This window comes from Amycolatopsis sp. NPDC005232, assembly GCF_040607795.1.
Lineage (GTDB): Bacteria > Actinomycetota > Actinomycetes > Mycobacteriales > Pseudonocardiaceae > Amycolatopsis.
In genome coordinates this window covers 1-51,861 of the sequence record NZ_JBEXHL010000051.1, presented here as the reverse complement: position 1 = coordinate 51,861, position 51,861 = coordinate 1, and the positions used below count along the sequence as shown (strand labels likewise).

52 protein-coding genes, 1 tRNA gene and 1 rRNA gene are annotated in these 51,861 nt (G+C 71.0%); 26 read left to right on the top strand and 28 right to left on the bottom strand.

Features of this window, described 5'->3' with window-relative positions; genetic code table 11:
• Positions 1–92, top strand: a 5S ribosomal RNA gene (gene rrf / locus ABZU76_RS47770); the annotation flags it as partial.
• Positions 93–191: 99 nt separating this feature from the next.
• Here rrf and ABZU76_RS47765 read toward each other — a convergent pair.
• From ABZU76_RS47765 to cobF, 3 genes are read right to left on the bottom strand one after another with little or no spacing between them, the layout of a single operon-like run.
• Positions 192–725, bottom strand: coding sequence for a pyridoxamine 5'-phosphate oxidase family protein (locus tag ABZU76_RS47765; protein ID WP_354883936.1), 534 nt, complete (start codon positions 723–725; stop codon positions 192–194).
• Positions 726–748: 23 nt separating this feature from the next.
• Positions 749–1,828 carry a serine hydrolase domain-containing protein gene (locus tag ABZU76_RS47760; protein WP_354883933.1) on the bottom strand — a complete coding sequence of 360 codons (1,080 nt, stop codon included), beginning with the start codon at positions 1,826–1,828 and terminating at the stop codon, positions 749–751.
• On the bottom strand, positions 1,821–2,597 hold the full coding sequence (gene cobF, locus ABZU76_RS47755; RefSeq protein ID WP_354883930.1) for a precorrin-6A synthase (deacetylating): 777 nt from the start codon (positions 2,595–2,597) through the stop codon (positions 1,821–1,823). Before cobF ends, ABZU76_RS47760 begins: the two co-directional genes overlap by 8 nt.
• Positions 2,598–2,709: 112 nt before the next feature.
• Between cobF and ABZU76_RS47750 the strand changes: the two genes are divergently transcribed.
• Both ABZU76_RS47750 and ABZU76_RS47745 read left to right on the top strand, forming a co-directional pair.
• Positions 2,710–2,916, top strand: a complete 207-nt coding sequence (locus ABZU76_RS47750) for a heavy-metal-associated domain-containing protein (protein WP_220243038.1) — start codon at positions 2,710–2,712, stop codon at positions 2,914–2,916.
• Between the two features lie 6 nt (positions 2,917–2,922).
• The gene (locus tag ABZU76_RS47745; protein ID WP_354883927.1) at positions 2,923–5,157 is read left to right on the top strand and encodes a heavy metal translocating P-type ATPase; all 2,235 of its coding nucleotides are present in this window, start codon (positions 2,923–2,925) and stop codon (positions 5,155–5,157) included.
• Between the two features lie 69 nt (positions 5,158–5,226).
• Here ABZU76_RS47745 and ABZU76_RS47740 read toward each other — a convergent pair whose 3' ends face one another.
• From ABZU76_RS47740 to ABZU76_RS47725, 4 genes are all read right to left on the bottom strand, one after another.
• The gene (locus tag ABZU76_RS47740; RefSeq protein ID WP_220243036.1) at positions 5,227–5,508 is read right to left on the bottom strand and encodes a metal-sensitive transcriptional regulator; all 282 of its coding nucleotides are present in this window, start codon (positions 5,506–5,508) and stop codon (positions 5,227–5,229) included.
• Positions 5,509–5,586: 78 nt separating this feature from the next.
• Positions 5,587–6,303 carry a CPBP family intramembrane glutamic endopeptidase gene (locus tag ABZU76_RS47735; RefSeq protein ID WP_354883924.1) on the bottom strand — a complete coding sequence of 239 codons (717 nt, stop codon included), beginning with the start codon at positions 6,301–6,303 and terminating at the stop codon, positions 5,587–5,589.
• 127 nt (positions 6,304–6,430) lie between these two features.
• A complete protein-coding gene (locus tag ABZU76_RS47730; RefSeq protein WP_354883921.1) occupies positions 6,431–7,387 on the bottom strand; it encodes a DivIVA domain-containing protein in 957 nt (318 codons plus the stop codon).
• Between the two features lie 121 nt (positions 7,388–7,508).
• Positions 7,509–8,228, bottom strand: a complete 720-nt coding sequence (locus ABZU76_RS47725; protein WP_220243033.1) for an MgtC/SapB family protein — start codon at positions 8,226–8,228, stop codon at positions 7,509–7,511.
• A 73-nt stretch (positions 8,229–8,301) separates the two neighbouring features.
• Between ABZU76_RS47725 and ABZU76_RS47720 the strand changes: the two genes are divergently transcribed.
• Complete coding sequence (locus ABZU76_RS47720) at positions 8,302–8,922, top strand: L-threonylcarbamoyladenylate synthase (protein WP_220243032.1); 621 nt, start codon at positions 8,302–8,304, stop codon at positions 8,920–8,922.
• Positions 8,923–8,941: 19 nt separating this feature from the next.
• Here ABZU76_RS47720 and ABZU76_RS47715 read toward each other — a convergent pair whose 3' ends face one another.
• Positions 8,942–9,502, bottom strand: a complete 561-nt coding sequence (locus tag ABZU76_RS47715) for a TetR family transcriptional regulator (RefSeq protein ID WP_354883916.1) — start codon at positions 9,500–9,502, stop codon at positions 8,942–8,944.
• 112 nt (positions 9,503–9,614) lie between these two features.
• On the opposite strand from ABZU76_RS47715, the gene ABZU76_RS47710 reads away from it, so the two are divergent.
• Positions 9,615–10,970 (top strand): FAD-dependent monooxygenase, encoded by a 1,356-nt coding sequence (locus ABZU76_RS47710; protein WP_354883913.1) that lies wholly within the window; start codon positions 9,615–9,617, stop codon positions 10,968–10,970.
• Positions 10,971–11,063: 93 nt separating this feature from the next.
• On the opposite strand, the gene ABZU76_RS47705 is transcribed toward ABZU76_RS47710, so the two are convergent.
• On the bottom strand, positions 11,064–12,608 hold the full coding sequence (locus tag ABZU76_RS47705) for an FAD-dependent monooxygenase (RefSeq protein WP_354883910.1): 1,545 nt from the start codon (positions 12,606–12,608) through the stop codon (positions 11,064–11,066).
• A 111-nt stretch (positions 12,609–12,719) separates the two neighbouring features.
• On the opposite strand from ABZU76_RS47705, the gene ABZU76_RS47700 reads away from it, so the two are divergent.
• Positions 12,720–13,463, top strand: coding sequence for a TetR/AcrR family transcriptional regulator (locus ABZU76_RS47700; protein ID WP_354883908.1), 744 nt, complete (start codon positions 12,720–12,722; stop codon positions 13,461–13,463).
• On the opposite strand, the gene ABZU76_RS47695 is transcribed toward ABZU76_RS47700, so the two are convergent.
• Entirely contained in the window at positions 13,409–14,926 is a 1,518-nt protein-coding gene (locus ABZU76_RS47695) for an MFS transporter (RefSeq protein ID WP_354883906.1), read from the bottom strand. The two genes, ABZU76_RS47700 and ABZU76_RS47695, sit on opposite strands and share 55 nt — an antisense overlap.
• 118 nt (positions 14,927–15,044) lie before the next feature.
• Between ABZU76_RS47695 and ABZU76_RS47690 the strand changes: the two genes are divergently transcribed.
• From ABZU76_RS47690 to ABZU76_RS47675, 4 genes are read left to right on the top strand one after another with little or no spacing between them, the layout of a single operon-like run.
• Positions 15,045–15,428 (top strand): YciI family protein, encoded by a 384-nt coding sequence (locus tag ABZU76_RS47690; protein ID WP_354883904.1) that lies wholly within the window; start codon positions 15,045–15,047, stop codon positions 15,426–15,428.
• Positions 15,425–16,657 carry a sigma-70 family RNA polymerase sigma factor gene (locus ABZU76_RS47685; protein ID WP_354883947.1) on the top strand — a complete coding sequence of 411 codons (1,233 nt, stop codon included), beginning with the start codon at positions 15,425–15,427 and terminating at the stop codon, positions 16,655–16,657. Before ABZU76_RS47690 ends, ABZU76_RS47685 begins: the two co-directional genes overlap by 4 nt.
• A gap of 59 nt (positions 16,658–16,716) precedes the next feature.
• Entirely contained in the window at positions 16,717–17,106 is a 390-nt protein-coding gene (locus ABZU76_RS47680) for an SgcJ/EcaC family oxidoreductase (RefSeq protein WP_354883901.1), read from the top strand.
• Between the two features lies 1 nt (position 17,107).
• On the top strand, positions 17,108–18,025 hold the full coding sequence (locus ABZU76_RS47675; protein WP_354883898.1) for a sigma-70 family RNA polymerase sigma factor: 918 nt from the start codon (positions 17,108–17,110) through the stop codon (positions 18,023–18,025).
• Between the two features lie 3 nt (positions 18,026–18,028).
• Here ABZU76_RS47675 and ABZU76_RS47670 read toward each other — a convergent pair whose 3' ends face one another.
• From ABZU76_RS47670 to ABZU76_RS47655, 4 genes are all read right to left on the bottom strand, one after another.
• Positions 18,029–18,361, bottom strand: a complete 333-nt coding sequence (locus ABZU76_RS47670; protein WP_354883895.1) for a YciI family protein — start codon at positions 18,359–18,361, stop codon at positions 18,029–18,031.
• Between the two features lie 33 nt (positions 18,362–18,394).
• Positions 18,395–18,862 (bottom strand): nitroreductase family deazaflavin-dependent oxidoreductase, encoded by a 468-nt coding sequence (locus ABZU76_RS47665; RefSeq protein ID WP_354883892.1) that lies wholly within the window; start codon positions 18,860–18,862, stop codon positions 18,395–18,397.
• A 10-nt stretch (positions 18,863–18,872) separates the two neighbouring features.
• Entirely contained in the window at positions 18,873–19,613 is a 741-nt protein-coding gene (locus ABZU76_RS47660; RefSeq protein ID WP_354883889.1) for an alpha/beta fold hydrolase, read from the bottom strand.
• Between the two features lie 69 nt (positions 19,614–19,682).
• Positions 19,683–20,867 (bottom strand): sialidase family protein, encoded by a 1,185-nt coding sequence (locus tag ABZU76_RS47655; protein ID WP_354883886.1) that lies wholly within the window; start codon positions 20,865–20,867, stop codon positions 19,683–19,685.
• A 140-nt stretch (positions 20,868–21,007) separates the two neighbouring features.
• On the opposite strand from ABZU76_RS47655, the gene ABZU76_RS47650 reads away from it, so the two are divergent.
• Together ABZU76_RS47650 and ABZU76_RS47645 are read left to right on the top strand one after the other, a co-directional pair.
• Positions 21,008–21,598, top strand: coding sequence for a TetR/AcrR family transcriptional regulator (locus tag ABZU76_RS47650; RefSeq protein WP_354883883.1), 591 nt, complete (start codon positions 21,008–21,010; stop codon positions 21,596–21,598).
• A gap of 53 nt (positions 21,599–21,651) precedes the next feature.
• Positions 21,652–22,266, top strand: coding sequence for an MBL fold metallo-hydrolase (locus ABZU76_RS47645; RefSeq protein ID WP_354883880.1), 615 nt, complete (start codon positions 21,652–21,654; stop codon positions 22,264–22,266).
• A 10-nt stretch (positions 22,267–22,276) separates the two neighbouring features.
• Here ABZU76_RS47645 and ABZU76_RS47640 read toward each other — a convergent pair whose 3' ends face one another.
• Complete coding sequence (locus tag ABZU76_RS47640; protein ID WP_354883877.1) at positions 22,277–22,522, bottom strand: hypothetical protein; 246 nt, start codon at positions 22,520–22,522, stop codon at positions 22,277–22,279.
• A 210-nt stretch (positions 22,523–22,732) separates the two neighbouring features.
• Here ABZU76_RS47640 and ABZU76_RS47635 point away from each other — a divergent pair, with 210 nt between their 5' ends.
• Entirely contained in the window at positions 22,733–23,311 is a 579-nt protein-coding gene (locus ABZU76_RS47635; protein WP_354883874.1) for a TetR/AcrR family transcriptional regulator, read from the top strand.
• 76 nt (positions 23,312–23,387) lie between these two features.
• Here ABZU76_RS47635 and ABZU76_RS47630 read toward each other — a convergent pair whose 3' ends face one another.
• From ABZU76_RS47630 to ABZU76_RS47605, 6 genes are all read right to left on the bottom strand, one after another.
• Entirely contained in the window at positions 23,388–24,248 is an 861-nt protein-coding gene (locus tag ABZU76_RS47630) for an alpha/beta hydrolase (protein ID WP_354883871.1), read from the bottom strand.
• Positions 24,249–24,351: 103 nt separating this feature from the next.
• Positions 24,352–24,708, bottom strand: a complete 357-nt coding sequence (locus ABZU76_RS47625; protein ID WP_354883868.1) for a hypothetical protein — start codon at positions 24,706–24,708, stop codon at positions 24,352–24,354.
• 48 nt (positions 24,709–24,756) lie between these two features.
• Positions 24,757–25,104: a hypothetical protein gene (locus ABZU76_RS47620; RefSeq protein ID WP_354883865.1), complete on the bottom strand. Its 348-nt coding sequence runs from the start codon at positions 25,102–25,104 to the stop codon at positions 24,757–24,759.
• A gap of 230 nt (positions 25,105–25,334) precedes the next feature.
• Positions 25,335–25,411 (bottom strand) — tRNA-Arg (locus tag ABZU76_RS47615).
• Positions 25,412–26,478: 1,067 nt separating this feature from the next.
• On the bottom strand, positions 26,479–26,781 hold the full coding sequence (locus ABZU76_RS47610) for a peptidase inhibitor family I36 protein (RefSeq protein ID WP_354883944.1): 303 nt from the start codon (positions 26,779–26,781) through the stop codon (positions 26,479–26,481).
• 439 nt (positions 26,782–27,220) lie between these two features.
• Entirely contained in the window at positions 27,221–28,288 is a 1,068-nt protein-coding gene (locus ABZU76_RS47605; RefSeq protein ID WP_354883862.1) for a LacI family DNA-binding transcriptional regulator, read from the bottom strand.
• An 83-nt stretch (positions 28,289–28,371) separates the two neighbouring features.
• On the opposite strand from ABZU76_RS47605, the gene ABZU76_RS47600 reads away from it, so the two are divergent.
• On the top strand, positions 28,372–29,553 hold the full coding sequence (locus ABZU76_RS47600; protein ID WP_354883859.1) for an MFS transporter: 1,182 nt from the start codon (positions 28,372–28,374) through the stop codon (positions 29,551–29,553).
• Here ABZU76_RS47600 and ABZU76_RS47595 read toward each other — a convergent pair.
• The gene (locus tag ABZU76_RS47595; RefSeq protein WP_354883856.1) at positions 29,527–30,165 is read right to left on the bottom strand and encodes a histidine phosphatase family protein; all 639 of its coding nucleotides are present in this window, start codon (positions 30,163–30,165) and stop codon (positions 29,527–29,529) included. The genes ABZU76_RS47600 and ABZU76_RS47595 overlap by 27 nt on opposite strands.
• Positions 30,166–30,228: 63 nt before the next feature.
• On the opposite strand from ABZU76_RS47595, the gene ABZU76_RS47590 reads away from it, so the two are divergent.
• From ABZU76_RS47590 to ABZU76_RS47555, 8 genes are all read left to right on the top strand, one after another.
• Entirely contained in the window at positions 30,229–32,247 is a 2,019-nt protein-coding gene (locus ABZU76_RS47590; RefSeq protein ID WP_354883854.1) for a cytochrome c oxidase assembly protein, read from the top strand.
• A gap of 100 nt (positions 32,248–32,347) precedes the next feature.
• On the top strand, positions 32,348–34,024 hold the full coding sequence (gene ettA, locus ABZU76_RS47585) for an energy-dependent translational throttle protein EttA (RefSeq protein WP_354883851.1): 1,677 nt from the start codon (positions 32,348–32,350) through the stop codon (positions 34,022–34,024).
• A gap of 14 nt (positions 34,025–34,038) precedes the next feature.
• Positions 34,039–36,663, top strand: a complete 2,625-nt coding sequence (locus tag ABZU76_RS47580; protein ID WP_354883848.1) for a hypothetical protein — start codon at positions 34,039–34,041, stop codon at positions 36,661–36,663.
• 459 nt (positions 36,664–37,122) lie between these two features.
• Positions 37,123–42,108 carry an NAD-glutamate dehydrogenase gene (locus ABZU76_RS47575; RefSeq protein WP_354883845.1) on the top strand — a complete coding sequence of 1,662 codons (4,986 nt, stop codon included), beginning with the start codon at positions 37,123–37,125 and terminating at the stop codon, positions 42,106–42,108.
• Positions 42,105–42,527, top strand: a complete 423-nt coding sequence (locus tag ABZU76_RS47570) for a thioesterase family protein (protein WP_354883842.1) — start codon at positions 42,105–42,107, stop codon at positions 42,525–42,527. The genes ABZU76_RS47575 and ABZU76_RS47570 overlap by 4 nt, the downstream gene beginning before the upstream one ends.
• Complete coding sequence (locus ABZU76_RS47565; protein WP_220243004.1) at positions 42,520–43,170, top strand: hypothetical protein; 651 nt, start codon at positions 42,520–42,522, stop codon at positions 43,168–43,170. Before ABZU76_RS47570 ends, ABZU76_RS47565 begins: the two co-directional genes overlap by 8 nt.
• Before the next feature lie 162 nt (positions 43,171–43,332).
• Positions 43,333–43,602, top strand: a complete 270-nt coding sequence (locus tag ABZU76_RS47560; protein ID WP_354883839.1) for a hypothetical protein — start codon at positions 43,333–43,335, stop codon at positions 43,600–43,602.
• Between the two features lie 232 nt (positions 43,603–43,834).
• On the top strand, positions 43,835–44,239 hold the full coding sequence (locus tag ABZU76_RS47555; protein ID WP_354883836.1) for a DUF6292 family protein: 405 nt from the start codon (positions 43,835–43,837) through the stop codon (positions 44,237–44,239).
• Here ABZU76_RS47555 and ABZU76_RS47550 read toward each other — a convergent pair.
• Positions 44,226–45,122 (bottom strand): fatty acid desaturase, encoded by an 897-nt coding sequence (locus ABZU76_RS47550; RefSeq protein WP_354883833.1) that lies wholly within the window; start codon positions 45,120–45,122, stop codon positions 44,226–44,228. The two genes, ABZU76_RS47555 and ABZU76_RS47550, sit on opposite strands and share 14 nt — an antisense overlap.
• Before the next feature lie 337 nt (positions 45,123–45,459).
• Positions 45,460–45,663 (bottom strand): cold-shock protein, encoded by a 204-nt coding sequence (locus ABZU76_RS47545; protein WP_220243000.1) that lies wholly within the window; start codon positions 45,661–45,663, stop codon positions 45,460–45,462.
• Positions 45,664–46,120: 457 nt separating this feature from the next.
• Between ABZU76_RS47545 and ABZU76_RS47540 the strand changes: the two genes are divergently transcribed.
• Entirely contained in the window at positions 46,121–46,309 is a 189-nt protein-coding gene (locus ABZU76_RS47540; protein WP_220242999.1) for a hypothetical protein, read from the top strand.
• 19 nt (positions 46,310–46,328) lie between these two features.
• Here ABZU76_RS47540 and ABZU76_RS47535 read toward each other — a convergent pair whose 3' ends face one another.
• Genes ABZU76_RS47535 through ABZU76_RS47525 form a run of 3 tightly spaced genes read right to left on the bottom strand, consistent with a single transcriptional unit; the run spans position 46,329 to position 49,330 of the window.
• Positions 46,329–47,927 (bottom strand): glycoside hydrolase family 13 protein, encoded by a 1,599-nt coding sequence (locus ABZU76_RS47535; RefSeq protein WP_354883829.1) that lies wholly within the window; start codon positions 47,925–47,927, stop codon positions 46,329–46,331.
• Positions 47,927–48,316, bottom strand: a complete 390-nt coding sequence (locus ABZU76_RS47530; protein WP_354883941.1) for a globin — start codon at positions 48,314–48,316, stop codon at positions 47,927–47,929. Before ABZU76_RS47530 ends, ABZU76_RS47535 begins: the two co-directional genes overlap by 1 nt.
• A gap of 33 nt (positions 48,317–48,349) precedes the next feature.
• Positions 48,350–49,330 (bottom strand): mechanosensitive ion channel domain-containing protein, encoded by a 981-nt coding sequence (locus ABZU76_RS47525; RefSeq protein ID WP_354883826.1) that lies wholly within the window; start codon positions 49,328–49,330, stop codon positions 48,350–48,352.
• 398 nt (positions 49,331–49,728) lie between these two features.
• On the opposite strand from ABZU76_RS47525, the gene ABZU76_RS47520 reads away from it, so the two are divergent.
• On the top strand, positions 49,729–50,181 hold the full coding sequence (locus tag ABZU76_RS47520; RefSeq protein ID WP_354883938.1) for an HNH endonuclease: 453 nt from the start codon (positions 49,729–49,731) through the stop codon (positions 50,179–50,181).
• A gap of 168 nt (positions 50,182–50,349) precedes the next feature.
• On the opposite strand, the gene ABZU76_RS47515 is transcribed toward ABZU76_RS47520, so the two are convergent.
• Positions 50,350–50,721 carry a hypothetical protein gene (locus tag ABZU76_RS47515; protein WP_354883823.1) on the bottom strand — a complete coding sequence of 124 codons (372 nt, stop codon included), beginning with the start codon at positions 50,719–50,721 and terminating at the stop codon, positions 50,350–50,352.
• A 285-nt stretch (positions 50,722–51,006) separates the two neighbouring features.
• Here ABZU76_RS47515 and ABZU76_RS47510 point away from each other — a divergent pair, with 285 nt between their 5' ends.
• Positions 51,007–51,261, top strand: coding sequence for a hypothetical protein (locus tag ABZU76_RS47510; RefSeq protein WP_354883820.1), 255 nt, complete (start codon positions 51,007–51,009; stop codon positions 51,259–51,261).
• Entirely contained in the window at positions 51,248–51,742 is a 495-nt protein-coding gene (locus tag ABZU76_RS47505) for a DUF5130 family protein (RefSeq protein WP_354883817.1), read from the top strand. The genes ABZU76_RS47510 and ABZU76_RS47505 overlap by 14 nt, the downstream gene beginning before the upstream one ends.
• Positions 51,743–51,861 lie beyond the last annotated feature (119 nt).

Sequence of the window (51,861 nt, the reverse complement as noted above, 5' to 3'; positions counted from 1 at the left end):
CGCCCGGTCCCATTCCGAACCCGGAAGCTAAGCCTGGTAGCGCCGATGGTACTGCAACCGAAGGGTTGTGGGAGAGTAGGACGCCGCCGAACTAACATTAGGGTTAGGCCCCGGTTGAGAATCTTCACGGTTCTCCCGGGGCCTAACTCTATTTCCGCACCTTTTCGGCCGCTGCCGGCCGGGTCCTCGACTCAGCGCCAGCCGTAGCGAGTCTGCGACGACTCGCTACCTGTTGCGAAGGCGAAAGCCTTGTCGGGCTGGACCCGGTAGAGCTGAACGTTCCCGGTCCGGATGGCGTCGCCCAGTTGGTACCACGTTCCGTCCTCGCGGGTGAGCTGCCAGCCGTAGGCCTGCTCGAACGCCGTCGCCGCGGTTTCCCTGGTGGGCTGGTCGGTGACGAGGCTCGCGGTGCCTTCGATGATGTAGTCCATGCCGGTCAGGGTGCCGGTTCCGGTGCTCAGTGTGCAGGCCTGGTCGGAGCTGAGGTTCTTGGCTTTCTGCTCGTTGTCGCCTGTGGTGAACCACATCGCGCCGAGCGCCCAGATTGCCAGCAGGGGTGTCACGTGGGGGCGGCCGTCGCGGCGCACCGTGCACAGGTGGAATTTCTGGATGTGACGCAGTGCCCACTCCGTCGCCTCCCACGGTGTCGGGCTGGCGCCCGGCGAGGAGAAGGGACCGAGGCTGGTCTGCGGCGCGCTCGAGTTGTCAGCAGTAGGAGTGGACATCATTTTCTCCTTCGTGCGGAAGCTCAACGGGTCCCGGACAGATGGTCGGCGAGGATCGCGGTGACCGACAGCGCGGTGTCGAAGTTCGGTACGAGCCGGGTTTTCGTCAGGGCGAAGGCGACTCCGCGAGCGGGGTCGGCGTAGGCGTAGCTGCCGCCCCCGCCTGGCCAGCCGAAGGCCGCGGAGTTCTCCTCGGCCGGGGCGCCGATACGGCCGATCGGAAAGCCCAGGGCCATGCGCGCCGGGTTGCCGAAGACCTGGTCCGTGCCCTCGAATGCGAGCGCGGACAGTTCCGTCAACCGCGCGGCATCCACGAGCGTGCCTTGCAGCACGGCGTTGTACATCGCGGCGAGGCCGTGCGCGGTGGCCGTACCCACGGACGGGATGTCGGCGCGCAGGATTGTGCCGGTGTTTCCGAAATCGGCACTCGGCCGGCTTTCCCATGGGGCGAGTATCGCGTCGGCCGTGGCAGCCGGCCAGTGCGAAGCCTGCTGCTCGAGGCGCGCGAAATCCGCCGGCGCTTCCTCCGGAGCCCCGAAGTAGAGCTGCCCCTCGATCCCGAGCGGCGTCGTGATCCACTCGCGCAGCAACTCGGACATGGACCGTCCGGTCGCACGGCGGGCCAGCTCGCCGACGAGGTAGCCGAAGGTGAACGAGTGGTAGCCCGTGGCGGTCCCCGGCGGCCAGCACGGCTCGGCGGCGGCCAGCGACTCGCACACCCTGGACCAGTCGGGAAGCTCGCGCGGGGTGATCTCGCGCGGCATGGCCGGCAGTCCGACCGTGTGGGTCAGCACGTGCCGGAGCGTCGCCGTGGCTTTGCCGTGGGCGCCGAACTCGGGCCAGAGGTCCGTGACCGGGCTGTCGTAGCCGAGGAAACCCCGCGCGACGAGCAGGTGGGCGAGCATGGCCGCCACGTTCTTGGCGGTGGAGAAGCTGAAGATCGGTGTGCCGGAGGTGAGCGGTCGTCCCGGCGCGGCCGTGCCCGCCACCGCGTCGACGATGAGCGCGCCGTCCTCGTAGACGGCGACCTGCAGACCGGTCTCCGCGCCGGTATCGACCAAAGTGTCGAGCCGGCGTTGAATCCGGTCCTGGAGCTCACCCATCGCTGCGGTCCACCGGCCGGCGCAGCAGGTACGTGTCCATGATCCAGCCGTGCTTTTCGCGGGCCTCCGCACGGACCGAGCGGAGGCGGGCGGCCAAAGCGGAGTCCAGGAGGCCCGACAGCAGGATCTCGTCCGGGGTGCCGACGTACGCGCCCCAGTAGATGTGCAGACCCTGGTCGGTGAACCGGTCGAACGTGGTGTGCGCGTCGAGCAGGACGAAGACGTCGTCGGCGTCCGCGGGCCAGCCCGTGGCGAGGCGGCGGCCGGTGGTGAGCTGGACGGCGCGGCCGATCTGGTTCATCGTCGTGCGGTGGCGGGCGACGAGCGCGGAGATGCTGCTCACGCCGGGGATCACCTCGTAGTCGAAAGCGACGTTGCCGCGCGCGAGCACTGCCTCGATGAGGGCGATGGTGCTGTCGTACAGCGACGGGTCGCCCCAGACGAGGAAGGCGCCGGTGTCGTCGGGGCCGAGGGAGTCGCGGATGAGACGCTCGTAGACGTCCGTGCGGAGCTCGTGCCAATCGGCGACGGCGGCGCGGTAGTCGGACGGCGTGCGATCGCGGTCGGGGTCCGTGGCGGTGACCACGCGATAGCCGGGGCGTGTGACGAAGCGCGACAGGATGTCCTGGCGCAGCCGTACGAGGTCGGCCTTTGCGGAGCCCTTGTCGAGGACGAAGAACACGTCGACGCGGTTGAGGCGGTCGATCGCCTGGACGGTGAGGTGTTCCGGGTCGCCGGCCCCGATCCCGATCGCGTAGAGCTTCCGCATCACCGCAGTCTGCCGGGCCGGGTAACCGGTCCCACAAGCGGCCCACGTGGTGAACCCCTACCCCCGAGGGGTATAAAGAGATCAGGAACGCCACAGCACGAAGGAGCCGGTGATGACCGAAGCCACCTACACCGTCGAAGGTATGACCTGCGCGCACTGCGTCGGCGCGGTGCGTGAAGAGGTCGGAGAGCTCGCCGGTGTCCGGGAAGTCGACGTGGACCTCGCGTCGGGCGCGGTGAAGGTAGTCAGCGAGCAGCCGCTGGCCGTGGACGCCGTCTCGGCGGCCGTGACCGAGGCCGGCTACCGGCTCGTCGCGTAGGCCGCCATGACCACGACGACACACGCTCCGCAGACGGTCGAGCTCGTCATCGGCGGGATGACGTGCGCTTCGTGCGCCGCCCGCGTGGAACGCAAGCTGAACAAGGTCGACGGGGTCACGGCGAGCGTCAACTACGCCACCGAGAAGGCCCACGTCGAGTTCCCGGCCACGGTGTCGGTCGACGACCTGGTCGGCGTCGTCGAGGCCACCGGTTACACGGCGCAGCGCCCCGAACCCGAGAAGCCCGAAGCCTCCGATCCCGACGACGAGACGCGTCCCCTGCGGGACCGGCTGGTCTACTCGGCGCTGCTGACGGTGCCGGTGATCCTGCTCGCGATGGTCCCCGCGCTGCAGTTCGACAACTGGCAGTGGCTCTCGCTCACCCTGGCCGCGCCGGTCGTGGTGTGGGGCGCGTTCCCGTTCCACCGCGCCGCGTGGACCAACCTGCGCCACGGCGCCGCGACCATGGACACCCTGATCTCCCTCGGCGTCTCCGCCGCCACGCTCTGGTCGCTCTACGCCCTGTTCTTCGGCACCGCCGGCATGACCGGCACGCGCGACGCCTTCACCCTCACCGTGACCCCAGGGATGGGCACGAACAGCATCTACCTCGAGGTCGCCTCCGGCGTGACCACGTTCATCCTGGCCGGCCGCTACTTCGAAGCCCGAGCCAAGCGTCGCTCCGGCGCCGCCTTGCGCGCGTTGTTCGAACTCGGCGCGAAGGACGTCACCGTCCTGGCGAACGGCACCGAACGCCGCGTCCCCGTGAGCGAGCTGCGAGTGGGCGACACCTTCGTCGTGAGGCCCGGGGAGAAGATCGCCACCGACGGCGTGGTCACTGAGGGCAGCTCCGCGGTCGACGTCAGCATGATCACCGGCGAATCAGTGCCCGTCGAAGTCGCCACCAGCGACGCCGTGACCGGCGCGACCGTGAACGTCGGCGGCCGCCTCGTGGTGAAAGCCACCCGGATCGGCGACGACACCCGCCTCGCCCAGATGGCGCGGCTCGTCGAGGAGGCCCAGAACGGCAAGGCCGCCGTGCAGCGGCTGGCCGACCGGGTGTCCGGGATCTTCGTCCCGATCGTCCTCATGCTCGCCCTGATCACGCTCGTCGCGTGGCTGGCGAGTGGCGGCGACGTCGCCGAAGCCTTCACTGCGGCGGTCGCCGTGCTGATCATCGCCTGCCCCTGCGCGCTCGGTCTCGCCACGCCCACGGCGCTGCTGGTCGGCACCGGCCGCGGAGCCCAGCTCGGGATCCTGATCAAAGGCCCCGAGGTGCTCGAGTCCACCCGGCGCGTCGACACCGTCGTGCTCGACAAAACCGGCACCGTCACCACCGGCCGCATGAGCCTCACCGGCGTCCACCCCGCCGACGGCATCACCGAAGCCGAGGTCCTGCGCTACGCCGGAGCCGTCGAAGACGCCTCCGAACACCCCATCGCCAAGGCCATCGTGGCCGGCGCCCGCGACCGCATCGGCGAACTGCCCGCGGTCCAGGAGTTCCGCTCGACCGAGGGCCTCGGCGTCACCGGGCTCGTCGCCGGCACCGCCGTCCTCGCCGGCCGCGCCGCCTTCCTGGCCGACTGGGGCATCCACGTCGACGGTTCCCTCGCCGACGCCAAGGCGGCGGCCGAGCAGCAGGGCGCCACCGCGGTGTTCGTGGCCTGGGACGGCGCGGCCAAGGCCGTGCTGGTCGTCGCCGACACGATCAAACCCACCTCGGCCCAAGCCGTCGCCGAACTCCGCGCCCTCGGCCTCACGCCGGTCCTGCTGACCGGCGACAACGCCGGTGCCGCTCAGGCGATCGCCGAAGCCGCCGGCATCGACGAGGTCATCGCCGAGGTCCTGCCCGAAGACAAGGTCGCGGTGGTCAAGCGGCTGCAGTCCGAGGGCCGCGTGGTCGCCATGGTCGGCGACGGTGTGAACGACGCCGCCGCCCTGGCCCAGGCCGACCTCGGCCTGTCGATGGGCACCGGCACCGACGCCGCCATCGAGGCCGGCGACCTCACCCTCGTCCGAGGCGACCTGCGCGCCGCCGTCGACGCCATCCGGCTCGCGCGGCGCACGCTCGCCACGATCAAGGGCAACCTGTTCTGGGCCTTCGCCTACAACGTCGCGGCCCTGCCGCTGGCGGCGTTCGGCCTGCTCAACCCCATGATCGCCGGTGCCGCTATGGCCGTCTCGTCGGTGTTCGTGGTCTCGAACAGTCTCCGCCTGCGCGGCTTCCGCGCCGCACGCTGAACCACGCTGAACCGCGTTGAAAAAAGAGGGGCGCCCCGGCCGGGGCGCTCCTCTGTTCATTGTCCGGACCTATGAGCGGACCAGCCGCGCGATCGCGTCGGAGGCCTCGCGAACCTTCAGGTCGGCTTCCTCACCCCCGGCCGCGGCGGCCTGCACGACGCAGGTGGCCAAGTGCTCGTCGAGCAGCTCCAGTGAGAACGACTGCAGCGCCTTCGTGGCCGCCGACACCTGCGTGAGGATGTCGATGCAGTACTTGTCCTCCTCGACCATGCGCTGCAAGCCTCGGATCTGTCCCTCGATGCGGCGCAGACGCTTCAGATAGGCATCCCGCTCGTTGCCGTAGCCCGTCATCGCGCATCGTCCCCTTCGTTCGCACCTGTACGTCGTCGAGTATACCCACCCCACGTATCCGATACGGGGTATGCGTATTCACGCCCGCACGGCCACCGCGATGACGAGCCCACCGACGTTCGTCGTGAAGTGCACCAGTACCGACGCCAGTACGCCCCGGCCGAAGTGCCGCCACGCGTACAGGAAGACGCCCGCCGCCGCGGCCGCGACCATCGCGAGCACCTGCAGCAACTGCGTCGGGATGCCGCCGAGTGCTGCGTGCACGGCCGCGTTGCGCCCGACGGCCAGCGCCGGCAGGAAATGCCACAGCCCGAAGAACGCCGACGCCCCGAGGATCGGCCCCCACCGCCAGCGGTCGTCGCGCGCGCCGAGCAGCGCCGGCAGCACACCGCGGAACGCGATCTCCTCGACGATCACCGTGCCGAACGTGATCCGCCCGAGCGTGAGCCACAGCAGTTGCAGCAGGTCGGGGTCGCCGACGCGCCCGTCGTCGTAGACGGTCCGCAACGCCGGCACCGCGGCCGCGATGCCGAACACGACCAGGAAGAACGCCGCCCCGACCAGCCCGGTGAGGGCCGCCCGACCGAGCGTCGCGCGGCTGACGCCGAGGTCGGCCGGCGTGTACCCGGCGCCGAACGCCAGCGCGAGCAGCACCGCCGCCGTCACGGCTCCGCAGACCGGGTACGCCCAGCCCGGCAACACCCGGTTGGCGAGCGTGGTCGCCGTCGCCAGCACCACCACGCACACGACGACGAGCAGCAACCGCGTCGACGTTCTCGGCCCGGTGATGGTCATGGCCCCAACTTAAGGGCGCGCGTGATCTCGGCGGGGCGCTCCACGCCGGGGCCGGGGTGAAAAGCCGGGCCGGCGACCCCGTGCTCAGGCCGCTCGGCAGAAGTTGCGGGAGTGAGACAACCGCAGGTCAGCCGGTTGTGGTCGCCTCGGTGAGCGCCGGTTTGCGGCGCTGGACGGGCACGGCGGTGCCGGTGTCGTCGGGCCGCGGGTCCAGCGCGGCGGTCGCCGACGCCAGGAGCTCGCGGGTGCTGGTGAGCGCCGTTTTCAAGCGGTGGTGGATGGCTGTCAGCTCGGCGACGCGGTCGTCGGCCTGGGTGACGATGTCGTTGGCGTGCTCGGTCGCGCGGCGGACCCGGGTGTCGGCCTCCGTCTGCGCTTCGGCGGTCTGCGCGGCGAGTGCCCGGTGGGTTTCGGTGCGCTGGTTCTCCAGGTCGCGCAGGGTTTCCGTGCGCTGGGCAGCCAGGTTGCGCACCGTTTCGGTGCGGTGGGCGTCGAGCTCGCGCAGCGTTTTCGTGCGTTGGATGTCCAGTTCGGTGATCGTCGCGGTGCGGCGCTGGTGCAGGGCCTCGGTGAGGTCTTCCTCCATGCGGCGGCGTTGCCTCGCGCCGGCCTCGTCGGCGGCGGCGCGTTCGGCGGCCGCGCGGCGCATGAACTCCTCGTGCGCGGCGTGCTGGCGGCGGCGATCTTCCTCGGTCGCGGCGACGAGCGCGCGTTCCTTCTCGGTGAGCCGCACGGCCTCGGCCTCCGCGTCGAGCCGCGTCTGCTCCGCCTTTTCCTTTGCTCCCGTGATGATTTCCGAAGCTTCTTCGCGAGTCAGCTCGATCATGCGCCTTGATCGTTCCTGGAGCGCGTCGGGTTCTATGGGCGTGCGGCTGATGCGGTCGATCGTCGCGTGCAGCTCGCGGTTGTGCTCCGCCAGCCGGGCCACGCGCCGCATCGCCGCGTCGCGTTCGGCCGCCACCCGGCGGAGCTCTTCCTGGGCCCAGACCACGAATTCCTTGACCTGGCCTCGGTGATAGCCGCGCCATGCCGGGTCGAAACGGGGCTCGACGGACGTCAGGTCCTCGCCATCTTCGGGGGCCATGGCCTCACCTCCCATTTGGATGGTTTCTCCTCGGGCGCGATGTTTCCTTTGCCGCACCGAGGTTTCCGTGTGCCGTCCAGTGTGCCCGAAGACCGGGCCGCTGTGGGGGGCGGGCACACGATCAATCTTCGAGTGGATCTTGCGCGCCCGTCGCGGTGCTCCGCACGCCGGGCAGTTCCGCGAGTTCGGCCGTCAATTCCGCAAGATCACCGCGGCCCTGCAACCGCAGCGTGACGACCGCGATCCGTTGCCCCTCTTCGGAAACCGTCTCCCTGTCGACCGCCACCTGGTGGACCACCCAGCCGCGTCCGGTACAGCCCGCGAGAACGTTTCGCAAAACTCCGTGCCCGTCGGAGTAGCTCAGCCGCAGAATGGGTGGTTCGCGCCGATGCCGTGCCACGAACCGGGAAAGCGGCGGGAAACCGCGAGTGATCACGATCAGTCCCACGGTCGTCGCCACCGCGAGCACGGGCAGCCCCGCGCCGCACGCGACGCCGACCGCCGCCGCGAGCCACACCGTCGCGGCCGTCGTCAGCCCGCGCACGGCGTCGCGGCGCACGAAGATCAACCCGCCGCCGACGAACCCGATGCCCGAGACGATCTGCGCCGCGATCCGCGACGGGTCGAGCGCCACGTGCTCGGTGTTCAGCAGGTCGGCGAACCCGTACTTCGACACGAGCATGAACACCGCCGACCCCACGCCCACCAGGGTGTGCGTGCGCAGGCCGGCCTGTTTGTTGCCGACCTCGCGCTCGAGGCCGATCGCCGTGCTCAGCACCAGCGCGAGCAGCACGGGGAGCAGCAGCGACCACTGTTCGTCCGTGGACCAGAGAGCGTGCACGCCGACACTTTGCCTCGCCGCTCGCCGGCGGGCCCGCCCGGCCCCCGAGGTGGATCACCCCTAAGCTCGCCGCATGGCCCGCTACTTCGACGTGCACCCGCAGAACCCGCAGCGGCGCTCGCTGGCCCAGGTCGTGGACCTGCTTCGCGAAGACGGGCTCATCGCGTACCCCACCGACTCCTGCTTCGCGCTCGGCTGCCGGCTCGGGAACCAGGAGGGCATGGAGCGGATCCGGGCAATCCGCAAGCTCGACCACCGGCACCACTTCACGCTCGTCTGCCAGGACTTCGCCCAGCTCGGGCAGTTCGTGCACGTGGACAACACGGTGTTCCGGGCGATCAAGGCCACCACGCCCGGGCCGTACACGTTCATCCTCCCCGCGACGAAGGAAGTGCCGCGGCGGCTGATGCACGCGAAGAAGAAGACCGTCGGCGTGCGCATCCCGGAGCACGTGGTCACGCAGGCGCTGCTGGCCGAGCTGGGGGAGCCGATCCTGTCGAGCACGCTGCTGCTGCCCGACTCCGGCGAGCCCCTCACCCAGGGCTGGGAGATCAAGGAAGAGCTGGATCACCAGCTCGACGCGGTGCTCGACTCCGGCGACTGCGGCGTCGAGCCGACCACGGTGGTCGACTTCTCGTCCGGCGAGGCGGAGATCGTCCGCTACGGCGCGGGCGACGCCACGCGGTTCGAGTGAGCTGAGTACCCGATTGAGCTCAGTACCCCACGAGGTAGCGCTGCAGGGTCGGCCCGAGCCAGCGCACAGCCTCGTCCTCGGTCATCTCCGCGACCGGCGGTAGCCGCAGCACGAACCGGCACAGCGCCAGGCCCAGCACCTGCGACGAGATCAGCCCGGCGCGCACCGGTGCCTCGGCGGGGTCCGGGCACACCTTCGCGACCTGCGGTCCGAGCTGGTCGGCGAAGATCGAGCGCATGCGTTCGGCCGCCGTCTCGTTCGTGACGCCCGCGCGCAGGAGCGCGAACAACGTCTCGTCACCCGCCCAGCGCGCCAGCACATGGCGCGCGAGCAGCGTGCCGGCTTCTTCGGGCGGAAGCTGCGTGAAGTCGGGCAGGCGCAGGTCGAAGTGGGCCGCGGCCGCGAAGAGCTTCTCCTTCGAGCCGTAGTAGCGCATCACCATCGACGGGTCGATGGCCGCGTCGGCCGCGATCGCGCGGATTGTCGCGCGCTCGTACCCGTCCGCGGCGAAGCGCTCGCGGGCGGCGTCCAGGATCGCAGCGCGCGTCGCGTCGGAGCGCCGGGGTCGGGCCGAGGTCATGCCAACAACTGTAGGCCAACGGGTGTTGACATGACTAGTACCAGGGCGTCTACTGGATGCCAACAGGTGTTGGCAAACGGATGTTGACTTGGGGGTCGACATGGAATCGGAAGTGCTGGTCGTCGGAGCCGGACCCGTCGGGCTGCTGCTCGCGGGCGATCTCGCCGAAGCCGGCGTGGCCGTGACGGTGCTCGAACGCCGGACTACGGGATCGAACCTGACCAGGGCGTTCGGGGTCCACGCCCGCACGCTGGAGCACCTCGACGTGCGCGGCGTCGCCGACGAGCTCATCGCCACCGGCGCGCGGCTGCGCGAGCTGCGGCTGTTCGACCGGGTCGAGATCGACCTCGCGAAGCTGCCCTCGCGCTACGGCTACCTGCTGATCACGCCGCAGACCCACACCGAGGAGATCCTGCGTTCGCGCGCCGAACGGCTCGGCGCGAAGTTCGTGTGGGGCGCCGAGGTGCGCACGCTCGCCCAGGACCACGACGGCGTCGACGTCACCACCGCCGACGGCCAGCTCTACCGCGCCCACTACCTCGTCGGCGCCGACGGGCTGCACAGCGTCGTGCGCCGGCAGCTCGGCCTGCCGTTCCCCGGCCGTTCGGTGCTGAAGTCGATCATGCTGGCCGACGTCCGGCTCGACTCGCCGCCCGAAGACCTCCTCGTGGTCAACGGCGTCGGCGACGGCTTCGCGTTCGTCGCCCCCTTCGGTGACGGCTACTACCGCGTCTTCGCCTGGGACCGGCGCTCCCAGGTTCCGGACGACGCGCCGCTCTCGCTCGACGAGGTCCGCGACATCACCCGCCGCTCCCTCGGCACCGACCTCGGCATGCACGACGCGCGCTGGCTCTCCCGCTTCCACAGCGACGAGCGGCAGGCCCCGCACTATCGCTCCGGCCGCGTCTTCCTCGCCGGCGACGCCGCCCATGTCCACTCACCCGCCGGCGGCCAGGGCATGAACACCGGCCTGCAGGACGCGGCCAACCTGAGCTGGAAGCTGGCCGAGGTGCTGGCCGGCCGCCTGCCGGAGACCCTGCTCGACACCTACGAAGCCGAGCGGCACCCGGTCGGCCGCCTCGTCCTCCGCAGCAGCGGCGCGATCATCCGCCTGGCGATGATCAAGCCCCTCGTTCTCCGCGAAGCCCGCAACCGGCTCCTCGGCGCCGCCTTGTCCGCGGCTCCGCTCGCCCGCCGCGTCGCCGGCGTGATCTCGGGTGTCGGTATCCGCTACGCGCCGCCGGCTGGTGCTGACGGTCTTGTCGGAGCTCGTGCTGAGGATCGCGACCTCCCGGGTGGCCGGTTGTATGAGCAGTTGCGGGGTGGCCGTTTCGTCTACACCGGTGACCACCGTCCGGCCGGGCTGCCGGACCGGGTGGTGTTCGCGCGGGGTGGCGAGGAGGTGCTGGTTCGACCTGATGCGCACGTTGGCTGGGTGGGGGATCCGGCGGGGTACTTCGGCCGGTGAGCCCGGCTTGCCTGGTGGCCGCCCGCGCCGGCGGCCGGTGAGCCGGGCCGAGCGGGGTGGCGAACCTCGACGGACGCCCGCCCGGGCGAGTGATCATCCACCGACGGCCGCCGGTTGGCCGAGGACGCGGGCCCAGGCGTCGTCGAGGGGGGTGGCGGAGGACGAGTGCCACGCGACCACGGCATCGGGGCGGAGGAGGAGGGCGCCGTCGGGCGAGAGGGCGACGGAGTCGAGCCAGGCGGGGTCGGGGACCGAAACAGTGCGGAGGCCGAGGTCGCGGGCCGTCGCGGTCCAGTGGGTCTCGCCGGGAGGAGTCAGGAGTGCGAAGTCCGGGCCGGCGAGGTCCACAGTGGACACCCCGGGGGAAATCCACGCGTGGGGCACGCGGGTGCCGGGACGGCCGCCCGGGGCGTAGTGGTCGAATGGCGCGGGGCCGCGGGTGTCGGGGACGAAGGCGCCCTCGTCGTACTGTGCGCCGAACAGGGCGGTGACCGGGTCGACAGGGACTTCGCCGCTGGTCACGGACGCGATCATGGTGCCGAGGTGGCCGCTGACCCGGCTGGAGAACTCGGCCGTCGCGTAGCCGAGGGGGTGGCGTTCGGCGTGGTAGGTGTCGAGCAGTGCCGGTGACGCGGACCCGGCGAGCACAGCCGCGAGCTTCCACGCCAGGTTGTGGACGTCGCCGATCGCGGTGTTCGCGCCGGCCGCGGCCATGGGCGGCATGGCGTGCGCGGCGTCGCCGGCGAGGAAGACACGGCCCTCGGCGTAGCGGTCGGCGACGTACATGCCCGACTCCCACGGCATCAGGCTCAGCACCTCGACGTCGAGGTCCGGCACGCCGACCACGGTGCGCAGCAGTTCGCGCCAGCCGTCGTCGCCCAAGGTCTGAGAGCCAGGGAAGTCCGACGTGGAGAACAGCCAGCGGTCGGTGCCGTTCACCGACACGAACGCGCCCGACGCCGCCGGGTTCTCGATCTGGCACAGGTTGAACTTCTTGTCCCGCACCAGTTCCGTGAGGTCGGCGCGGAACGCGATGTCGAGGTTGTCCGCGAGGTGACCGTAGCCGCTGCGCGGAATCCCCAGCGCATCGCGGACCGGGCTGCGCGCCCCGTCGGCCGCGATCAGGTAATCGGCTGCCACCTCCGAGACCTCGCCCCCGGCAGAACGCAGCGACGCGGTGACCCCCGACGAGGACTGCGTGAACGACACCAGCTCCGTCGAGAACCGCACCGAAACCCCGCGGTCCTCCGCGGCGCGGCGCAGCACCGGCTCCAGCACGTCCTGCGGGCACAGCACGCTCGGCGCCGGACTGTGGTCGTTCATCCGGCCGTACTGCGCGATGCCCGCCCGCATCGCCGGCGTGATCTCCGGCCACTTCGCCTCGGCCAGCGTCGGCCCGCTCAGCATCCCCGCGAACGACGCCAGCGGCGCACTCGCCTCCGCCACCGCATCGCTCAGGCCCAGCGCGCGGAACACCTCGTTGCTGCGGTGGTTGAACCGCCGTGCCTTCGGCTGCGGTGACGTGCTCGCGTGCTTCTCCACCAGTACCGCGCGCACGCCGTGGCGGTGCAGCAACAACGCCGCCGTCAACCCGGCGACCCCACCGCCGCTGATCAGCACCTGTGTCCGTTCGCTCATGACAACCCCCAGCTCGACCGACCCGTACACATCCAATCCGAATGTGTACGTCGTACACTCTATGTACGTTGTACACGCCGAGTAGGATCAACGCAACCGACAGGAGGCCGCTTGAGCGCTCAGGGAACCCCGACCCCGCCGATCTGGCTGCTGCCCGAACCGCCCGAACGACGGTGGGGCCTCGGGCGCGCGGAGATCGTGCGGACCGCGATCGCGATCGCCGACTCCGGCGGTTCCGACGCACTCACCATGCGCGCCGTCGCGAAGGAGCTGGGCTCGTCCACGCCCATGTCGCTCTACCGGTACGTGCACAACAAGGACGGTCTCGTCGACCTGATGCTCGACGCGGCGAACGCCGAGGTCACCACGCCCGAGAAGCCGGGCGGAGACTGGCGAGCCGATCTCACCCGGGTCTCGCACGACTCGTGGACGATGATGAAACGCCACGCCTGGTTCGCCGAGCTCGTGCACCAGCGCCCGCCCGCCGGGCCGCACGCGAGCCGCCGCCAGGAGTTCGTGCTGAGCACCTTCGTCGGCCTGGGCCAGGACCTCTCGGCCGCGGTCTCCTACCACCGGCTGCTCGACGGTTACGTCGTCGGCCAGGCCCTGCAGCGGACCGAAGAGATGAAGATGTGGCAGCGGCAGGGGTTCCGCGGGCTCGACGACGTCCAGGAGCTCGCCGGCGCCTGGTTCGTCGACGTCGGCAGTGACGCACAGCCGCGCTACCCGCTGCTCGAACGCGTGGTCAAGGACTTCCTCAGTGCCGACCCGCACGCCCCGGCCACCCCCGCCGAAGACGTTCAGTTCACGCTCGGGCTCGACTGCCTGCTCGACGGCATCTCCACCCGGCTCTGACGCTCCCGTCGCTTCAACGCCCTTCCCACAACCACCGACAGCACCGCGAACGCCACCGCGCTCACCCAGGCCACTGTGGACAGTCCCGACCCGAACGCCGCGTGCGCACTCGCCGTCAGGGCCGTCGAACCGATCGTCTCCGCACCGGCCAGGCTTTCGCGCGCCCGGTCCACGTCGATACCAGACGGCACCACGAGCCGAGCCCGGTAGACGGCCGCGGCGAGGGAGCCCAGCAGCGCCATGCCGAGCGTCGCGCCCAGCTCCAGGCACGTTTCCGACGTCGAAGCGGCCGAGCCTGCGCGCTCCGGCGGCACCGAGCCCACGATCATCCCCGTGCCCAGCGCGACCAGCGGCCCGTCGCCGAACGCCACGACCGCGAGCCCCGCCGACGCCGGCAGCAGTCCGGTGGCAGTCCCCGCGAACGCGACCAGCGCGAACCCGCCGACGCCCAGCACCAGCCCCGCGGTGATCGCGGCCCGCGGCGAAACCCGGCGGACGATCGCCGGCGTCAGCACGCAGCCGAGGCCGATCGCGAGCCCCATGGGCGCGTACCAGAGCGCGGCGGTCAGCGGCGACAGACCGAGCACCAGCTGGAGGTACTGGCTCACGAGCATCCCGGTACCCGCCATGAACAGGCCGGTGAGCAGCATCGTCGCGAGGATCGTCCCGACCTGCGGACGGCGGAACAACGACAGGTCCAGCAACGGCGTCGCCAGCCGGCGCTGCCGCCGCACGAACGCGACGCCGAACCCGAGCCCGGCGAGCACCGCCAGTGCCGCCGTGGTTCCGCCACCGGTGGCCAGCTCCTTGATCCCCCACACCGCCGGCAGCACGGTGGCCAGCGACAGTACGACGCTCGCCGGGTCGAGCTTCGTGCCGCCAGTGCCGCCGGTCCCACGGTGCTCGGGCAGCACGAGCGGACCGGCCACCAGCAGCAGGAGTATCACGGGCGCGCCGAGCAGGAACACCGAACCCCACCAGAAGTGCGCGAGCAACACCCCGCCGAGCACCGGCCCCAGGGCCGCGCCGCCGAACTGGCACAACGCCCACAGCGAGATCGCCGTGCCGCGCTGCTTCGCGTCGGGGAACAGCGTGCTGATCAAGGCGAGCGTCGAGGGCATCAACGTCGCGCCCGCGATGCCGAGCAACGCGCGGGTGACGATGAGCGTGCCGGCGTCGGGCGCGAACGCCGCCACGATCGACAGCACCCCGAACGCAGCCGCGCCGATGAGCAGCAACTTCCGCCGCCCGATCCGGTCGCCGAGCGTGCCCATGGTGATGAGGAAGCCGGCGATCAGGAAGCCGTAGACGTCGGTGAGCCAGAGCTGCTGCACCCCGCTCGCGCCCAGGTCGACGCTGATCGCGGGCAGCGCGAGGAACACGACGCCGATGTCAAGCGCGACCAGGAGCGTGGGCAGCATCAGCACGGCCAGGCCGAGCCAGGCGCGACGGGTGGCGGGCATTTCGGGTCCCCTTCCGAAAGGTGGTTTCGGCCGAGGGTCGGAGCGGCGAAGCGCTTCCGGACACGGTCGCGTCCGCTAGGTTGAGGCCGTTCAGGATCCGGCTCCTGGGGAGGACGACGTGAAGTTTCTGCTGACGATGCACATGAACCCCGAGGTCTGGGATGGACTCTCGGAGGAGACCAAGGACTCGGTGATGGCCGGGCACGGGGACTTCATCGCGAAGATCCGCGCGTCGGGGGAGATGATCAACACCCAGGCGCTCGGCGCACCCGCGGACAGCGCCGTGGTGCGCGTGCGCGGCGGCGTCCCGGCCGTGACCGACGGGCCGTTCATCGAGTCGAAGGAGTTCCTCGCGGGCTTCTACCTCGTTGAGTGCGAGAACCGGGAACGCGCGCTCGAGGTCGCTGCGATGATCCCCGACGCCGGCATCGAAGGCCTCGGCATCGAGGTCCGCCCGGTCGCGTTCTTCGCCGGAGCCGAGGGCGAGACCGAGCCCGGCTGATGGACGTCGAACTGCTCCGGCCGCTCGTGCCACAGGTGCTCGGGGTGTTGGTGCGCCGGTACGGCCAGTTCGAGGCCTGCGAGGACGCCGTGCAGGAGGCGCTGCTCGCGGCCGTCGAGCAGTGGGCCGACGGAGACGTGCCGGACAACCCGCGCGCGTGGCTGCTCACCGTCGCGACCCGGCGGCTCACCGACCTCTGGCGCAGCGAGAGCGCTCGCCGCCGGCGCGAAGAGAACGTGGCCGTCCAGGAGGTCACGCAGGCGGTGGCGGGGCCGGGCGAGGACCGCACGCCGGAGCACGACGACACGTTGACGCTGCTGTTCCTCTGCTGCCATCCGGCGGTGACGCCGAGCTCGCAGGTCGCGTTGACGTTGCGCGCGGTCGGTGGCCTGACCACGGCTGAGATCGCGACCGCGTTCCTCGTGCCCGAAGCCACGATGACGCGGCGGATCACGCGCGCGAAGGAGAGCATCGCGGCCGCGGGGTCGACGTTCGCCGAGCCATCGGCCGAGGACTGGCCTTCGCGGCTGCAGGTCGTGCTCCACGTGCTGTACCTGATTTTCAACGAGGGCTACACCGCGTCCTCGGGCGAGGAACTGCACCGAGTGGAGCTGACGGCGGAAGCGATCCGGCTGACCCGCGCCGTACGCACGCTCCTGCCCGACGACGGTGAGGTCGCCGGCCTGCTCGCGCTGATGCTGCTCACCGACGCCCGCCGCCCCGCGCGGACGCACGAGGGCGCGCTGCTGCCGCTGGCCGAACAGGACCGTCGCTTGTGGACGGTGCCGCTGATCGTCGAGGGCGTCGAACTCGTGAGCCGCACACTCGGGCGAGGACCCGTGGGTCCGTACCAGGTGCAGGCCGCGATCGCGGCGCTGCACGACCGCGCGGCGAGCACCGAGACCACGGACTGGCCGCAGATCGTCGAGCTCTACGACGTGCTGGCGGAGCTCGCGCCGAGCCCGGTCGTGACGCTCAACCTCGCGATCGCCGTCGCGATGGTCGACGGGCCGGCCGCCGCGCTGGCCCTGCTCGCCACCGTCGAGGACGACAGCCGGCTCAAACAGGGCCATCGCCTCGACGCCGTGCGGGCCCACCTGCTGGAGCTCGCCGGCGACACCGACGCGGCCCACGCGCACTACCTCCGGGCGGCCAAACGGACGTCGAGCCTGCCCGAGCGCCGCTACCTGCAATCGCGAGCCGAGAAGTTTCTGCCGGCGCGGCGATGAGTTCCGGGCGGCCCGCCGGTATGTCCCTGCGAAACCACTTCAGGGAAGGGACCACCACGATGACCACCACCGCCACCCCCGCCGAAATCCGTGACCTGTTGACCAGCCTCTACGCCGCGTGGGCCGACAACGACGCCGAGGCGTTTGCCGCGCTGTACACCGAGAACGCGACCGTGGTGATGCCCGGCGTCTTCCACCAGGGCCGCGCCGCAGTGCGCGAGTACATGGGCGCCGCGTTCGCCGGCCCGCTCAAGGGTTCTCGCGGCGTCGACGAGCCGCAGGACGTTCGCGTCGACGGCGACACCGCGATCGTCGTCAGCCGCGCCGGGATCCTGTTCAACGGCGAGGACTCCTTGCCGGCCGAACGCGAGCGCATCGCCACCTGGGTCCTGACCCGCGCCGCCGGCTCGTGGTCGGTCGCCGCCTACAGCAACGCCCCGGCGCACTGACGTGCCCGACTTCGCGGCGAGCACCGGTCCGCACCGGGCCGAGCTGGTGGTGCACTGCTACCGCCTGCTCGGCTCGGTGCACGAGGCCGAGGACCTCGTGCAGGAGACGATGCTGCGCGCCTGGCGCGGGTGGGAACGCTACGACAGCACGCGCGCCTCGATCCGGACCTGGCTCTACCGCATCGCGACCAACGCGTGCCTCACCGCGCTCGAAGGCCGCGCCCGCCGTCCGTTGCCGACGGGGCTCGGCGGCCCGAGCGAAGATCCGCTGCAGCCGCTCGTGCCGGCGTTCGACGTGCCGTGGCTGCAGCCGCTGCCCGACGACCCGGCCGCCGTCACCGCCGCGCGCTCGGGCGTGCGGCTCGCGTTCGTCGCGGCGATGCAGCTGCTGCCCCCGCGTCAACGCGCCGTGCTCGTGCTGCGCGACGTGCTCGATTTCAGCGCCTCCGAGGTCGCCGACTTGCTCGGCACCACCACCGCCTCGGTGAACAGCGCGCTGCAACGCGCGCGAACCGGCGTCGCCGGGGTGTTTGCCGACGAGCTCACCGAATCCGGCGAAGAGGTGATCGACCACTACGTCCGGGCTTTCGAGGAGGCCGACGTCGACGCGTTGGTGGCCTTGCTGACCGACGAGGTCGTGCTGGAGATGCCGCCCGTCCCGCTCTGGTACCGCGGCCGCGACGACTACGCCCGTTTCATGGCACGCGTGTTCGAGATGCGCGGCACGCGTTGGCAGCTGCAGCGCACGCACGCCAACGGCCAGCCCGCCTTCGCCGCCTACTGCTGGGACGGCGCGGACTTCCGCTTGCACACGCTGCAGGTGTTCTCGATCGCCGATGGCCGCGTCGCGCACACCGTCGTGTTCCAGGACCCCGCGGTGTTCGAGGTGTTCGGCCTGGCGCCGGTGCTCACGCGCTGAGACTCAGCCGCCGAGCAGCGGCCGGACCTCGACGCCGCCGTCGAGCACCGGGACGAAACCGCCGATCTCCACGGCGTGGTCGAGGTCGCGCGCGTCGACGATGAAAAAGCCGGCCATGCCCTCCGGGCTCACCGCGAAGGCGCCGGGGGTGACCGACGCGCCGCGAAGCGATCGCGTCATGGCCGAGGGCTGCGTGGCGTACCCGGCGATCAGCGTGCCGCCGGAAGCGGTGATGCGGTCCTCGACGCGGGCGTGTTCTTCGAGCAGCTCGGGCGGGAGATCCGCGACGCCGCCGGGCGTCTCGCGCTCGTAGATCAGGATCGCGTAGTGCGGCATCCGGCTCTCCTTCGCTCGGCCGAATGGCCCAAGCTACCGGGGTGAGAGGAGGAACACCCGGATTTCGCGGTGGGCGGCGCGCACGGCGTACGTGTCGTAGGCGGGCCAGTATCGGGCCACGGCGTCCCACATCTCCTGGCGCTCGTCGCCTTCGAGCAGCCGGCCGCGGACTTCGGTGGTGCGCCCGCGCATGCTGACGGTTGCGTCGGGCTGGGCGAGCAGGTTCGTCGACCACGCGGGTTGTTTCTCACCGCCCCAGTTGGAGCCGATCACGACGTAGCCCCCGTCGCGTTCGACGTAGAGCAGCGGCACCTGGCGCGGCTCGCCGCTCGTGCGCCCGACCGTGGTCAGCAGCAGGGCCGGCAGACCCAGCGGCGTGCCGACACCCAGGCGTCCGCCGGTCACGCGCAACATCAGGCGGTCGGCCGGGACGAGGGCCCGCCCGAGCGCGGCGAACGCGGGGGTCTTGCCGAACCCGGTGAGGAGCTTTCGCAGTCCCATTTCGCGCACCCTACTGGGTGATCACGAGGGTCTTCCGCAGTGCCGCCACGACGTCCGGAAGCCGTTCGGTGAGGTAGAAGTGGCCGCCCGGGTGGGTCGTGAAGTCGAAGCCGCCGGTGGTGTGGGCGGCCCAGGTGCGAACGTCCTCGGGGGTCACGCGCGGGTCGTCGGTTCCGGCGTGCGCGTGGATCGGCGCGGCGAGCGGCGGGGCGTCGGGGTGGGTGTGGGTTTCGACGGCGGTGTAGTCGGCGCGCAGCGCGGGGAGGACCAGGTCGCGCAGCTCTTCGTCGGCGAGCACGCGCGGGTCGGTGCCGCTGAGGTTCGCGACTTCGGCGAGCAGGGCGTTGTCGTCGAGCAGGTGTCGGGTGTCGTCGCCCGGGCAGGACGGGGCGCGGCGAGCGGAGACGACGACGGCGTGCGGCCTAGACCCGCGTGCTTCCAGCCGGAGGCCGACTTCGTACGCGAGGGTGGCGCCCATGCTGTGGCCGAAGAGCACCACGGGCACGTCGAGCCACGGCAGCAACGCCTGCGTGATCGCGTCGGCGAGGTCCGGGATCCGCGTGAGCGGCGGTTCGCCGAACCGGTCCTGGCGGCCGGGGTACTGCACGGCGAGCACGTCGACGTCGGGCGAGAGTGCCTTCGAGAACGGGTGGAAGAACGACGCCGATCCGCCCGCGTGCGGGAGGAACACCAGCCGCGCCGGTGCGTCGTCCGCCGGGTGGTAGCGCCGGATCCACCGGTCTTCGGTCATCGCCGTGCCCCTTCCACCCCGGCCCCCGATCCTGCCGCACCCCCAGGCGCGGCAGGACCGAGGTGTGGGTCAGCGCACGTCGGTGAGCGGGATGCGCTGGAGCACCACGCTTTCGTACGGGCCGGCGGTGCCCGTCTCGTAGAGCAGGCCGACGGTCGCCGGGTCGGCTTGCACGAGGTCGGAGTAGCCCGCCGGATTGCTCGTCAGCGTGCGGCCCGCGCGCCACGTGCGCCCGCCGTCGGAGCTGAGCCGCAGCTGCATCACCGCGCGGGTGGCCGGGTCGGCCGGGCCGGAGTACAGCAGCAGCCAGGGGATCGTGGTCTGCAGCACGCTGCCTTCCACCTTCGTGCCGGAGATCCCCGGCTGCACCTGGTACGGCCGCACGAGCGTCTTCCCGCCGTCGAAGCTGTAGCCGTCGACGCGGTGGTCGGCGGCGGAGCCCTGGTTGCGGCTGGTGAAGTACAGCGCGCCCGTGGGTAGCTCGGTCATCGACGTCTCGTTGGCGGCGATCACGCCGTCGGTGCGGTCGTCGGTGAAGCCGATGTGCCAGGTGCGGCCGTTGTCGTCGCTGTAGAGGTCGTGGCCGCCGTAGTACTTCGCCTCCGTGCCGATGTCGGTGGAACCGGCGGGGGGAGCGCTGGAGTGGTTGGCGGGCACCACGATCCGCCCGGCGTGCGGGCCGTGGCGCAGCAAAGTGGCGTGCCCCGGACCGGTGGCGTACCAGCGCCAGGTGGGCAGTTTGGTTTCGGAGGTGATGTCGCGGGCCGGCGTCCAGGTGCGGCCGTTGTCGCGGCTGCTGGACACGAACACGCGGCGGGTGTCCTGCGCGGACGCGGTGCCGGACATGATCTGCGCTTCGCTGACCGGTCCGTTGTGGACGGTCAGCAGCACAAGCTCGCCGTCGCGCGCCACGACCGGTGTGGGGTTGCCGGCGGTGTTGTCGCCGTTGGTGTCCACGACGGTCAGCGGGCCCCAGGTGCAGCCGCCGTCGCGCGAGGTTTTCGACACGGTCTGGATGGCGCCGGAGTCGCCGGCCGAATCGCGCCGGCCTTCGGCGAACGCCACCAGCGACCCGTCGGCGGCGCGCACCACCGCGGGGATGCGGAAGGTGTCGTAGCCCTCGGAGCCGGAGGTGAAGGGCACCGACGACGTGCAGCCGTGGTGCGTGGGTGCGGCCGTGGCCGCGGGGGTGAACGACAGCCCGAGTGCGGCTGCCGCGAGAAGAGTCGTCCCGAACCTGCGGATCGGTGACACGTTCCGCCTCCTCGTCAGTGGGGATGGGGGGAGAGACACAGGACGTGGGATGTCCGACGTCCTATGTCCGGACAACCTAGGGAGCGGTGCGAGGTTCGTCAAGGTGTTGTCGCTGCCTACACTCGCGTAGGGTTCCGGCCATGATCCAGGCGCGCACCAGCTACCACCACGGCAACCTGCGGGCGGTCCTGCTCGAGAACGCCGAGCGGGTGCTGGAGGAGTCGGGGCCCGACGAGCTGTCGCTGCGGCAGCTGGCGCGCGACGCGGGAGTGAGTCACGGGGCGCCGCGCCAGCACTTCGCGGACAAGCGAGCGTTGCTCGACGCGCTCGCGGCGCGGGGTTTCGAGCAGCTGGGGCACGAGCTCGAGGCGGCGCGCGCGGACGACGGCGCGCCGTTCGCCACCGCGCTGCTGGCCTTCGCGCGTGCGTGGGTTGGGTTCGCGACGCGGCGGCCGGCGCTGCTGGACCTGATGTTCGCGGCGAAGAACCGCGAGGACGCCCGTGACCTGCGGGCGGTGGCGGACCGGACGTTCGCCGCGACGTCGGCGATGATCGCCCGCGCGCAGGCGGGCGGCGACGTGGTGGAGGGTGAGCACGTGGCGTTCGCGATCTTCGCGACGCTGCAGGGGCTCGCGTCCCTGGTGACCAGCGGCATGAGCGGAGCGCGGCCGGCGGCGCAGCTGGTGGACGAGACCATCGCGACGCTCGTCGACGGGCTGCGGCCGCGCTGAGCTGTCGCTATTTGAGACCGCCGCGGCTCGTGGTGCGTGCGATCGTCCCGGGCGTGGACGTCGATCTCACGGTGACCGCCGGGAACTACCGCTTCGACGGGGTGTCGTTTGCCGTCGACACGAACGTCTGGCTCCTCGGCGACGAGGAGGAGGTGCTGGTGGTCGACGCCGGATTCGACTCGACCGCCATCGCCGCCGCGATCGACGGGCGCGATGTGCTGGGCATCCTGTGCACCCACGCGCACAACGACCACGCCGACGCCGCGCTCGCCCTGGCCGACGCGACGGGTGCGCCCGTGCTGCTGCACCCGGGCGACGCCAAGCTGTGGGCCACGGTCAACCCCGGCCGTCGCCCCGACGCCGAGCTGGCCGACGGGCAGGTGCTCACCGTCGCCGGCTCACCCGTGGTCGTGCTGCACACCCCGGGTCACACGGCGGGTTCGGTGTGTTTGCACCTGCCCGACGAAGGCCTGCTCTTCAGCGGCGACACGCTCCTGTCCGGCGGCCCGGGCATGACCGGCGACGTGATGTCGAGCCGATCGACGCTGCACGATTCGGTGCGCCGAAAATTGCTCGTGCTGCCCGATGAAACGGTGGTGCACCCGGGTCACGGATATGACACCGACATCGGGACCGAGCGCGTGGAATCGTGGGCCGGTCAGATTTGAGCGCTCGTGGTCAGATTCTTTCGCAGGCGATCGTGAGGTTCACGCCGTAGAGCACGTAGGAGCATTCGTGCGACGCGTGCTTGGCGTCGGTTTCCGTGCAGGCCAGGGGGAAACCGAGCATGTCGATGGAACAGTAGGCGTAGAACCGGTCCGGGTTGCCGGGCACCTGGTCGGCCGCCGCGGGCAGGGCTGTGGCCACCAGGCCGCCGCACACTAGTGCGCCGGCTGTGGCCCAGGAAGCGATTCGAGTTTTCATCTTCGCCGTCCTTTCCTTCGAATGCGGGGTTTCCGCTTTCGGGAAAATGCCCGGATTCCGGTGTTTCCACCCCTTGAGTCACCCCAACGTGTCACGGGGGCGGTGTCATGGGGGCCGTGGCCGGGCTGTTGTGGGCGTCACGGTCGTCGACGGCGAAAAAGATGACGGTCCTCATATATCATGGGGAGAGGTTTCCCTTGAGGAGGACGCATGGGACGCGTGTCACGAGCCGAGGCCGATCGGCACCGCAGTGAGGTCGTCACAGCAGCCGCGCGGCTGTTCCGCGAGCGAGGCGTCGGCGGCGTCAGTGTGGCCGAGCTGATGGGCGAAGTGGGCCTCACGCAGGGCGGGTTCTACCGGCAGTTCGCGTCGAAGGAGGCGCTGGCCGGGGAGGCGGCGGCTGAGGCGTTCGAGCAGCTCGCGGCCGAGTTGCGGCAGATCCCCGAGGCGTCGGTGGGCGAGCGTCGCGCGGAGCTGGCGGCTTCGTACATGTCGCAGGAATCCCGGGATACGCCTGGCGAAGGCTGTCCCGCCACGGCGCTCGGCGGCGAGGCGGCGCGGGACGAGCAGGGGAGCCCGCTGCGCAAGTCGTATGCCGACGGCGTGCGGACGTTCCTCGACGTGCTCGCCGAGTTCGACGGTGAGTCCGCCACGCGGGAGGACCACATGGTGACGCTGGCGACGTTGGTGGGCGCGCTGTACCTGGCCCGGGGGACGGCGGGGGATCCGCTGTCGGACGAGTTCCTGGAAGCCGCGCGCCGGCGGGTGGTCGAGACCGTCCACGAGTGAGTCCTTTGTGGATTTTGTGTGAGCGCAAGACAATGGTCCGGCACGGTGGTGCCGGACCATTGTCTGTTGTGGGGGATCAGCCGAGGAAGGCGTTGACGTCGCCGGCGAACTCGGTGGCGTAGTGGAACAGGAAGCCGTGGCCGGCGCCCGGGTAGATCGCGAGGCGGGCGTTGGGCAGGTGGTCCGCCAGGACCTTCGAGTTGGGCGTGGGGACCATGATGTCGTTGTCCCCGTTGGCGACCAGCGTCGGCTGCGTGATGGCGGCGAGGCGCGCGAGGCGGCTCGGGTCCGGGATGCCCCACGAGGTGATCGCGTCGAGCTGCGCGTCGCGGGCGGCGAGCGAAACGCCCTCGTCGCGGTCCTCGGTGCGCGTGAAGATGCGCTGCACGAACTCCCAGCCCTTCGCGACGCCGGTCGGGGTCTTCGCGAAGAACAGGTGCAGCAGGTGCTCGGCGGCAGGCTCGTCGGTCTTGGCGGCGTTGCCGGTCTCGCCGGTCCAGGTGTGGAAGCCGAAGCCGCCTTCGTGGCTGGTGCCGGCGAGCACGAGCCGGTGCACCAGCAGGGGCCGGATGAGGGTGAGTTCCTGCGCGACGAACCCGCCGAGCGAGAAGCCGAGCACGTCGACGTCGGTGAGCCCGAGCGCGTCGAGGAAGGCCAGCGCGTCGTGCGCCATGGCGGTGATGGTGCGCGGGGTGGCGCCCGAGCTGCCGCCGACACCGGTGTTGTCGAAGAGGATCACCTCGCGCTCGGCCGCGATCGCGTCGACCAGCTGCGGGTCCCAGTTGTCGAGGTTGCCGCGGAAGTGCTGCAGGAGCACCAGTGGGCGCACGTCGCGCTCGGTGTTGCCGAAGCGGCGGTAGGCGTAGGTGACACCGTTGCCGGCCTCGATGGTGAGGTTCGGGGTGGTCAGCTGGCTGGGGGTGATGGTCTGCGACATCTCCGGGACTCCTTCGACTGGGTCGATCTGCTGATTTAGATTATGTACCTCATCTATTAATGATCGATAGATGACGTGCATCACCTAAGCGAGGTGTCTCGGGCTAGTCCAGGGGTTCCAGGCGCAGCACGGTCGTGAGCCGGCTCTCCGGAAAGTTCCCGGCCCGGGTCTCGAGCACCGGCTGCGCTTCTTCGTCGCCGACGGGCCGGACGCGCCGGACGGTGTCCCGCCCTTGGGGCCCGTCGCGCTCCACGCGGCAGTACCCGGCGGCGAGCAGGTTGCGCACCCAGCCGCGGCCGTCGGGCGCGCAGACGTACTGCCGGCCGTCCAGCTCCGTGACGTTCAGCACTACCGGCCGCGACTCCCCGGACCGCCGTCCGACGACGTCGACGACCCTGAGCGCCGGCACCCCGTCCGCGTACGGTTCAACGGCGGCTTCCCGCACCTGTTCTACGTCCACGACCCCTCCCTTCGTCACTCGAAGATACGGTTCGCCTACGGTCGGGCGTCAGGCAGCGTCCGATGTGGACTGTCCGATGGTTGTCCTGTCGTTCTTCGGTTCCTTCTTCGCGGCGAAGTCGAACACCAGCTGAACTGCGGGTGGTGTGCGGCGGCGTCTGCGCGGTGTGCCGCCGAGCGGGAACGGCGCGGCCGGGTTTTCACCGTGCTGCTGCGGGTGATCGGCGAGGTAACGCAGCTTGAGCAGGTGCCGCCGCACGAGCCCGGCGCGCCGCGCCTCGTCGGACAACGCGCGCGCCACCTGGTTCCCGGCGCGCCGCCGGTTTCGTGATTCGTTGTGGTCCACGGGGTCCTCGATGGGTTCGTTGTGGCTGCGCGTGACCGCTCCGTCGCGCATTCCGCGTGGCGACGCCAGATAACAAGCGTGTCTCAAGTGGAACTCGGCCCGGAGCTGTTGGCCCATTCGGCCGCTGCGCGATCCGGCGTCCGGTCGTGTGGAAGATCGACGGCCGGTGCGGGCCGTCCACAGTGGGCGCTCTCGCCCGCGCCGACGCGACCCGTGGCGTGGCGCCGATTTCGCGGCCACGGCGGATGCCGCGCGCTGACTGCGCGCGGCATTTCCGCTGGTGGTGCCCCCGGCAGGACTCGAACCTGCGACCTAGAGATTAGAAGGCTCTTGCTCTATCCAGCTGAGCTACGAGGGCCCGGGTCGACGACGGTTGCCGATCTCCAGCACCGGCAGCTTAGTCGTCGCCATCCTCTCGATCGTTCGACACCGTCGAATCGTTTCAGGTCTCGTTCGCCGGATTCGCCGGATGCCGCGCCCCCGCCTGGTCCCCGCGCGGGTGATCTTGGTCGTTGCCGCGGCAGCCCGGCGGCGGCGCGTTCACCAGCGGTGCATCGGACGCTCTGGGCTTCCCCGCGGCCGTTGCCCGCCCACGACATCCCGCTCGAATGGGTGGGATCGCCACGACGTCTTGTCGGCGTGCGCGGCAGGGGTCTCGGCGAGGCGGTGAGAGGCGTGGTTTCGGCAGGTCGTCGGGCGGGGGTCGGGGTGCATGGGGGGGTTCCTCGTGGGGTTGTGGCCGGGACTTCGGCCAGTGGTGATGAATGGGTAGCCCGTTGACCGTGAAGAGAGTTCGCGGACGCGGTGGACGGTGGTGGGGACCGGGGGAAGGCCCCGTGGGCGCGCTGGACACGGGGAATGTGGCGCGCCCACGGGGGTGGGGCCGTTCGGGGGACGGCCCCGGGGGCCGGTGATCGGTGGGGCGGCGCGGTGGGGGCCGCGGGATGACCGATCAGCCGGTCCCGGTCAGGTGGTCGAGGTGGTGGAAGGTCCCGGGGCACGGTGGTGTGAGTGCCGCCAGGGTTGGTGGGCAGGGTGTGGCGGCTTCGGGGCGATCAAGGCCGGTCGGGGCAGGCGCCTCGGGGTGAGGTCGCTGGTGGGGATCGCCTTGCAATGAGCGAGCCGGGTGAGCCGCCCGGAGGTGGGCAAGCCCGGTGAGCACGCCGGATGAGTGGGCCCCGGGGTGCGCCCGCTGGTTGAGAGCGCCCCAGAGGAGAGCGAGCTGGGTGAGCTCGCCTCGACGAGAACTCGTTGGTGAGAGCGCCGAGGAGCGGGGCACGGCGGGTGGGTGCGCCCCGGATGAGCGAGTTGGGTGAGGGCGCCCGCAGTGAGCGAGCAGAGTGCGTGCGCCGGGGGGTGAGCACGCCGGATGAGTGCGCCCCGGGGTGGTGAGCGAGGTGCGCGCCCCGGGGTGCGGTGGCCGCGTCAGTTCCAGATTTTGATGGCGCGAACCACGAAGGGGGATTGCGGAACGTAAGTGCCGCCACCCGGGTAGGTGGTGAAGTCTCCCTCGGTCGTGCATTCTTCGCTTTGGTAGATGGTGACGTCGCGGGTCAGGCGGTTGACGAAGGAATGCCCTTCGAATCCCTCGGGCAGGGGAATGCAGTCTTCGGGATTGGCGGTGCGGAGGTCGTAGTGCTGAGTGGTGCCGGAGTAGGTTTCGGTGGTCCAGAGGCACAGTTCGCCGACGGCGCAAGCCGGGTCGGAAGTGGCGGTCGTGGCCGGAATGGTGAGAGCCGAGCCGGGAGTCGCCGGGGCGAGGTGCCCGGCCGCCGGGGAGGCGTGGGTGGTGCCGTGAGCCGACGGAGCGGCGGAACCGTGCGCGGCCTGCCCTGAAGGAGCAGCAGAAGCCATCCCTGTCCCCGCCAGCAAACCGGCCGTCGCCAGGAGCAGGACGCGCGGCAGGCGCGCCGGCAAACCCGGCAGGCGGGACGGGGTCGTGGGCCGGCCGGAGTGGCCGGGGAACACGGGCAGCTTCGGCAGCAGGCGTCGGAACATCGTGGGAACTCCCCCCTCGGTGGCGGCCGGAGTGGGCCGCCGTGGAATGTGTGGTTCCTACGATGGCGGGTGGGGGTCGGTTTGTCTGCCCGCATTCCTACGTCTGTGGACAAGTAGTATTCCGTCGCTCGAACGGCGCGAGTTGTCCACAGATCGGTGAGCGGTATTGCTAAACGGCGGCCGTGCTGTTTCGGCGGATCAACGACACCGGCAGCACTACCGGCGGAGGCGGATTCTCGCCGGACATCAAGTGCAGGATCAGCTCGCCCGCGGTGCGCCCCTTGCCGGCGAGGTCCTGGCGGACGGTGGTCAGCGGCGGCTCCGCCCAGGCGGCCTGCGGGGTGTCGTCGAAGCCGACCACCGAGACGTCGTCCGGCACGCGCAGGCCCAGCTGCCGGGCGGCGGCGACGGCGGCCAGCGCCAGCTGGTCGGACATGCACAGCAGCGCCGTCGGCCGGGGCGTACCGGTCAGGAGCTCGGCAGCGCTCGCCCGGGCGGTGTCCGCCGACAGCCACGGCGCCTCGGCCACGGCGACGTCGGTCACGCCCGCCGCGGACAGCGTCGACAAGTAGCCCGCCAGGCGCTCGCGCGTGCCGTGGAACGAGCTCGCCCGCGCCGACTCCAGGCCGGACGGGCCGTCGGGCGACTGCCGCGGCGCCGACAGGATCGCGAAGCGCCGGTGCCCCAGCTCCAGCAGGTGCCGCGCCGCCAGCGCGGCCCCGCCCCGGTCGTCGCAGCCGACGCGGGCGGTTTCCGGCAGCAGGGGCTGGTCGATCACCACCAGCGGTAGCCCCCGGTCGCGCACGGCCTCCAGTGCCAGACTGCCGTCCGCCAGCGAGTAGGCCACGGCGATGTCCGCCTGCGCCGCCAGCACGCGCTCAGCAGGCGGCCCGCCGTGGGCTTCGCCGCCGGGCAACAGCAGCAGCGCGTGGCCGGTCGGCTCCACCGCTTTCGCGAGCGCGTCGAGCGTGATCGACAGCGCCGGGTCCGAGAACGCCGCCGACAGCGACGCGTCGAGCAGGAACGCGATCGCGCCCGTCCGGCTCGTGGCGAGGCTGCGCGCGGTCGGGTTCGGCCCGGGGTAGCCGAGCTCCTTGGCCGCGCGCAGCACCTGCTCCCGCAGCTGCGCGGACAGCTGGTCAGGCCGGTTGTAGGCGTTCGAGACGGTCGCGCGGGACACCCCGACCGCCTCGGCGACGTCGTCCAGCGTCGGGCGCCGGCGCCGGGTGCTCGTCATCGGCGGAGCATAGCGCGGCCTTGACCGTCTGAAGCGCTTAAGTCATTCTGGGCCAAGGGCTCCCGGCAGAGAGGCAGGCGGCGATGCGCGACCGGACGGCGGTGTTCGCGGTCTTCGCGCTGAACGGGGCGGCCCTCGGTTCGTGGGCACCGCGCACGCCCGCCATCGCCGCCCACGTGCACGCGGTGCCGGGCGTCTTCGGGCTGGCGCTGCTCGGCGCGAGTGTCGGGATGCTCTGTGCCGCACCGGTTTCCGGCCGGATCACCGAACGCGTGGGTGCCCGCGCGGCCGTCGCGGGCAGCACCGTGGTGGCCGCCGTCGCGCTCGTGCTCGTCGGGTTCGCGCCGAACGTGCCGTTGCTCGCCGGTGCCCTGTTCGTCCTCGGCGCGGGCGTGGGGTCCCTCGACGTCGCCATGAACATCGCGGGCGTCGCCGTCGAGCGCCGCACCGGTCGCGCCGTGATGCCGACGCTGCACGCCGGGTTCAGCTTCGGCGCGCTCGGTGGCTCCCTGCTCGCCGGGCTGGCCGCGGGGCACGGCTGGTCGCCCGCGCGGCACCTCTCCGTGGCCGCCGTGGTGGCACTGGTCGTGCTCGTCGCCGTGCTCAAGGCCGTGCCGGGAGACCGGCCGCCGAAGGAGACCACGCCGCCGGAACGCGGGAAAGCGCCGATCCGCCGGCCCGCGCTGTGGCTGCTCGCGGTCGTCGCGCTGTGCTCGGCGATCGCCGAGGGCGCGAGCTCCGACTGGTCGGCCCTGCTGATGGTCACCGTCCACGGCGTCGGCCAGGGCGCGGCGGCGCTGGCCTACTCGGGGTTCTCGCTGGCCATGGCGCTCGCGCGGCTCGGCGGTGCGTGGAGCCAGGAACGCTTCGGTGCCACGCGTTCCCTCGCCGTCGGCGCGGGCGTCGCGGCGATCGGCCTCGTCTGCACCGCCGTGTTCACGCCGGCCGCCTTCGCGTACGTCGGCTTCGCGCTGGCCGGCGCCGGCCTCGCCGCGGCGTTCCCGCTCGCGCTCAGCCTGGCCGGCAGCGCCGGGAAACGCGCCGACGGCGGAGGCGGCGAACGCGAGCTGGCGTTCGTCAGCACCATCGCCTACTCCGGCTTCCTCGCCGGTCCGCCGATGATCGGCGGCATCGCGCAGGCGACGTCCTACTCCGTGTCGTTCGTGGTCGTCGGCCTCATCGCCGCGCTGATCGTGCCGGCCGCCCTCGTCGCGGCCCGCGCGCGCCGGCGTGAGGAATTAGCCCTGGGTCTCCCCGTCCGGTGACTCGCGCCACTGCCCGAACGGCCGGTCGAGCGACCACTTGTCCCCGTCGTGCTCCAGCACACGGTGCTCGCACGTGCGCAGGTTCGACAGCGACTCGAACAGGTCCACGCTCCAGCCGAACAGCCGGCGGCACAGCAGCCGCAGCGTGAGGCCGTGGGAGACGATCAGCACGCTGCGCGGGTGAGTTCCGCCACTGTGCAGCAGCTCGGCGAGGAAACCGGCCACGCGGTCGTCCACGTCGGCGCCCGACTCGCCGAACGGCAGCCGGTAGAAGAAGTGCCCGAACTCGTGCCGCCGCTGCCGCTGCACCTCCTGGTCCTGTGGATCCTGCAGGTTGCCCCAGTCCTGTTCGCGCAGCCGCGGCTCCTGCACCACGCGGTCGCAGTCGCTGTCGATGCTCAGCAGCCGCAGCGTCTCGCGCGTACGCAGGTAGGGGCTCACGTACACGGCCGGACGCTCGCCCCGCAGTAGTTCCTTGATGACCGGTCCCGTCGCGACGGCCTCGGCCCGGCCGGTCTCCGTCAGCGGAATCGCGTGGTCCGGGATCCGGGTGTAGGCGAGTTGGTCGACGCTCCCGAGGGACTCGGCGTGACGCAGCAGGATGATCCGCACGAAACCATCATGCCCGTCCGCACCCCCGTGCCGTGGGAAACGCGACCGGCCTAGTCTCGAACGGTGAGCACGGACGCAGTGACGAAACCCGAACCGACCGCGCGGCGCAGGACCAGCGTGCTGCCGCTGCTCTCGGTGGGCGTGGTGCTCGCCGCGGTCGTGGCGGTCGGGCTCGTGGCGCTCACCGGTGGCGCCGGCTACCTGATCACCGGGCTGCCCGACCCGGGGCTGGTCACGCGCTACGGCATCACGGTCGTCCGGGTGCTCGCCGAAGCCGCGTCCGTGGTCTGCGTCGGCGCGTTGCTGCTGGCCGCGTTCCTGGTGCCGCCGCAGAAGTCCGGCACGCTGGGACCCGAGGGCTACGCCGCCGTGCGCGCGGCCGGCATCGCCGCCTGGGTCTGGTTCGCCTCGTCGCTGCTCTCGGTGGCCTTCACCGCGGCCGACGGCGCCGGCAAGCCGTTCCTGGAAGTCCTTTCGCCCCAGACACTCCTGGATCTCGTTGACGCGATCGAGCAGCCGAAGGCGTGGCTGTGGACGGCGCTGATCGCGGTGCTGCTCGCGCTCGGCTGCCGGCTCGTGCTCACGTGGGGCTGGACGGCCGTGCTGTTCTTCGTGGCCGTCGCGGGCCTGATCCCGGTGGCTGTCACGGGGCACTCCGCGAGCGGCGGCTCGCACGACATGGCCACCAACAGCCTGCTGTTCCACCTGATCGCGGCCGCGCTGTGGGTCGGCGGGCTCGTGGCGCTCCTGGCTCTCGGCTGGCGCCGGGGCGCGCACCTGTCACTTGCGGCTCGGCGGTTCTCCAAGCTGGCCTTGGTCTGCTGGGTCGTGATGGCGATCTCCGGCGTGATCAACGCGCTGGTGCGCATCAACCTCGGCGACCTGTTCACCACCGACTACGGCCTGCTCGTGGTCGCGAAGGTCGTCGCGCTGCTGCTGCTCGGCGTGTTCGGCCATCAGCAGCGCCAGCGCGGCGTGCGCGACCTCGTCGACGGCAAGGGCGGCGGCCAGCTGCTGCGGCTGGCGGCCGTCGAGGTGCTGATCATGTTCGTGACGCTCGGCATCGCGTCCGGCCTCGCCCGCACACCACCACCGGCCGACGCAGTCACCCAGCCCTCGACCACCGAGCTGCTCATCGGCTACAACCTCGACGGCGCGCCCACCTTCTGGCGCCTGCTCACCGACTGGCGCTTCGACCTCATCTACGGCACGGCCGCGATCGTCCTGGCCGGGCTCTACCTCGCCGGCGTATGGCGGCTGCGCAAACGCGGCGACTCGTGGCCCACCGGCCGGATCGTCGCGTGGCTCGTCGGCTGCCTGGTGCTCCTGATCGCCACGTCGTCGGGCATCGGCCGCTACTCGCCGGCGATGTTCAGCGTGCACATGGGCACGCACATGCTGCTGTCGATGGTCGTGCCCGTCCTGCTGGTGCTGGGCGGCCCCGTGACGCTCGCGTTGCGCGCCCTGCCGACCGCGGGTGCCGGCGCGCCTCCGGGGCCGCGTGAGTGGCTCCTGGCGGCCGTCCACTCGCCGGTGTCGCGGTTCCTGACACACCCGGTCGTCGCGCTGCTGCTGTTCGTCGGCTCGTTCTACGCGCTGTACTTCTCCGGCCTGTTCGACGCCGCGCTGAACTACCACTGGGCGCACCTGGCGATGAACGCCCACTTCCTGCTCGCCGGCTACGTCTTCTACTGGCCGGTGATCGGCGTCGACCCGGCGCCGCGCAAGATCCCGCCGGTCGGCCGGCTCGGGATGATGTTCGCCGCAATGCCGTTCCACGCGTTCTTCGGCGTGATCCTGATGAACATGCAGGCCGTGATCGGCCAGGAGTTCTACACCTCACTGCGCCTGCCGTGGGTCGGCGACCTGCTCACCGACCAGCGCCTCGGCGGCGGCATCGCGTGGGCCGCGGGCGAGGTGCCCGTGCTGCTGGTGCTGATCGCCTTGCTGGTGCAGTGGGCGCGCGCCGACGAGCGCGAGGCCAAGCGCAAGGACCGCCGTGAGGAGAACACCGGCGGCGAAGAGCTGGCCGCCTACAACGCGATGCTCAAGAACCTGGCCGACGGCAAAAGGGCGGAATGACCGAGCCGATGATGTCGTCCGCGTGATGTGCGCATGACCCTCGGTAGCGCGGTGGTGACCGCCGTCAGGGCGCGGATCGGGCCACTCTACGATCGCTTGTATGGCCGAGTTCATCTACACCATGAAGAAGGTGCGCAAGACCGTCGGGGACAAGGTCATCCTCGACGACGTCAGCACCGCGTTCTACCCCGGCGCCAAGATCGGCGTGGTGGGGCCGAACGGTGCCGGTAAGTCCACCGTTCTCAAGATCATGGCGGGGATCGAGCAGGCCAGCAACGGCGAGGCGTTCCTGCAGCCGGGTGCCTCCGTCGGCATCCTCATGCAGGAGCCGGAGCTGGACGAGACGAAGACCGTCCGGCAGAACGTCGAGGAAGGCCTCGGCGAGACCAAGCAGAAGCTCGACCGCTACAACGAGATCGCCGAGCTCATGGCGACCGACTACAGCGACGCGCTCATGGAAGAGATGGGCCAGCTCCAGGAGGACCTCGACCACGCCGACGCGTGGGAGCTCGACTCCACGGTCGAGCAGGCCATGGACGCCCTGCGCTGCCCGCCGCCGGACGAGGCCGTGACCCACCTCTCCGGTGGTGAACGCCGTCGCGTCGCGCTGTGCAAGCTGTTGCTGTCCGCGCCCGACCTGCTGCTGCTCGACGAGCCCACCAACCACCTGGACGCCGAAAGCGTGCTGTGGCTGGAGCAGTTCCTCATGAAGTACGCCGGCGCCGTGCTGGCAGTGACCCACGACCGGTACTTCCTCGACAACGTCGCCGAGTGGATCATGGAGCTCGACCGCGGCCACGTCGTCGGCTACGAGGGCAACTACTCCACCTACCTGGAGAAGAAGCGCGAGCGCCTCGAGGTCCAGGGCAAGAAGGACGCGAAGCTCGCCAAGCGCCTGAAGTCCGAGCTCGAATGGGTGCGGTCCAACGCCAAGGCCCGCCAGACCAAGTCCCGTTCGCGGCTCGACCGCTACGAGGAAATGGCCGCGGAGGCCGACAAGTACCGCAAGCTCGACTTCGAAGAGATCCAGATCCCGCCGGGCCCGCGCCTGGGCAGTGTGGTCGTGGAGGTCGAGAAGCTGAACAAGGGCTTCGACGGCCGCGTGCTCATCGACGGGCTCTCGTTCGACCTGCCGCGCAACGGCATCGTCGGCGTGATCGGTCCCAACGGTGTCGGCAAGACCACGCTGTTCAAGACCATCGTCGGGCTCGAGGAGCCGGACGGCGGCAAGGTCAAGATCGGCGAGACGGTCAAGCTGTCCTATGTGGACCAGAACCGCGCCGGCATCGACCCGAAGAAGACGGTGTGGGAGGTCGTGTCGGACAAGCTCGACTACATCCACGTCGGGCAGACCGAAATGCCTTCGCGCGCGTACGTGAGCGCGTTCGGCTTCAAGGGGCCGGACCAGCAGAAGCCCGCGGGCGTGCTCTCCGGTGGTGAGCGCAACCGGCTGAACCTGGCGATGACGCTCAAGCAGGGTGGAAACCTGATCCTGCTGGACGAGCCGACCAACGACCTGGACGTGGAAACGCTGGGTTCGCTGGAGAACGCGCTGGAGCAGTTCCCCGGGTGCGCCGTGGTCATCTCCCACGACCGGTGGTTCCTCGACCGGGTCGCCACGCACATCCTGTCGTGGGAAGGCACGGACGAAGACCCGGCGAAGTGGTTCTGGTTCGAGGGCAACTTCGAGGGCTATGAGAAGAACAAGGTCGAGCGCCTCGGCGCCGAAGCGGCGCGGCCGCACCGGGTCACTCATCGCAAACTGAAGCGCGACTGACGCCGGGGGCCGGAGTGGAAGCCAGCAGGCACAACCGGTCGAGCTCGCCCGCACCCGCGGGCGGGCGGCTCGCTGCTGCCGGCGGGGCGACCCTCTCCGACCTCGGGCGGCTGATCGAGCGCGCGGACGCGCTGCACCTGCGCGCGCCCGAACTCGCCTTGGTGCTCGGCGAGCGCGCGGCCGCGCTCGCCGAGACCGCGGGTGCGGACGAGCAGTGGATCCGCGCCGAAAGCCTCGTGGTCGCGGCGCGCGTGCGCCTCGGCGGTCGCACGTCGACCGTCGGGCGCGCCGTCGCCGCCCTGCGGGCCGCGGAGCACGCCGGGTACACCGACACGGCCGCGCGGCTGCGGATCGACCTGGCCGTGTGCGCGCGCAGCCTCGGCACGCCGCTGACCGGGCTCGCGGCGTTGCGGCCCGTGCTGTCGGAGCCGGCGGTTTCGGCCGTGCACCGCGCGGAAGCGCTGTGCCACCTCGTGGGCTGCCTCGCGCAGTTCGGCCGCAAGCCGGAGCTCGACCGCGTGCTCGTCGAAGCCGACAAGCTGGTGGTCGCCGACGAGTCGCTCGACGCCGACACGCGGCTGCTCGTGCGGGCGTTGCTGCGCAACGGAGCCGCGGCCCACCGGCGCCGCCACGGTGACCTCACCGCGGCCGCCGACGCCGCCCGCACCGGCCTCGGTTTCCTGGAGAAGCTGGACAAACCCGGTGACGACGGCGGCCTCGTGCGCGTGCGGCTCGTGCTGCAGCTCGTGAGCACGCTGCTCGACCGCGGCGACACCGCCATGGCGTTTGACATCGCCGAACCCATGCTGAACGAGCCCGTGCGCGCGGCCGGGGTCGCGCCCACGGCGTGGCTGCGGCTGGCCGTCGCGACGCGCATCCACCTGCCGGCCGGTGCCGGCGACGCCGCGTCCGAGCTGGTGCGCGAAGCCGTGGCGAGCACCGATCGCCACGGACTGTCCGCCATCACTTCGCGACTGTGGCTGGAACTGGCGCAGATCGAGGAACGGTTCGGCAGCGCCGAGGAAGCCATCGCGTGCCTGCACCGCTCGCGCGCGGCGGAACACGTCCACTCGCGGGCGCGCCGCCAGGCGTGCGGGCTGCTCGCGGGCGAGTTCGGCGCGGACACGGTGGCGCCGCTGGACCTCGACGACGTGATCGCGCGGTCGGCGCCGCAGGGTGGCCGTCCGGTGCCGATGGCCGTCGAGCCGCCGGTGCGCGACGTCGAGACGACGGCGTTGATCCGGGCGATCCCCGCGGAACCGGCTGCGCCGGAACCGGCCGCCCTGGAACCGACTGCCCCGGAACCGGCCGCAGCGAAGCCGGCCGTGGCGAAGGCTCAGCGCGTGGAAATCCAGCCGCGGAAGGAAACCCGGTCGCGTGCGGAAACCCCGGCGCGGCCGGAAGCACAGCCGCGGCCGGCCGCTCCGGCGGAGACGACGTATGTGCGCGCGGCCGGCTCGGTGCCGGAGAAACCCGTTCGCAAGCCGGAGAAACCCGTTCGCAAGCCGGAGAAATCCGGCCCGAAGACGCCGACGTGGTCCTTCGGGCGAGCGGCCGCGGAGTCGGAGGCCGAGCGGACGTCGGTGATCCCGGTGATCCGTGACGAGCCGGAACCCGCGGCGCCCGCCGAGCGAAGCGAGGCCCCGGCCGAACAGGTCGCGCGCTTCACGCTGTCCGCGCCGCGCGCCGAGGCTCCGGAACGACCGCGCGTCGCCGAGTCGCCCGCGCCGCCGGCCAAGCGGCCCGTGAACGGATCGCACTCGTTTTCCCGCCAGGCTCGTGCGGAAACGGGCCGCCGGGCGGCACCCGAGCGGCCGGCGGCATTGCCGGGCTGGGTCAAGCCGTTCAAGAAGCTCGAAGCCGTGCCGGCTCCGCAGCCGAAGCCGGAACCCTTGGCAGAGGTCGTGCGCGAAGAGCCGGCGCCGCGGCCCCCCGCCGTGGCCGAGGACCTGCCGCGGCTGTCGCTTCCGGACCTTTCGGACATTCTGCCCGAGCTGCCGATGGCGCCCGCGCCCGCGGACGATCCCGCCGCGCCGCTCTGGGAGGGCGACGAGTGGGCCCGCGAGGAACGCGCCCGCCGCGACGAGGTCTCCCGCGGCCGCAAGACCCGGCACGACGCGGAACACGGTTCCGTCGCGGCTCGGTCCGTGCTGGACCGCCTGGGGATCTCCGCCGGCGGCGGTGGCGGTCGCCGCCGCGCCGACGAGGCCGCGGCGCGCGAGGAAACCGCGCGCACGGAGGAACCCGAGGCGGTCTCCGACGTGACGGACCCGCCGTGGAAGCGCGAGTCCCCGGACCTGGCGCCGGCGCCGCGTGACGAACAGGTGTCCGAGGAAGCCGTGGACCCGTGGCTGCCCCGGCTGCGGATGCCGCCGGCTCTGGACCCGCTCGAGGACTTCGACTCGTGGACGCCGACGTCGCAGCCCTTCCCGGAGAGCTACGCCCGCGCGATCGCCGAGGACGAGCCGCCGCCGGACGCCGGGCTGGCCGAGCTGCTGGCCCGCGCGCTGGCCGAACACCAGGCGGGAACGGCGAGCGCCGCCGCGCTGGTCAAGCGGCTGGGCTCGGAAGACGACGACAACAAGCGTCGCCCGGTCAACGGGCACGCGTCGGCGGAGCGCAAGCGCAACGGGGACTGACGTCCTCGCCCGGACCACGAGCACCTTTGCGGCACCACGAAAACAGCGTTTGAGTGCCGTCGCTTTGGGGTACCCGGGCAACGGTGTCGCCCGTCCGGGCGGTTTCGGTGTGGGAATCCTCGCAGTCGGGCGAGGCAACCTTTTCCGGTTTGGCCGCCAGGCTCCGTGCGGCCCCCGGACGACTGAACCGATCACGAACCCGATCCCGCCACCACGGCCCGCGTCGTCCGGCGCCGCGGCGCGCCCGGTGCCAAGGGATTCCCCGGTGGACGAGGGCATCCGGCGGCCCCGCAGCTGAACCGATCAATGCCGGGAAACCCCCAGTCACATAAGGTAAATTTAAGTCTGGACAACTCCTGGTCTTTGTCACGGGCCCGGCGGGGTCGGATTAGTGTGGGGGTGTCCGCCACGTTGTGGTGACGGACGCGTCTCGATCTCGAAACTGGAGAGTTGCCTCACATGAGCTCGACGGGAGTCTCGTCCCCGCCCGGAACAGATGTCGGTGCCGAAGTCGGCGCGTTGCGTCGCTCGGCCAGCCCGGAGCAGCTCCGGGACGAGCTGATCGACGCCGCGGCGGCGTTGGCGCCCGAGATCGGTGACCTGATCCGCCTGTACTACCGCCACATCCCGGCGGAGGAGATCGTCGGTGACGACCCTGTGGCGCTCGTCGGCGCGGTGCGCTCGCACCTGCAGCTGGCGAAGCAGCGCATGCCGGGACGCCCGGCGGTCCGGCTGCTGAACCCCACCGCGGCGCAGGACGGCTGGACCCGCGAGGCCACCGTCGTGCAGGTGGTCACCGACGACATGCCCTACCTCGTCGACAGCGTGGCGGCCGAGTTCGCGCGCGACGGCGTGCAGGTGCACCGCATCGTCCACCCGATCGTCGTGGTCAGCCGCGACGTCACGGGCGAGCTCGCGGGCCTGCACCCCGACGCTGACCCGGCCAACCCGCCCGCGATGTCGGCGGCCGAGTCGTGGATGTACCTGGAGATCGACCTCGTCACGGACCCGAACCGCGCCCGCGAGCTGGACAACCGGCTGGCCTCGGTGCTGGGTGACGTCCGGGAGGTCGTCGAGGACGCCGACAAGATGGCGCAGACCGCGTGCTCCGTGGCGGAGTCGCTGGAGCAGGACCCGCCGAAGCTGCCTGACCCCACGCAGGTCGAAGAGGGCGCCCGGCTGCTGCGCTGGCTCGCCGACGGCCACTTCACCTTCCTCGGCTACCGCCGCTACGAACTGGTCGAGAACCCGCACCCCGACTCCGACGAGCCGGCGCTGCGCGCGGTCCTCGCATCCGGCCTCGGTGTGCTGCGCCAGGACAGCCTCGCCGCCCGCAGCCTCACCGCGGGCCCGGACGACTACGCCAGCGCGCTGTCCCCGACGCTGCTGGTGCTCACGCAGGCGAGCGCGCCCTCGACCGTGCACCGGCCGGTGTACCCGTACTACGTCGGCGTGAAGACGTTCGACGACGAGGGCAACGTGACCGGCGAGCACCGGTTCCTCGGCATGTTCACCACCACGGCGCTGCACGAGAACGTGCTCGACATCCCGGTGGTGTGCAAGCGCGTGCGCGAGGTCATCCACCGCGCCGGCTTCCCGATGGAGTCCTTCTCCGGCCAGCGGATGCTGGAGGTGCTGCAGAACTGGCCGCGCGCCGACCTGTTCTCGGCCGACACGGATTCGCTGTACGCCACCACGACCGGCGCGATCACGCTGTCGGATCGCCGGCGGCTGCGGCTGTTCCTGCGCCGCGACCCATACGGCCGCTTCTACTCCTGCCTGGTCTACCTGCCACGCGACCGCTACACCACGCGCTCGCGGCTGGCGATGCAGAAAGTGCTGCTGGAGGAGCTGGAAGGCACGCAGCTCGAGTACAGCGCACGCATCGGCGAAACCGTGCTCGCGCAGGTGCACTTCATCGTGCACACCGACCCGGCGCGCCGGATCGAGCCCGACACCCTGCGGATCCAGGAACGCCTCAACACCGTGGTCCGCAGCTGGGACGACTTCATGGTCGAGGCGATCCTGGCCGAGCGCCGCGAACGCGCGGGCGACGGCCAGCCGATCGGCGTGATGGGCGAGGAGTCCGCCGTCGACCAGGGCCAGCGCTTCGCCGCGGTGTTCCCCGAGGGCTACAAGGAGGACTTCACCGCCGACGAGGCGCTTGCCGACCTGCGCAAGCTGGACACGCTGGACGACGAGGGCGACCTGGCGCTGTCGTTCTACCTGCCTGCCGACGCTGAGCCGGGCGAGCGCCGCTTCAAGCTCTACCTGCGCGGCGAAGGCGTCACGCTGTCGAAGGTCCTGCCGCTGCTGCAGGCCATGGGCGTCGAGGTCGTCGACGAGCGGCCGTACGAGCTGTTCCGTGAAGACGGCGGCGCCAGCTGGATCTACGACTTCGGCCTGCGCATCTCGGCGAAGTACCTCGACGAGAGCAGCACCGTCGCGCTCGACGCGCTGCGCGAGCGGTTCCAGGAGGCGTTCCACGCGGCGTGGCGCGGCGACGCGGAGGTCGACGGCTTCAACGGCCTCGTGCTGCGCGCCGGTCTCACGTGGCGCCAGGCCGCCGTGCTGCGCGCGTACTCGCGGTACCTGCAGCAGGCCCGCAGCCCGTTTTCCCAGGAATACATCCAGAACACGGTGCTCAAGCACACCGAAGTGGCCATGCGGCTGCTGAACCTGTTCGAGACGCGCTGCGACCCGCAACTGTCCGATGTGGACCGCAAGACGCGCGAGGACTCGCTGGTCGGCGAGATCACCGAGATGATCGACGAGGTCACGAGCCTCGACGAGGACCGCATTCTGCGCCGCCTCATGGCCGTGATCAACGGGACGCTGCGCACCAACTACCACGTGACCGGCGCGGACGGCGCCACGCGGCCGTACCTCGCGATCAAGCTCGACCCGAGCGGCGTGCCGGAGCTGCCGGAACCGCGCCCGAAGTTCGAGATCTTCGTGTACTCGCCGCGGGTGGAAGGCGTGCACCTTCGCTTCGGCGAGGTCGCGCGCGGTGGCCTGCGCTGGTCGGACCGGCGCGAGGACTTCCGCACGGAGGTGCTCGGCCTGGTCAAGGCGCAGGCGGTGAAGAACGCCGTGATCGTGCCCGTGGGCGCGAAGGGCGGCTTCGTGGTGAAGCGCCCGCCGGCCCTTACCGGCGACGCGAGCCTCGACCGCGACGCGCAGCTCACCGAGGGCATCGCGTGCTACCGCATGTTCATCTCGGGCCTGCTCGACCTCACCGACAACCGCGTCGAGGGCAAGACCGTGCCCGCGCCGGGCGTGGTGCGCCACGACGCCGACGACAGCTACCTCGTCGTCGCGGCCGACAAGGGCACCGCGAAGTTCTCCGACATCGCCAACGAGGTCTCGGGCCAGTACGGCTTCTGGTTGGGTGACGCGTTCGCCTCCGGCGGCTCGGTCGGCTACGACCACAAGGCCATGGGCATCACGGCCAAGGGCGCGTGGGAGAGCGTGAAGCGCCACTTCCGCGAGCTGGGCAAGGACACGCAGACGCAAGCCTTCACGACCGTCGGCATCGGCGACATGATGGGCGACGTCTTCGGCAACGGCATGTTGCTGAGCGAGCACATCCGCCTCGTGGCCGCGTTCAACCACATGCACGTATTCCTCGACCCGAACCCGAACGCCGCCGCGACCTTCGCGGAGCGGCGCCGCCTGTTCGACCTGCCGCGCAGCTCGTGGGACGACTACGACCGCTCGCTCATCAGCGAGGGCGGCGGCATCTACCCGCGCTCGGCCAAGACGATCCCGATCAGCCCTCAGGTGCGCGCGGCGCTCGGCATCGCCGAAGGCGTCACGCACCTGCCGCCGATGGAGCTCATCCAGGCGATCCTGCTGGCGCCGGTCGAACTGCTGTGGAACGGCGGCATCGGCACCTACGTCAAGGCGGAGACCGAGACCCACGGCGACGCGGGCGACAAGGCCAATGACGCGATCCGCGTCAACGGCAACCAGCTGCGCGTGAAGGTCGTGGGCGAAGGTGGCAACCTGGGCCTGACCCAGCTCGGCCGCATCGAGTTCGCGCGGGCCGGCGGCAAGATCAACACCGACGCGCTCGACAACTCCGCGGGCGTCGACTGCTCCGACCACGAGGTCAACATCAAGATCCTGCTCGACCACCTCGTGGCGACCGGGAACCTCGAGCACACGCGGCGCAATTCGCTGCTGGAGGAGATGACCGACGAGGTCTCCGACCTGGTGCTGGCCGACAACTACCGGCAGAACGCGGTGCTCGGCGTGAGCCGGGCCCACGCCGGCCCGATGGTGTCCGTGCACGCGCGGCAGGTGTCGTCTCTCGTCGCGAAGGGTGCCTTCGACCGCAAGCTGGAAGCCCTGCCGAGCTCCTCGGAGTTCCGCGCGCTGGAGAAGGCGGGCGAAGGCCTGTCCTCGCCGGAGCTCGCGACGCTGCTGGCCCACGTGAAGCTCGACCTCAAGGACGAGCTGCTCGCGAGCGAGCTGGTCGACTCCGAGGTGTTCACGCGCCGGCTGCCCGAGTACTTCCCGAAGCCGCTGCGCGAGCAGTTCACCGACGCGATCTCGCAGCACCCGCTGAGCCGCCAGATCATCACCACGCTCGTGACCAACGAGCTGGTGGACGGTGGCGGCATCTCGTTCGTCTTCCGCCTCATGGAGGAGATGAACGCGACGGCCACCGACGTGGTTCGCGCGTACGCCGTGGTGACCCACGTCTACGACCTGCCGACGCTGTGGACCGAGATCGACGCGCTCGACAACGTGGTGCCCACCGCGGTCGCCGACGCGATGGTGCTGGAGACGCGCCGGCTGCTCGACCGCGCCGCCCGCTGGTTCCTCACCAACCGGCCGCAGCCGCTCGCGCCGCTGGCCGAGATCAACCGGTTCGGCCCGGTCGTCGCGGAGCTCGGCCCGAAGCTGGGCGACCTGCTGCGCGGCCGCGAGCTCGAGTCCGTGGAGGAGCAGGCCGGCAAGCTCGTGGCCGACGGCGTGCCCGCCGATCTCGCCCGCCGGGTGGCGCTGCTGCTGCACAGCTACGGCCTGCTCGACGTGGTCGAGGTCGCCGAGCTGGCCGAGCAGCAGGTGGGGCTCGACGCGCTGCACAGCCCGGCCGACACCGCCGAGCTGTACTTCGCGCTCTCGGACCACCTGGACATCGACAAGATGCTCACCGAGATCAGCAAGCTCGAACGTGGCAACCGCTGGCACGCCCTCGCCCGGCTCTCGCTGCGCGACGACGTTTACGCCTCGCTGCGCGCCATCACGCTCGACGCGCTGCGCCACAGCGACCAGGACGTGGAGACCGACGCGAAGATCGCGCAGTGGGAGAAGACCAACGCGTCGCGGCTGTCGCGCGCCCGCGTGGCGCTCGACGAGATCACCCGCTCCGGGCGGCTCGACCTCGCGACGCTGTCGGTGGCGGCGCGCCAGATCAGGAGCACGGTGCGGTGACCTACGTTTCGCACGTCCGGCCGCGCTGGTCGGACATGGACGTGTACGGGCACGTCAACCACGCCAACATGGTGACGCTCCTGGAAGAGGCGCGGATCCCGGTGCTGTTCGGCGACGCGGTGAAAGCCGGGCTCACCGAGCTGCCCAAGGGCGTGGTCGTGGTGAAGCTCGGCGTGCACTACCGCGCGCCGATCGTCGTCACGCCCGAGACGTCGGTGCGGGTGGAGATCACGCTCACCGAGCTGAGGGCGGCCAGCATCACGCTGGCCTACGTCGTGCACACCGGGCCCGAGGAGTCGGACCCGGTGGCCGTGACCGCGGAGACCGTGCTGGCGCCGTACGACACCGTCAAGCTGCGGCCGCGGCGCCTCTCCGCCGAGGAGACCGAGTTCCTCAAGAAGGTGTTCGCCGATGCCTGAGCTGCGCATCCCCGACGCGGGCGACCGCGACACACTGGGCGCGTTCGTCGCCCGCGCGGTGCGGCTCGACGGCAACACCGCCGTGCGCCTGCGCAACCGCCCCGACGGTGGCAGCGGTATCGGCACTGTCGAAGCGTGGACGGCCACGCCGTTCGAGGTCCTCGCCACCCGCGCGGTGGCGGGAACCGTGACCCCGGCCGACATCACCGTGTCGGGCAACGAGCTGCTGGCGGCCCTCACGGTCGCCGGCGGCGAGGTCATGGACCCCGGACCCGCGCGCGACCTGCTCTGGCACGCGGAGCTGCCCGCGCCCGGCCGCTGGCAGCTCGTGGACGACCTGCCGGTCGGCGTGGTGTCCGACCTGGCCGACCGGGGCGTCACCCTGGCTCGCGACAACGTCGGCCCGCACGGCACGCCGCCGGCGTCGCTGATGGACCAGGCCGTGCTCACGGTGACCGGCGGCGAGCTCGAGGTGAAGGTGCAGCTGCGCTGCCTGTTCGCCTTGTCGGGCATGGGGTTGTTCGACTCGTCCATCGCCGGCGACGTGGTCCGCGTGACGGCCACGGACTCGTGGCTGCGGCTGGATGCCCGGTATGGGGCGGTGTTGAAAAGAAGGCATGCGTTGTTGCCGCTGCTTTTCTGAAATTCGGGTTTTTTGCCGCGACGCTCGTTCCAGGCAGGTCGTCTGTTCGCTTTGTCTGGAATAGCGCGCGGAAGGCACCCGCCATTGCCCCTTCGCTTCTTAATTCCTTGCGATTTCCTTGTGGCCGTGGTGCATTCCCGGCGACAGTGCGAGGGTGGGGACATGACCGACCCCGACGGTGACCCGACGGCGGATTTCCTCGCCGACGTGCGCGCCGAGCAGACGCCGTGGCGCACCGACCGCCCGGCGGACGCCGAGGGGCCCGAGCACGCGGGCCAAACCGTGCGCACCGGGCGCTTTTCGAAGGTCGGCCGAGTCGTGGGTGAGGCCGCTCCGTATGTCCAAGCCGCATTATTCGCGGCGTGGATCGCCACGTCAGTGGCCGATTCCGGCGACAGTTCGGGCGGGATGAACGGAGGTCAGAGCGGTTAGGCGGTCCCCGTGGACCGAAACTCCGGGTAGAGTCGGTGCCGGATGAGCCGCCGATGTCCGATTCGGCGCGACCTCGAACACCGCACCGCCGGTTGTCGTGGCTTTTTGCGCGCACGCGGTCCGCGGGCCGTTTCCGCCCGCCAGAGCCGAATTGCCGACGGTGGAGGGGAGACCCATGCTCCTGTCCGGTCCCGATCGTCTGACAACCGAAGCCGTACACGAAGACCCACTGGTGCTGAGACGGGCGCTGGTCGGCTACGTACGCGCGGTTGCCGAAGCCGTGGACGTCTCCGTGGAGGGGACGTCGTGCGAGGTCGCAGACACGGTCACGGCCTACGTGGCGCTGAGTCGCCGCTCGCCGCGTTACCCCGGCCGTGACTTGATGTTGCTCTGGAACTACCGGCAGGGCTGGACGCTTTCCGTGGAGACGAGGCCGGCCGAGCCGCCGCTCGTCGTCGCACGCTTGGGCGGAGACGTCGTCCCGGAACCCGCCCTCGTGGGCCGGTTCGTCGCCGAGGTCGTCTCGGCTTCCCACAAGGGCGCGTGGACCACGCCGCCCAGCCGCGCCGCCGCCGATCGGGGAGGGCTGGCGGCCCGGCTGGAACGACGTGTCCGTCCCGTCGTCAGGCGGTCTTGAGCTTTCGCGCCAGCCGCTCCGGGCGGGGCCAGCGAACCTGAGACGCCCAGTTCAGCTTCTCGAACACCCAGATGAGCCGAGCTGACGTGTCCAGCTGGCCCCGGCCCACGCCGTGGCGGGCGCCGGTCGGGTCGGCGTGGTGGGAGTTGTGCCACGACTCGCCGAACGACAGGATCGCCAGCGGCCAGAAGTTGGCCGAGCGGTCCCGCGCCTCGAAGGGGCGCTCACCGATCATGTGGCACAGCGAGTTCACCGACCACGTCACGTGGTGCAGTGCCGCCACCCGCACGAGCCCGGCCCAGAAGAACGCCGTGAGCGCGCCCCACCAGCTCATCGTGGCGAGGCCGCCGATCAGCGCCGGCGCCAGCAGCGTCACGGCGGTCAGCGCGGGGAAGAGACTGTCGACGCGGCGGATGTCCGGATCGTCCAGCAAGTCCGGGGCGAAGCGGCGCGAGTTGGTCTTGTCGCGGTCGAACAGCCAGCCCATGTGCGCGTGCCAGAAACCCTTCGCCAGCGCCGCCGGTGTGGTGCCGTAGCGCCACGGGGAGTGCGGGTCGCCGTCGCGGTCGGAGAAGGCGTGGTGGCGGCGGTGGTCGGCAACCCACGAGATCACGGGGCCCTGCATCGCCATGCTGCCGGCCACGGCGAGCGCGATCCGCAGGCCGCGGCGAGCGCGGAACGAGCCGTGAGTGAAGTAGCGGTGGAAGCCGATCGTGATGCCGAGGCCGCTGAGGTAGTAGAAGCCGACGGCGAGGCCGATGTCGAGCCAGCTGAGTCCCCAACCCCAGGCCAGGGGCACCGCGGCGACGACCGCCAGCAGGGGGACCACGGCGAACAGCTTCACGAGGAAGGCCTCGGTGCCCGTCTTGCGGCCGGCGAGCATGGGCTCGGGTGCGGGCCGTTCGCGGACGGCCGTCGCGGAGGGGGCAGGGGAGGAAAGGGAGGCGCGAGGGGTGTCGATGCTGGAACGCTCCTGTCGAGCTGGTCCGATCGCTGCACTCTGCAGGACCGAGGCCGGATCGACGGTGTGCCCGGGCGCCATTGCCGTTGCGGGGGAGCACACCGTTCGTGCGGTCCGGCCCTCGCGGGCCGGCCGCGACCTGCTCTTTCAACGAACCGTTCTCCGGCAAGGTTCCCGGCGGAGTTTTCCGGCAGTTCCCCGAGAACGGCCGAGGGGCCGGTGCACGTGGCACCGACCCCTCGGAGAAACCGTTGTGACGTCAGAGAATCGTGACGGAAGTGGCCTGCGGCCCCTTCTGGCCCTGGCCGATCTCGAACTCCACGCGCGCGTTCTCCTCCAGGCTACGGAAACCGTTGCCCTGGATTTCGGAGTAGTGCACGAACACGTCGCCACCGCCGTTGTCCGGCGTGATGAAGCCGAAGCCCTTTTCGGCGTTGAACCACTTCACGGTGCCTTGCGTCATAAATGTCTCCACCACTGAAAACGATCGAGGTACCACTTCGGCACCCGGGTCGAAGACCGACGGTTTGATCTTCCGGTGACGGAGAACCACTACGCCCGCGCATCTTGCGAGCGTGGCTGCGGGGAGTGCCCACCGCACGAACACAAAATATGACCGCGGCCAGTTAACCACGTCGGACGCGGTCGCACCAGCCCACTGATCAGGCGCGCCACGGTGGCTGGAACCAGTCCACACTGTCTGTCCCTTGTGGACCGAAGGCGGACCGGTGCCGGTGCTGACCAGTGCTTCATTGTGCCCGCGGGTGCACGTCGTGTAGCGTCGGTCACGTCGAGAGTTCCCCCGCGCGCCGGCAGCAGAGCCGGCGTCGTCTTCGGCCGACCGCGAGGCCCGAGCCGGCTGCTCGGTCCGGCCGTCGTCCCACCTGTATCTCGACGACTGCTTTACACAGAGGAGCCTGATGCGCTCGGAACGCCGTCCGCTGTCCCCCGACACCAGTGAATTCGCCCGAGCCCGCGTCTCCGCGGAGCTGGGCCTGCGCCACCAGCGCGACCAGGCGGCCCGGACCGTCGCCGGCCGTGCCCGCGACGTGGACGACCTGCGTGGCCTGCTGGCCATGCTCGGCCTCGAGGCCGGAGCCCGCGGCTAGCTTTCCCTCTTCACCACGTTCAGACCAGCCACGCCGCCGAGTCCGGTGGCAGCCTGCCGTCCTCGAGCGGGCTGCTGGACAACAGCAGCTCGCCGGGCGGCAGGGCGATCGAGCTCGCCGACGTGTTGAGCGCGCAGATCAGCCCGCCCTTGCCGCCGCGGCGGAACGCGAAGCAGCCGGCGGGCGCGCCGTACCACTCCAGCTCGTCACCGGCGCGGAAAGCGGCTTCCGTCTTGCGCAGCTCGACGGCCCGCCGGTACAGCGAGAGCGTGGACGACGCGTCTTCCAACTGGCGTTCCGCGGTGAGCCCGGCCCACTCGGGCGGCATCGGCAGCCACGTCCGCGGGTTGCGCGAGAAGCCGAACGGCGGCAGCGAACCCTCCCACGGCAGCGGCACGCGCTCCGGATCCCGGCTGAACTGCCGGCCCTGGCTGCGCGCCCGCGGGTCGGCGATCGCTTCCGGCGGGATCTCGACGTTCGGCAGGCCCAGCTCTTCGCCGTTGTACAGGTAGACCGCACCCGGCAAGGCCAGTTCCACGAGCGCCATCGCCCGCGCGCGCCGCAGGCCGGCCTCGCCGCCGCCGTAGCGGCTCACGGTGCGCCACACGTCGTGGTTGGACAGCGTCCACGTGGCGGGCGCGCCGGCCGCGCGCGGCACGGCCAGCGACCGCTCGATCGACGTGCGCATCGCGTCGGCGTCGAAGTGCGTGAGGACCAGGCGGAAGTTGAACGCCAGGTGTAGCTCGTCGGGCCGCAGGTAGCGCGCGAGGCGGTCCTCGTCGTGCACCCAGATCTCGCCGACGGCCATCGTGTCCGGGTACTCGTCGAGTACCTTGCGGATCATCTGGTGGACCTCGTGCACGCTGTCGTCGTCGAAGCGCGGGTCGAAGTGCTCGCCACCACCGAAGCCGGACGCGCGCGGGTCCATGTCGGGCAGGCCGGGCGGCTTCGCCATGCCGTGGGCCACGTCGATGCGGAACCCGTCGACGCCGCGGTCGAGCCAGAAGCGCAGGGTGCGCTCGAGGTCGTAGCGCACGTCGGCGTTGGCGTAGTTGAGATCCGGCTGCTGCGCGGCGAACAGGTGCAGGTACCACTGCCCGTCGGGCACACGCGTCCACGCGGGCCCGCCGAACACGGAAACCCAGTTGTTGGGCGGTTCCGAGCCGTCGGGGCCGCGGCCGTCGCGGAAGACGTAGCGGTCGCGCTCGGGGCTGCCGGGTGCGGCGGCCATCGCCGACTTGAACCACGAGTGCTGGTTGCTGGTGTGGTTCGGGACGATGTCCACGGTGACCTTGATGCCGCGCTTGTGCGCCTCGGTGAGCAGCACGTCGAAATCGCCGAGTGTGCCGAACATCGGGTCCACGTCACGCGGGTCGGACACGTCGTAGCCGTGGTCGGCCATGGGGGAGCGGTAGAACGGCGTGAGCCACAGCGCGTCGATGCCGAGCAGCTCCAGATACCCCAGCCGGCTGCGGACGCCTTCGAGGTCGCCGACCCCGTCGGCGTCGGAGTCGGCGAACGAGCGCACGTAGACCTCGTAGAAGACGGCGTCGGACCACCACGCCGGGCGGGGCGGGCCCTCCGGGGGCCGGCGGTGCCCCGCCACCGGGCGTCTCATCAGACGAAGCTGTTCATCATGCTGTGGGCCGCCATCTCGAGGTAGGCCCACAGCTGCTCGCGGTACGGCTCGGGCAGGTTCTCCTCGTCGACCGCCACGCGGATCGCGCGCAGCCACGCGTCGCGCTCGATCGGGCCGATCTTGAACGGCGCGTGGCGCATCCGCAGCCGCGGGTGGCCGCGGCGGTCGGAGTAGGTGTGCGGGCCGCCCCAGTACTGGATGAGGAACAGCCGGAAGCGCTCCTCGGCCGGGCCGAGGTCTTCTTCCGGGTACAGCGGGCGCAGGATTTCGTCGGTCGCCACTTCCTGGTAGAAGCGCGAGACGATCCGCCGGAACGTCGGTTCACCGCCCACGGCCTCGTACAGGTTCGCGGGTTCGGAGCCACTCACAGTCGACACCCCTCCATCTTGCCCTTACCCCGGCTACTTGTCGGCGCCCGGTGCGGACAGGAACCGGCCCAGCGGCGGCTCGAAGCCGGCTTCCTCGAGCGCGGCGAGCAGGTGCGCGCGCAGCGCCCGCTGCACGGCCCACTGCTTGCCGGGCCGCACCTTCACCGTCAGGCGCAGCAGGATGCCCTCCGGTGTGACCTTCTCCACGCCCAGCATCTCCGGTGGCTCCATCACGTTGGCGGCGAGCGCCTCGCTCTCGGAGGCCTTCGTGGCCGCGGCGGTGAGCACGGTCGTGGCGAGGTCCACGTCGGCGGAGTAGCCCAGCGGCACGTCGACCACGGCCACGGCGAAGCCCTGGCTGGAGTTGCCGACCCGCAGCACCTCGCCGTTGCGCACGTACCAGACGGTGCCCTGCAGGTCGCGCAGCGTGGTGATGCGCAGGCCCACGGCCTCGACCGTGCCGGTGGCCGAACCGATGTCGACGATGTCGCCGACGCCGTACTGGTCTTCGATCATCATGAAGATGCCGGACAGGAAGTCGCGCACCAGGTTCTGCGCGCCGAACCCGATCGCGACACCGACAACACCCGCAGACGCGATGATCGGCGCCAGGTTGATGCCCAGTTCGCCCAGCACGAGGATGAACGCCAGGCCGTAGATGAGGAACGTGGCCATCGACTTCAGCACCGAGCCGATCGTCGTGGCCCGCTGCCGGCGCCGCTCCACCACGGCCGGGCCGAGCACGTCAGGGGCGCGTTCGCGCAGCGGTCTCAACAGGGTGGGCAGCTTGCCGGTGCCGCCGCGCGGCAGCGTGGTCACGCGGTCGACGAGCCGGCGTGTGAGATACCGCACGAGGAACGCGAGGACCAGGATCAGGATGATCCGCAGCGGCTTGGTCACGAGCCAGTCCGCCGAACCTGCGAGCCACTCGTTGTGCGTGATCGAAAAGACCTGTGAGCACCAGGTGCTGGGGTCGGAGATGCACGCTGGCGGGGCGCTGAGCACGGCGTTCACGGGGTCGAACAGTCCTTCCGTCGCTTCGGTTCACCCAACGGCAAGTGGATGTTGGGTCGCAGGCACGTGACACGTCACGTAACACACGTGCACTTTGGGGCTGATGTGTGGTCGACTATGCCTGCACCGGTGGAGGTGGTCGAGTGCCAGACCGACAACCCGTCCCCCTCGGCGGCGCCGGCCAAGCCATGGCCGAGCAGTCGCCGGAGACGGTCCTGCGCGCCTGCCCGGGAGGTTCCGCACCCGGCGGAACGAACCCGGCCGGGCCGGGGACCCGACCAGGGGGAGTTTCCCGTCCGCCCGGACAGCGTAGAGGCCGGGACCCGGCGACCCCGCCCTGGGGCCGCCGTCGCGTATTGCTGCTGAACGCCACCTTCGAGCCCCTCACCGCGCTGCCCATGCGGCGCGCGGTGGTGCTCGTGATGTGCGGCAAGGCGGAAGTCGTCCACGGCGACCCGGGTGGCGTGGAGCTGCACGCCGCGACCATGTCGCTGCCCGTCCCGTCCGTGATCCGGCTCAGCACGTACGTGCGCGTGCCGTACCGCGCGAAGGTGCCGCTGACCCGGGCCGGGCTCATGCACCGCGACCGGTACCGCTGCGCCTACTGCGGCGGCCGGGCCGAGACGATCGACCACGTCCTGCCGCGCAGCCGCGGCGGACCGCACAGCTGGACCAACTGCGTGGCCTGCTGCGCCAAGTGCAACCACCGCAAGGCCGACAAGCTCCTCTCGGAGCTGGGCTGGCGCCTGCGCGTGGTGCCGAGGGCGCCCCACGGCCCGCATTGGCGCCTGCTGGCGCACTCCAAGGAGGCCGACCCGCTGTGGCGGCCGTACTTGGGTTCCGCGGCCTGACGGACTGTCTGACGGGCCGTTTGGAAGGCCCTGACACGTCGGCGCCCCGGCTGCCTGTGCGGCGGCCGGGGCGAGCCGATGAGTCGCTGAACCGTGCCCGCGCGTGGTCCGCGCGGCGGCTTCGTCTTCACTCGCGCGCCCTTGCCGGGTGCGCGCGTTCTGCTTTTGTCAGGCGGCCAGGGCGAAGTCGGCCTTCGAGGTCACGCGGGTGCCCCGCGTGACGCGGGTGCCGTTGGTGACTCGCGTGCCGCGGGTGACCCGGGTGCCGCACGTGACTCGCGTGCCACGGGTCACGCGGGTGCCCCTCGTGACGCGGGTGCCGGCCGTCACGCGGGTGCCGTTGGTGACGCGCGTGCCGCGGGTGACCCGGGTCCCACGCGTGACTCGCGTGCCGCCGGTGACGCGGGTACCGCGAGTGACCCGAGTACCGCGGGTAACCCTTGTGCCGGACGTCACACGCGTTCCGGGCAGGAATTCGGTCTCGCTGGGTGACGAAATGGGCTCGGTGATCGCCTGAGCGGGGGGCTGGACACTCTGCATGAGGTGGCCTCCTGGGACCGGTGCGTGACCTGCTGGGGCTGAGGAGCGGACCACAAGGCCCGTACAGGTGAAAAAGCTACGAGGATTTCAGTGCGCCGACAAGACGGGGGCGACCGGTACGGCCGCCTGTACGTTGAGTTGCAACCTTTCGGCCCGCCCGGCTTCGCCCCAACGTTCCAGCGCGCGCGGGCCAAGCGGCGGACGGGCGCTCCCGCACGACAAGCGGTCACCTCTCGGCGCGGCGCCGCGCGGTGGCCGCCGGGGCCATCCGATACGCTCACCGGCGTGAACGTTGTCGAGACGATCCTGGTCTACGCGGTCATCCCCCTGGCCATCTACTTGGTGGTCGGTGCAGCCACCCTGCGGAAGAAGTTCTCGGGGACGCCGCGGTACCGGCCGGGACAGCCGTGGGAGTACCCCGCGATGTGGTGGACCGCCAACCCGGAGGGTGTCGGTGCGGGTCGCCACGCCGTCGATCCGGACTCTGTGGTGCCCTCGGGCACCGTGACTGCTGCCGGAGGCGCACGTGGCAAGTGGTGAACTCGCGCACTCGGCCACTGCGGTCGACGTCGCGGAGAAGGACCTGCCCTTTGGTGAGGTGATCACCAACAGCGGCCGCCGTTCGGCGGCCAAGATGTACGAGCCCGCCGAGCCGACCAGCCCGTTCTCGGTTCAGCAGCTCGCTCGCCTGGACGAGGCGCTGACCTTCGCGACGCGCGAGTCCGGCGTCGCCTTCAGCGTGTACCTCGGCGACCTCGGCGAGGACACCCGTGCCGGAGCCGAGAAGCTGCTGGCCTCGACCGAGGACCCGGCCAACGCCGTGGTCCTCGCGGTCTCGCCCGCGCAGCGCGCGATCGAGATCGTGATCGGCGAGCGCTCCCACGTCCGCCTGCCCGACCGCGGCGCCAACCTGGCCGTGGCGAGCATGGTCGCGTCGTTCAAGGAGGGTGACCTGGTCGGTGGCCTCGTCAACGCCCTGCGCATGCTGAGCGACCAGGCCGGGCCGGACCCCAAGCACTGACGTCCGCCTGACGCACCGAAGGGGGCCTCCTCGATTGTCGAGGAGGCCCCCTTCGGCGTTCACGGGGTGGTGGGGGGGGGGGGGGGGGCGCCCCCCCCCCAACGACCACGGGGGGGGAG

Excerpts from the sequence above, each read along its gene's own strand:
- ABZU76_RS47765 (WP_354883936.1), bottom strand. The coding sequence starts at position 725 with ATGTCCACTCCTACTGCTGACAACTCGAGCGCGCCGCAGACCAGCCTC.
- ABZU76_RS47760 (WP_354883933.1), bottom strand. The coding sequence starts at position 1,828 with ATGGGTGAGCTCCAGGACCGGATTCAACGCCGGCTCGACACTTTGGTC.
- cobF (WP_354883930.1), bottom strand. The coding sequence starts at position 2,597 with ATGCGGAAGCTCTACGCGATCGGGATCGGGGCCGGCGACCCGGAACAC.
- ABZU76_RS47750 (WP_220243038.1), top strand. The coding sequence starts at position 2,710 with ATGACCGAAGCCACCTACACCGTCGAAGGTATGACCTGCGCGCACTGC.
- ABZU76_RS47745 (WP_354883927.1), top strand. The coding sequence starts at position 2,923 with ATGACCACGACGACACACGCTCCGCAGACGGTCGAGCTCGTCATCGGC.
- ABZU76_RS47740 (WP_220243036.1), bottom strand. The coding sequence starts at position 5,508 with ATGACGGGCTACGGCAACGAGCGGGATGCCTATCTGAAGCGTCTGCGC.
- ABZU76_RS47735 (WP_354883924.1), bottom strand. The coding sequence starts at position 6,303 with ATGACCATCACCGGGCCGAGAACGTCGACGCGGTTGCTGCTCGTCGTC.
- ABZU76_RS47730 (WP_354883921.1), bottom strand. The coding sequence starts at position 7,387 with ATGGCCCCCGAAGATGGCGAGGACCTGACGTCCGTCGAGCCCCGTTTC.
- ABZU76_RS47720 (WP_220243032.1), top strand. The coding sequence starts at position 8,302 with ATGGCCCGCTACTTCGACGTGCACCCGCAGAACCCGCAGCGGCGCTCG.
- ABZU76_RS47715 (WP_354883916.1), bottom strand. The coding sequence starts at position 9,502 with ATGACCTCGGCCCGACCCCGGCGCTCCGACGCGACGCGCGCTGCGATC.
- ABZU76_RS47705 (WP_354883910.1), bottom strand. The coding sequence starts at position 12,608 with ATGAGCGAACGGACACAGGTGCTGATCAGCGGCGGTGGGGTCGCCGGG.
- ABZU76_RS47695 (WP_354883906.1), bottom strand. The coding sequence starts at position 14,926 with ATGCCCGCCACCCGTCGCGCCTGGCTCGGCCTGGCCGTGCTGATGCTG.
- ABZU76_RS47680 (WP_354883901.1), top strand. The coding sequence starts at position 16,717 with ATGACCACCACCGCCACCCCCGCCGAAATCCGTGACCTGTTGACCAGC.
- ABZU76_RS47670 (WP_354883895.1), bottom strand. The coding sequence starts at position 18,361 with ATGCCGCACTACGCGATCCTGATCTACGAGCGCGAGACGCCCGGCGGC.
- ABZU76_RS47665 (WP_354883892.1), bottom strand. The coding sequence starts at position 18,862 with ATGGGACTGCGAAAGCTCCTCACCGGGTTCGGCAAGACCCCCGCGTTC.
- ABZU76_RS47660 (WP_354883889.1), bottom strand. The coding sequence starts at position 19,613 with ATGACCGAAGACCGGTGGATCCGGCGCTACCACCCGGCGGACGACGCA.
- ABZU76_RS47650 (WP_354883883.1), top strand. The coding sequence starts at position 21,008 with ATGATCCAGGCGCGCACCAGCTACCACCACGGCAACCTGCGGGCGGTC.
- ABZU76_RS47640 (WP_354883877.1), bottom strand. The coding sequence starts at position 22,522 with ATGAAAACTCGAATCGCTTCCTGGGCCACAGCCGGCGCACTAGTGTGC.
- ABZU76_RS47635 (WP_354883874.1), top strand. The coding sequence starts at position 22,733 with ATGGGACGCGTGTCACGAGCCGAGGCCGATCGGCACCGCAGTGAGGTC.
- ABZU76_RS47630 (WP_354883871.1), bottom strand. The coding sequence starts at position 24,248 with ATGTCGCAGACCATCACCCCCAGCCAGCTGACCACCCCGAACCTCACC.
- ABZU76_RS47620 (WP_354883865.1), bottom strand. The coding sequence starts at position 25,104 with ATGCGCGACGGAGCGGTCACGCGCAGCCACAACGAACCCATCGAGGAC.
- ABZU76_RS47605 (WP_354883862.1), bottom strand. The coding sequence starts at position 28,288 with ATGACGAGCACCCGGCGCCGGCGCCCGACGCTGGACGACGTCGCCGAG.
- ABZU76_RS47600 (WP_354883859.1), top strand. The coding sequence starts at position 28,372 with ATGCGCGACCGGACGGCGGTGTTCGCGGTCTTCGCGCTGAACGGGGCG.
- ettA (WP_354883851.1), top strand. The coding sequence starts at position 32,348 with ATGGCCGAGTTCATCTACACCATGAAGAAGGTGCGCAAGACCGTCGGG.
- ABZU76_RS47575 (WP_354883845.1), top strand. The coding sequence starts at position 37,123 with ATGAGCTCGACGGGAGTCTCGTCCCCGCCCGGAACAGATGTCGGTGCC.
- ABZU76_RS47565 (WP_220243004.1), top strand. The coding sequence starts at position 42,520 with ATGCCTGAGCTGCGCATCCCCGACGCGGGCGACCGCGACACACTGGGC.
- ABZU76_RS47560 (WP_354883839.1), top strand. The coding sequence starts at position 43,333 with ATGACCGACCCCGACGGTGACCCGACGGCGGATTTCCTCGCCGACGTG.
- ABZU76_RS47550 (WP_354883833.1), bottom strand. The coding sequence starts at position 45,122 with ATGCTCGCCGGCCGCAAGACGGGCACCGAGGCCTTCCTCGTGAAGCTG.
- ABZU76_RS47545 (WP_220243000.1), bottom strand. The coding sequence starts at position 45,663 with ATGACGCAAGGCACCGTGAAGTGGTTCAACGCCGAAAAGGGCTTCGGC.
- ABZU76_RS47540 (WP_220242999.1), top strand. The coding sequence starts at position 46,121 with ATGCGCTCGGAACGCCGTCCGCTGTCCCCCGACACCAGTGAATTCGCC.
- ABZU76_RS47535 (WP_354883829.1), bottom strand. The coding sequence starts at position 47,927 with ATGAGACGCCCGGTGGCGGGGCACCGCCGGCCCCCGGAGGGCCCGCCC.
- ABZU76_RS47520 (WP_354883938.1), top strand. The coding sequence starts at position 49,729 with ATGCGGCGCGCGGTGGTGCTCGTGATGTGCGGCAAGGCGGAAGTCGTC.
- ABZU76_RS47515 (WP_354883823.1), bottom strand. The coding sequence starts at position 50,721 with ATGCAGAGTGTCCAGCCCCCCGCTCAGGCGATCACCGAGCCCATTTCG.